Genomic DNA, 57,671 nt, shown 5'->3' with positions numbered 1-57,671 from the left:
GCCGAAGTTGAAATCTGGCGCGTCCACGCCGATGAACATCGACGGCGGCTCCGCAAGCAACTGGCGCTTGATCTCGTTGCGGATACCGAGAATCTCGGGGATATGCTTCAGCGCTTCGACATAGCCGCGTACCGTCAGCTTGTCCATCGGCCAATGCGCTTCGAAGCCCTCGGCTGTCATGCGGGGGCCGCCGATGCCGCTGTAACGCGTGCCTTCCGGCAGGGTTTGCGCGAGGCCCTTGAGCAGCGAGGCCGCGAGCAGGTCGCCGGACGGCTCGCCCGCGACCATCGCGATGCGTGGCGGGTTGGTGATCAGGGTCATCGGGCAGCGTGCTAGCGGATGATGCCGCGCTGCGACGCCGCGATGAAATCGGAAAATGCCGTGACCGGCTCGTCGCCCTCGCCGCCGGCCGTGCTCAGTTCCTTCAACTGCGCCTTCGCCTCTTCGAGCGACAGACCGCTTTTGTAGACGATGCGATACGCCGAGCGCAGCGCGGAGATCGCCTCGGGCGTGAAGCCCCGGCGGCGCAGGCCTTCGACGTTGATGCCATGCGGCTCCGCCTTGTTGCCGGCCGCGATGACGAAGGGCGGCACGTCCTGCACGAGCGCGGAGGCGCCGCCGAGCATCGAATGCGCGCCGATGCGCACAAATTGATGCACGCCCGACATGCCGCCGATGATCGCGTGATCGCCGACGAACACGTGCCCGGCCAGTTGCGCATTGCTCGACATGATGACGTTGTTGCCGAGCCGGCAGTCGTGGCCGACGTGCACGTACGCCATGATCCAGCAATCGCTGCCGATGGACGTCAGCCCCTGATCCTGCACCGTGCCCGTGTGCAGCGTCGTGAATTCGCGGATGGTGTTGCGGTCGCCGATTTCGAGGCGCGTCGGCTCGCCCTTGTACTTCATGTCCTGCGGACGGCCGCCGATCGACGCGTAGTGGCCGATGCTGTTGTCGCGGCCGATCGTCGTATGGCCTTCGATTACGCTGTGCGAGCCGACGGTCGTGCCCGCGCCGATCACGACGTGCGAACCGACGATCGCGTACGGTCCGATTTCGACGGACTCGTCGAGCTGGGCGCCCGGCTCGATGATCGCGGTTGGGTGAATCTTGCTCATGCGCATTTCGCCTATGCTGTTCGTGCTGCTTGTTACGATGAACGCGGGATGAACGCAAATGCGCTCAGGCGTCCGTGGTCTTGACGGTACACATGAGCTCGGCCTCGGCGGCGGTCGCGCCATCGACCTCGGCGCGCGCCTTGAACTTCCAGATGCCTCGCATGTACCGCTCGAAGTGGACGTTGAGGATCAACTGGTCGCCCGGCTCCACCACGCGCTTGAAGCGCGCACCGTCGATGCCGACGAAGTAATAGAGCGTATTGGTCGGATCGTGCGGCTCTTCCGCGAACGTCAGGAGCGCCGCGGTCTGCGCGAGCGCTTCGAGGATCAGCACGCCCGGCATCACCGGGCGCGTCGGGAAGTGGCCCTGGAAGTACGGTTCGTTGATCGTCACGTTCTTCAACGCTTTGATGCTCTTGTGCGGCTCGAGTTCGAGCACGCGGTCCACGAGCAGAATCGGGTAGCGGTGCGGCAGCAGCGTGAGGATCTTGTGGATGTCGAGATTGATTTTTTCTGTGCTCATGGTCGTTCTGCTCACGCGCGCGTCGGGCGCGGAAATTTGGGTGGCGGGGCGTATCGGACGCCCGCCCGGAATTGCCTTCTTGCTTCGGCGGCGTGAAAGAGCCGCTCTGCTCGAGGTTCTTGCTTATGCGCCGCCGCTCGTATCGTCACGCTTGCCCGCATCGGCGAGCGCTGACTCCAGCGCCTTGATGCGCTCACGCATCTTGTCCAGATTGCGCATGATCGCCGCGTTCTTGTTCCAGTCGCCGTGCGGCACTGCCGGAAACGCGCTGGTGTACATGCCGGGCTTCAGAAGCGACTTCGAGACGCCCGATTGCGCCGTGACGATCACGTAGTCCGCGAGCGTCACATGGCCCGCAATACCGACCGCGCCGCCGATCATGCAATGCTTGCCGATGTTCGTGCTGCCCGCGATGCCCGCGCACCCGGCGATCACGGTATACGCGCCGATGCGGCAGTTGTGACCGATCTGCACGAGGTTGTCGATCTTCACGCATTCCTCGATGACGGTATCTGCCATCGCGCCGCGATCGATCGTCGTGTTCGCACCGATTTCGACGTCGTCGGCGATATCCACCGCGCCGACCTGCGGAATCTTGACCCAACTGCCGGTGCGCGCATCGCCCTCGCAGACGAAATCCGGCGCGAAGCCGAAGCCGTCCGCGCCGATCACGGCGCCCGCGTGCACGATCACGCGCGCGCCGAGCTTGCAGCCGTGATAGACGGTCACGTTGGGATACAGATGCACGTCGTCGCCGAGCTTCACGCCGCGGCCGACGACCACACCCGCATCCAGCTTCGCGCGCTCGCCGACGACCGCGCCCGCCTCCACCGTCACGTGCGGCCCGATCACGGCGCTCGCCGCGACCTTCGCGTCCGGATCGACGTAAGCGCTGGGATGCACGCCTGGCCTCGCCTTGGGCGTCGCCAGGTCGATGAACGCCTGGGCGACGCGCGCGAAATAAGCGTAGGGGTTCGGCGTGACGATGAAATTACTGCCCGCGCGATTCGTCACCTTCTCGAGATCGCCCGGAGAAATCAACACTGCGCCGGCGCGCGTCGTTTCGACTTGCGCCAGATACTTCTGATTCGCGAGAAACGCGAGTTGCGCGGAGCCAGCCTTGTCGAGGGGCGCGAGACTCCCGACAGCGTGCGCGCCGTCGCCGACCACCTCGCCGCCGAAGCGCTTCACCAGTTCGTCGAGCGTGATCGCCATGCCTGATGCCATCTCGTCTCAGTCCTCGTCAGTTCGGGCTCGTGAGCGAGCCCGTGCCGGTCGCACCCGCGGCCAGCGCCTTCAGCACCTGATCGGTGATGTCGATGCGCGGGCTCACGTACACCGCCTCCTGCACGATCAGGTCGTAATGCTGCTGCTCGGCAATCTGCTTGATCACCTTGTTGGCCCGGTCCAGCACTGCCGAGAGCTCCTCGTTGCGGCGCTGGTTCAGGTCCTCGCGGAACTCGCGCTGCTTGCGCTGGAAGTCCGCGTCGAGTTGCGCGAGGTCACGCTGGCGCGCCGCGCGGTCGGTCGGCGACATCGATGAACCGTTCTTATCGATGTTGTCCGACATCGCCTTCAGGCGCTGCGCCATGTCCTGCAGCGCCTTGTCGCGCTTGGAGAATTCCTGCTCGAGCTTCGACTGAGCGGCTTTCGCCGCAGTAGATTCGCGCAGGATGCGGTCCGAATTGACCGCAGCGATGCGCGCTTCCTGAGCACTGGCGGACATCGCCGTACCCAGGCCGAGAACCATCGACAACGCAAGCGCCAGCGCCCTATGTTTCGAATGCTTACCGGTTCCCAAAGTGTTCCTCACGTTACGTCTGAATGGATGAAGTTCGTGTCCGTCCGGGCGCCTTTAGAAGGCCGTACCGATCTGGAACTGGAACTTCTGATACTGGTCGCCATCGTGCTTCTGCAGCGGGAAGCCGAGGCTCAGCTTGAGCGGGCCGATCGGCGAGATCCACGCCAAACCCACGCCGTAGCCGTAGCGCAAGCCGTTCGCGCCGCCGCTCGTGCCGCCCTGGTTCGGATCGCCCCAGACGTTACCGGCATCGAGGAAGGTGAAGACGCGCAGGGTGCGGTCGTAGCCCGTGCCCGGAAGCGGGAAAGTCAGCTCGATGTTGCCGACCGCCATGCGCGAGCCGCCGATCGGATCGTTCGTCTTCGCGTCGCGCGGACCCAGCGAGCTCGGCGAGTAGCCGCGCACCGAGCCGATACCACCCGCATAGTAGTTCTTGAAGATCGGGTACGTCTGACCTTGCAGGCCCTTGCCGTAACCGCCCTGCAGGTTGAAGCCGAGCACGAAGCCGCGCGCGAACGAGTAGTAATACTGGAACTGCGCGTCGAATTTCGCGTAGGTCGTATTGCCGAGCGGCGTGCCGTATTCCGCGTTCGACTGGATGTAGTAGCCGCGGCTCGGAACGAGCGCGCTGTCGCGATTATCGCGCGACCAGCCCACTGTCAGCGGATAGTTGTTCACCACGCGGCCGAACTCGTTCACGTAGTTGATGTACGACTGCGGCGTGTTCGAGTCCACGTCCATCGTGTTCTGCTCGGCGCCCACGCCGAAGAACACGGTGTCCTGCTCGGAGAACGGGATGCCGAACTTGGTGTCCGCGCCCATCGTCACGATCTTGAAGCTCGAATCGGTCGAGTAGTACAGCGGCTGATACGTGCGGTAGTACGCGTCGGTGATCCGCTTGATGCCGTCGATCGTGAAGTACGGATCGACCTGCGTCACCGTCAGCGTGCGGTACGTCTTCGCGGTGTTCACGTTGACCGCGAGACTCGTGCCCGAGCCGAACACGTTGTCCTGCGACACGCCCGCCGACAGCACCACCTTGTCCGTCGACGAGAAGCCCGCGCCCAGCGTGATCGCGCCGGTCGGCTTTTCCGCGACCTTCACGTCGACGTCGACCTGGTCGTTCGTGCCTTCCACGGGCGTGGTGGTGACGTCCACGTCGGTGAAGTAGCCGAGACGGTTGACCCGGTCCTTCGACAACGCGAGGCGGCTCGAATCGAACCACGAGCTTTCGAGCTGGCGCATTTCACGGCGCACGACTTCGTCGCGCGTGCGCGTATTGCCGACGATGTTCACGCGCCGCACATAGACGCGGCGGCTCGGGTCCACTTGCAGCGTGAGCGCCACGGTGTGGTTGGACTGATCGATCTGCGGCTGTGCGTTGACCTGCGCGAACGCGTAGCCGTATTCGCCAAGCTTGTCGACGATCGCCTTGGTCGTCGCCTGCAGCTTCTCGGCGGAGAAGCGCTCGCCCGGCTTGATCTTGATGAGCTTGTTGAGCTCGGCTTCGCGGTCGAGCAGATTGCCCGAGAGCTTGATGCTGCTGATCTTGTACGGCTCGCCTTCATGCACGGCGATCGTCAGATACATGTCCTTCTTGTCCGGCGAGATCGACACCTGCGTGGAGTCGATGCTGAACTCGAGGTAGCCGCGGTTCAGGTAGTACGAGCGCACGTTCTCGAGGTCGCCCGTGAGTTTTTCCTTCGCGTAGAGATCGCTCTTCGTGTACCACGAAAACCAGTTCGGCGTGGAGAGCTGCATTTCTCCGAGCAGCGTGCTCGAACTCACCGCCTTGTTGCCGACGAAGTTGATCTGGCGAATCTTGGCGCTCGGGCCCTCCGCGACGGAAAACAGAATGGCGACCCGATTGCGGTCGACCGGCGTCACCGTCGTTGTGACTTCCGCCGCGTAGTAACCGCGCGTCAGATACTGACGCTTGAGCTCCTGCTCCGCCTTGTCGACGAGCGCCTTGTCGTACGAGCGGCCTTGCGACAGACCGACCGAACGCAGCGCCTTCGTGAGGTTGTCCTTGTCGAACTCGTGCAGCCCTGCGAAATCGATGGCCGAGATGGCCGGGCGCTCCTGCACCTGCACGATCACCACATTGCCTTCGGTGGCGATCTGAACGTCGTTGAAGAAACCCGTCGCATAGAGTGCGCGAATCGCTTCGGAGGCCTTGTCGTCGGTGAACGTGTCGCCTTGCTTAATCGGCAGATAAGCGAATACGGAGCCCGGCTCGATGCGTTGGAGACCGTCGATCCGAATATCCTGCACGACGAACGGCGTGGTGGCGTGTGCCGCCATACCCGTTGCGGCGAGTGCCGCGGCCACAGCCGTCTTAGGAACAAAGCGATGAGGTTTGAACAACGTGCTTCCCCAGTATTTAAAGCTGCATTCGTTCCGGCGGTCGCTCGAAAGGCGCCGCCAGAAATTGTCAAAGTGGATCAAAAACGAATCAGACGAGCGAGGTCGTTGAACAGTGCGATCATCGACAGCGCGACGATGCAGACCAGGCCCGCCCTTTGCAGAACCAGCTGCCAGCGATCGGATACGGCCTTGCCGGTAACAGCTTCAACCAAATAATATAACAGATGCCCACCGTCCAATACCGGAATCGGTAACAAGTTCAACACTCCGAGGCTGATGCTGACGAGGGCGAGAAACGAGACGAAGGCCGCCACGCCGAGCCTTGCGCTCTTGCCCGCGTAGTCGGCAATGGTGACCGGCCCCGAGAGATTTTTGAGCGAAGCCTCGCCGATGACCATCCGCCCGAACATGCGCAGCGAATAGATGCTGATGTCCCACGTGCGGTTCACGCCGAGGCGCAGACTCTCTATTGGCCCATAGCGCACGTCCACGGTCGGAAGCTGATTCGCGAGCGCGGCGCCGATGCGGCCGATTTCCTTGCCCGTCGACCCGTCGCGCTTCAGGTCCGGCACGATCTGCACGGATTCGCGCTTGCCGTTGCGCTCGATGACGAGCGTGACGGGCTTTGCGCCGTGCGCTTTCACGTAATCGATGAAGCTCGTCGCGTTGTCGACGCTGCGGCCATCGATCGCACGCAGCATGTCGCCCGCCTTCAGCCCGCTCTTCTGCGCCGCGCTGCCCGCCTCAACGCCCGCGACGGTCAGCGTGCCGCCGCCCGGGGCGAAGCCGAGCTTGTCCATGAAATCCTGATCGGCTTCTTCGTCGGTAATGCCGGCGACGCTCACCGGGAAGTCGAACGTGCCCTCGTGGGTCTTTGCCGTCAGCACGATCCGCCGATGATCGAACGATGCGTCGAGCACCTTCCAGCGCAAATCGGACCAGGAGCGGATCGGATGCGTCTCGCCGCCTTGCGCGTCGCGCATCGAGAGGACCGTTTCACCGCCTTCGAAACCCGCGCGCGCCGCTGCCGTGCCGGGCGCGGGCTGCGACACGATCGCCGCGGGCTCGGTCACGCCGCCCGCGAACACTGCGGAAAAGAGCGCGATCGCGAGCAGGAAGTTGGCGACGGGCCCCGCCGCGACGATCGCGATCCGCTTGGCGACGCTCTGGCGGTTGAAGGCGCGCGGCAAGTCCTCGGCGGGAATCGTCGTGCCGCTAGCGGGATCGATCTCGCGCTCGTCGAGCATTTTCACGTAGCCGCCGAGCGGCAGCGCGGCGATCGTCCATTCGACGCCCGTCTTCTTGCTGACCCACCGCACGAGCGGCTTGCCGAAGCCGACCGAGAACCGCAGCACTTTCACGCCGCACAGTCGCGCGACACTGTAGTGACCGAATTCGTGGACGACGACGAGTACGCCTATCGCAACGACGAAGGCGACGATTTCGGTCAGAAAGTTCATGACGGCCTCAATGGGCGATGGGTTCGGCGCCCGGCGCGCTCGCGGTGAGCTCTGCGACGAAACGGTAGGCGAGACGGCGGGCGTCCGCATCCGCGGCGAGAACGTCCGCCAGCGTCGCGGCGCTCGTATTCGGCAGCGCGTTCAGCACGCGCTCGACCACGCCGCCGATCGCCATGAAGCCGATGCGGCGCTCCAGGAACGCTTCCACGGCGATTTCGTTCGCCGCATTCAGCGCTGCGCTCGCGATGCCGCCCGCTTCGAGCGCCTGGATGGCAAGCGCGAGGCACGGGAATCGTGCGAAATCGGGCTTCTCGAACGTGAGGGTCGCAATCTGCGCGAGATCCAGCGGCGCGACGCCCGAGTCCACACGGTCAGGATACGCCAGTGCGTGCGCGATCGGCGTGCGCATGTCGGGGTTGCCGAGTTGCGCGAGGACCGAGCCGTCGGCGTAGGAAACCATCGAATGAATCACGCTCTGCGGATGGATCAGCACCTCGATGCGCGAACCCGGCAGATTGAAGAGCCAGTGCGCCTCGATCACTTCGAGGCCCTTGTTCATCATCGTCGCGGAATCGACGGAGATCTTGCGACCCATCGCCCAGTTCGGATGCTTGACGGCTTCCTCGGGCGTGACGTTCGCGAGCGTTGCCGGCTCGCGCGTGCGGAACGGGCCGCCGGACGCCGTCAGGATAATCTTGGAGACGCCGCCATGCAGCTTCGCTTCCTTGTCCGCGCACGGCGGCAGGCACTGGAACACGGCGTTGTGCTCGCTGTCGACCGGCAGCAGGATCGCACCGTTGTCGCGCACCGCGTCCATGAAAATCTGGCCGGACATCACGAGCGCTTCCTTGTTCGCGAGCAGGATGCGTTTGCCGGCCCGCGCAGCGGCGAGCGTGGGCGCGAGACCCGCCGCACCCACGATGGCCGCGACGACCGTATCGCACTGCGCCGCGCGTGCCACCTCGGCGAGCGCTTGCGCCCCGTACGTGACTTCGGTCTTGCAGCCCTGCGCGCGCAACGCCGCCGCCACGCGCTCGGCCGTTTCGGCGTCGCCGACGACCGCCACTTCGGGCTGAAATTTCAGGCATTGCGCGACGAGTTTGTCGCCGTTGCGGTGAGCGGTGAGCGCATAGACCGAGAAGCGGTCCGGGTGCCGTGCCACGACGTCGAGCGTGCTGTCGCCGATCGAGCCCGTGGAGCCGAGCAATGTGAGACGTTTTTGCATAAATTCTTCTCTAGCCGATTAGCCAAGCATGAGCAATGCGATCGGCAATACGGGCAACAATGCGTCGATGCGGTCGAGGACGCCGCCGTGACCGGGCAAGAGGCCGCTCGAGTCCTTGACGCCGGCCTGGCGCTTGAGCAGCGACTCGAACAGGTCGCCGACCACGCTGAACGCGACCAGCACGGAAAGCGCGACGAACGAGCGATCCCAGCCGAGATGCTCGACGAAGGCGGTAAACACGGTAGGCGCATAAAAGCCGGTGGACGCGGCGAGCGCGCCGATGGCGATGACGGCGAGCCACCCGCCGACGGCGCCCTCCCAAGTCTTGCCCGGGCTGATCGACGGGGCGAGTTTGTGGCGGCCGAGCGCTTTTCCGGCGAAGTATGCGCCTATGTCAGCCAGCCAGACTACTAGAAGAAGCGATAGCACGAATGCCACGCCTCGCGTGCGCGCATCGACGACGGCATGCCAGCACGCCAGAAACACGACGATCCCTGCGAAAAGCAGGAATGCGCGCCACGCGTGGGCGGCCAGCGCCGGCTTGCGCAGCAATGCATAGGGACCGGCGAGCACCCAGAAAATCGCGGCCATCTGGTACAACGGCGCGGACCTGATGCCGAGAAACGTGCTGAAAAGAAGCGCGAGTCCGGCAACGAGCGCGTAGGCGACGGGCCCTGCCCCATTCAGCTTGAGCAGACGCCCCCATTCCCAGGCCGCGAACACCACGACCAAACCGATGAGCGCCCCGAACGCGCCGACCGGCGCGAACAGCGTGATCGGCACAAGTACCGCGAGCAGGACGATTGCCGTGATGACACGGGTTCTTAGCATGAAAGGGTGTCGGCCTTCTGCGATTGCGAAGCGAGTTGCGCGCTCGTACGCCCGAAGCGGCGCTCGCGGTCGCCGTACGAAGCGATCGCGCGATCGAGCGCGTCGGCGTCGAAGTCGGGCCAGTAGATGTCGGTGAAATAAAACTCGGTGTACGCGAGTTGCCACAGCAGGAAATTGCTGATGCGCTGCTCGCCGCCCGTGCGGATGAAGAGATCAGGCTCTGGCGCATAGGCCATCGCGAGATGCTCGCCGAACGACTCGTCGTCCACGCGCGCGGGCGCGCCTGCTTCCAGGGACTCGGCGATGAGCTTCTTTGTCGCCTGCATGATGTCCCAGCGCCCGCCGTAGTTAGCGGCGATGGTCAGCGTGAGACGCGTGTTGCGCGCCGTCTTGGTCTCGGCGCGTTGAATCAGCGCGCGGATGCGATCGTCGAACATGCTGATGTCGCCTACGACGCGCAGGCGGATACCGTTCGCGTGCAGCTTGCCGATCTCGCGCTCGAGCGCGGTCACGAACAGGCGCATCAGGAAGGACACCTCGTCGGTCGGACGGCGCCAGTTCTCGGAGCTGAACGCGAAGAGCGTGACGAACTCGACGCCGCGCCGCGCGCAGCTCTCGACGGTCGCGCGAACCGCATCGACGCCGCGCGTATGACCGGCGACGCGCGGCAGGCGGCGCTCGGTCGCCCATCGGCCATTGCCGTCCATGATGATCGCGACGTGGCGCGGGACAGCCGCGACATCGGGCACGGTTACGGTGGAGCTGGTATAGGTCATGGCCGCTGAATCTGGGAATCTGAAAGAGTGAAAGCCAGCCCGAATGTATAACCCCCGGGGCCGGCAGGACCGTTCCTACGGTCTCACACCGTCATGATTTCGGATTCTTTGGTTTGCACGAGCTTGTCGATCTCGGCGACGAACTTGTCGGTGAGCTTCTGCACTTCTTCGCTTGCACGGCGCTCGTCGTCTTCCGAAATCTCCTTGTCCTTCACGGATTTCTTCAGTTGATCGTTCGCGTCGCGACGCAGGTTGCGCACAGCGACCTTCGCGGTCTCGCCTTCGCTCTTCACGACCTTCGTCAGTTCCCGACGGCGCTCTTCGGTGAGCGCGGGCATCGGCACGCGGATCAGGTCGCCTTGCGTGGCCGGGTTCAGACCGAGATCCGATTCGCGGATCGCTTTCTCGACGACCGGGACCATCTTCTTTTCCCACGGCTGCACGCCGATCGTGCGCGCATCGACGAGCGTCATGTTTGCGACCTGGGAGATGGGCACATTCGAGCCGTAGTAATCGACCTGGATGTGGTCGAGCAGCCCCGTGTGGGCGCGGCCCGTGCGAATCTTGGCGAGATCGGCCTTGAACGCTTCGATCGACCGCTGCATCTTCTGGTCGACGCTCTTCTTGATGTCAGCCACACTCATTTTGAACCTCCAAACCTGGGTTTTTACCGGCGATAGCGGCGCATCCCGCGCGAGGCGTTCCGCCAGCCGCGCGGCGCCTGATATCGCGAGAGTTTACACGTGGACGAGGGTTCCTTCGTCGTCGCCCTGCACGATGCGCTTCAAGGCGCCCGGCTTCGTGATCGAGAACACGCGAATCGGCAGTTTCTGGTCGCGGCACAGGGCGAACGCAGTCGCGTCCATCACCTGAAGATTCTTGCCGATTGCCTCGTCGAAGCTGATCGTGCTGTAGCGCGTCGCGTGCGGATCCTTCTTCGGGTCGGCGGAGTATACGCCATCGACCTTCGTCGCCTTCAACACCACTTCGGCGCCGATTTCCGAGCCGCGCAGCGCGGCCGCCGTGTCCGTCGTGAAGAACGGGTTGCCCGTGCCGGCCGCGAAGATCACGACCTTGCCCTCTTCGAGCTGGCGAATGGCGCGCGGACGGATGTACGGCTCAACCACCTGGTCCATGCGCAGCGCCGACTGCACGCGCGCCTCGATGCCCGCGTGACGCATGGCATCCTGCAGCGCGAGCGCGTTCATCATGGTGGCGAGCATGCCCATGTAGTCGGCCGTTGCGCGATCCATGCCGGCCGCGCCGCCCGCCACACCGCGGAAAATATTGCCGCCACCGATGACGACGGCGAGCTGCGTCCCGATCCGCACCACCTCCGCGACATCCGCCACCATCCTTTCGATCGTTGCGCGATTGATGCCGAAAGCATCGTCGCCCATGAGGGCTTCGCCGGAGAGTTTGAGGAGTACGCGTTTGTAGGCTGTGGGCATATGAGTTTCCGATCGCGCCGAGGAGGGTTGCAACAACGTAGAACTGTAGGGGTGAAACATTACTTACCGCAAGCGGGCCGGATCGGGCGGCGGGCGCGGTAGATCAGGGGTTACCCCTAGCCTACCGCGCCCGCTGCTTGTGCGATCCGGATCGCTGAATGCGTGCGGCGGAACATTCCGCCGCAGGTACTGCGAACTCGGCGCGCCGCCGCGCTATGACAGCACGCGCGCCTTAAGCGAACCTTAGCGAGTCTTAGGACTGCTTGGCCGCCGCAACCTGCGCCGCGACTTCGGCCGCGAAGTCGTCCTGACGCTTTTCGATGCCCTCGCCCACCACGAACAGCGCGAACTTCTGCACCGATGCGTTGCCGGCCTTGAGCATCTGCTCGATCGTCTGCTTGTCGTTCTTCACGAACGGCTGATTCAGCAGCGACACTTCCTTCAGATACTTCTGGATCGAGCCGTCAACCATCTTCGCGACGATCTCGGCCGGCTTGCCCGACTCGGCAGCCTTCTGCTCGGCGATGCTGCGCTCCTTGGCGATGAGATCGGCCGGCACTTCGTCCGACGACAGCGAGACCGGCTTCATCGCGGCGACGTGCATCGCGACATCCTTGCCGACCTGCTCGTCCGCGCCGGTGAACTCGACCAGCACACCGATGCGGGTGCCATGCAGATACGACGCGATCTTGTTCGCGGTTTCGAAGCGCACGAAACGGCGGATCGACAGGTTTTCGCCGATCTTGCCGACAAGCGCGAGACGCACGGCGTCGACCGTCGAGCTTTCCAGCGGCAGCGCCGACAGGGCGGCAACGTCAGCCGGATTCTGCTTGGCCACGAGCTCGGCAATCGTCTTGCCGAATGCCATGAAGTCGTCGTTTTTCGCGACGAAGTCGGTTTCGCAGTTCAGCTCGACGAGCGCGCCCACGCCGCCTTCGACGTGTGCCGTCACGATGCCTTCTGCCGTCACGCGCGATGCCGCCTTGCTCGCCTTGTTGCCGAGCTTCACGCGCAGCAGCTCCTCCGCCCGCGCCATGTCGCCGTCGGCTTCCGTCAGCGCCTTCTTGCATTCCATCATCGGCGCATCGGTTTTCGCGCGCAGTTCTGCCACCATGCTTGCGGTAATTGCCGCCATCATTCGCTCCTTGAGTCTGTTTGATACGTGCCGCCGGCTTCGAGCACCCGCGGCAGAAATTGGTTTCAACTATCGCGAATCATCGCGCCGACTAAAAAAAAGGGGCCTTTCGCAAAGCCCCCTTTTTTGTCGGCCGCAGGCTCGATTACGCCTCTGCGTTGACCTCGACGAACTCGTCGCCTTCGCCGTTACGGACGGCCTGGACAACGTCGTTCACCGCGTTTGCGCGGCCTTCGAGGATCGCGTCAGCAACGCCCTGAGCGTACAGCGACACAGCCTTGGACGCGTCGTCGTTGCCCGGGATCACGTAGTCGATGCCTTCCGGCGAGTGGTTCGTGTCGACCACGGCGATGACCGGAATGCCGAGCTTCTTCGCTTCGGTCACGGCAATCTTGTGGTAGCCGACGTCGATCACGAAGATCGCGTCCGGAATGCCGCCCATGTCCTTCACGCCGCCGATCGACTTTTGCAGCTTGGCGATCTCGCGTTCGAACAGAAGCGCTTCCTTCTTGCTCATGCGCTCGGTTTCACCCGACTCGACAGCCGCTTCCATGTCCTTCAGGCGCTTGATCGAGACCTTCAGCGTCTTGAAGTTGGTCAGCATGCCGCCGAGCCAGCGTGCGTTCACGAACGGCATACCGGCGCGCGCTGCTTCCTGCGCGATGGTGTCACGCGACTGGCGCTTCGTGCCGACGAAAAGAATCGTGCCGCGGTTCGCTGCCAACTGGCGCACGTACTTCAGCGCGTCGTTGTAGAGCGGCAGGGTCTTTTCGAGGTTGATGATGTGAATCTTGTTGCGATGACCGAAGATGTACGGGGCCATCTTGGGGTTCCAGAAGCGCGTTTGGTGACCGAAGTGGACACCGGCTTCCAGCATTTGACGCATCGTGACTGCCATGAAATTCTCCGCGAGGGTTAGGTCTTAAGCCGGCTGCCGCATCCTGCGCCCGGTTTTTTCGCTTTCCGGACGCCGGACACCCTGGGTGCGCCGGCTTGCGTATCGACTTGAAACGATTTTCCAAGCCGCGATCCGTCAATCACTGCCGTCTTGTTCCATAGGAACCATGATGGCAATCTGGATCACGACTTAGCCTTCGAGTATAGCATGTGAGGATTGGTCGGCTCAAGCCATGCGCGGATCGGAAACTGCGCGCCTTCGCGGCCAGCGGCCTTGCCGGCGCACCTTCCGCCCCGAACTATCCGGGTGCAGCGCAATTCTTAAGGTGCGATAATGCCGCTTTCGCGGCTCACTCCGCACCCACGCATTTCGGCCCAAGTCATGTCCATTACGCTGAAAAACGAACACGATATCGCGCAGATGCGCGTCGCCTGCCGGCTCGCCAGCGAAGTGCTCGATTTCATCACGCCGCATATCGTTCCCGGCGTGACGACCGAGGAACTCGATCGCCTCTGTCACGAATACATGGTGAAGGAACAGGGCACCGTTCCCGCACCGCTCAATTACCAGCCGCCCGGTTATCCGCCGTACCCGAAAGCCACCTGCATCTCGGTGAACGACGTGATCTGCCACGGCATCCCTGGCGAAAAGGTGCTGAAAAACGGTGATGCGCTGAATATCGACATTACCGTCATCAAGAACGGCTATTTCGGTGATACGAGTCGGATGTTCATCGTCGGCGAGGGCTCGATTCTGGCAAAACGCCTCGTCCAGACCACGTTCGACTGCATGTGGCTAGGCATCGACCAGGTGCGCCCCGGCGCGCATCTCGGCGACATCGGCGCGGCGATCCAGAAACACGCCGAGGCGCAGGGCTACAGCGTCGTGCGTGAATACTGCGGCCACGGCATCGGGCAGGTGTTCCACGAGGAGCCGCAGGTGCTGCACTACGGCCGTCCGGGCACGGGCATCGAACTGCAGGCCGGCATGATTTTCACCGTCGAGCCCATGATCAACGCGGGCCGCCGCGAAATCCGCACGATGCCCGACCAGTGGACCGTCAAGACGCGCGACCGCAGCCTCTCGGCGCAGTGGGAGCACACGGTGCTCGTCACGCCGACAGGGTACGACGTGCTGACCGTCTCGGCGGGCACGCAGTCGCCGTCGCAACTGATTGCCGCAACCGCCTGAATCGCGTCTCCTGGCGCTCGCCGTGCATGCACTCGGGCGCATCCTTCCGTCGTCCTCGCCAATTTCCTTTCATGAGCGTAACCGCCGCCGTCGCCACGCCCTGTGAAACGCTGCGCGCCGCCTACAAGGCAGCGAAGGCGGCGCTCATCGAACGCTTCGGTGCGGCGTCGAACGTCGAGCCGCTGATGCACGCGCTCGCCCGCGCCACCGACGACGCGCTCAAAGGCGCGTGGGCTGCCTGCGCAATGCCCGGCGGCGCTACGCTCGTCGCGGTCGGCGGATATGGACGCGGCGAGCTCGCGCCCTATTCCGACGTAGACATTCTCGTGCTTCTTCCCGAGTCGTCGCCGCAAACCAGCGATGCGGAGCTGAACGGCTGCGTCGAGCGTTTCATCGGCATGGCGTGGGATCTGGGACTCGATATCGGCAGCAGCGTGCGCTCGGTCGAGCAATGCATCGCCGAGGCCAGCAATGACATCACCGTGCAGACCTCGCTGCTCGAAGCGCGGCGCATTTGCGGCGACATGCCGCTTTTCCAGCGCTTCTCCGCGCGCTATCGCGAGACACTGGATCCGCGCGCGTTCTTCCAGGCGAAAGTGCTGGAAATGCGCCAGCGTCACGCGAAGTTTCAGGACACGCCCTACAGCCTCGAGCCGAACATCAAGGAAAGTCCCGGTGGCCTGCGCGATCTGCAACTGATTTTATGGATCGCTCGCGCGGCGGGCTTCGGCAGCAGCTGGCGCGAACTCGACGCGCGCGGGCTCATCACCGAGCGCGAAGCACGCGAGCTGCGCCGCAACGAAGGTTTTCTGAAGGCGCTGCGCGCGCGTCTGCACGTGATCGCGAAGCGTCGCCAGGACATTCTCGTGTTCGATCTGCAGACGCCCCTCGCGGAAAGCTTCGGCTTCGAGGCGACCACCGCCAAGCGCGCGAGCGAGCAACTGATGCGTCGCTATTACTGGGCGGCGAAGGCGGTCACGCAGCTCGCGACCATTCTGATCCAGAACGTCGAGGCACAGCTTTTCCCGTCGACGAGCGGCATCACGCGCGTCATTTCCGGACGCTTCGTCGAGAAGCAAGGCATGCTGGAAATCGCCCGCGACGACGTGTTCGAGCGCGAGCCGCACGCGATTCTCGAAGCGTTTCTGCTGTACGAACAGACGCGCGGCATCAAGGGATTCTCCGCGCGCACGCTGCGCGCGATCTACAACGCGCGTGATCTGATGGACCGCGACTGGCGGCGCGATCCCGAAAATCGCCGGCTTTTCATGGAGATCCTCAAGCAGCCCGAAGGCATCACGCACGCATTTCGCCTGATGAACCAGACGAGCGTGCTCGGGCGCTATCTGCTGAACTTCCGGCGTATCGTCGGGCAGATGCAGCACGATCTCTATCACGTCTATACCGTCGATCAGCACATTCTGATGGTGCTGCGTAACCTGCGCCGCTTTGCGATCGCCGAGCATGCGCACGAGTACCCGTTCTGCAGTCAGTTGATGGGCAACTTCGAGCGTCCGTGGGTACTTTATGTCGCGGCGCTCTTTCACGATATCGCGAAGGGCCGCGGCGGCGATCACTCGACGCTCGGCATGGCGGACGCCCGGCGCTTCTGCCGCGAGCACGACATCGGGGCCGAAGATACCGAGCTCGTCGTCTGGCTCGTGCAACAGCATCTGACGATGAGCCAGGTCGCGCAGAAGCAGGACACGAGCGACCCGGAAGTCATCAAGCAATTCGCGTCGGTGGTGAAAACAGAGAGGCGGCTCACCGCGCTTTACCTGTTGACCGTCGCCGATATCCGCGGCACGAGCCCGAAGGTCTGGAACAACTGGAAAGGCAAGCTTCTCGAAGACCTTTTCCGTGCGACGCAGGCAGTGCTCGGCGGCGCGCAGCCGGATACGCATTCGGAGCTCAAGTCGCGGCAGGAAGCGGCGCTGGCGCTGCTGCGCCTGGAAACCGTGCCGGAGCACGCGCAAAAGCGCCTGTGGGATCAGCTCGACGTCGGCTATTTCCTGCGCCACGATCCGGCCGACATCGCGTGGCAGACGCGTGTGCTCTACCGGCACGTGGAAAGCGACGAGCCGATCGTGCGCGCGCGGCCCTCACCCATCGGCGCGGCCTTGCAGGTGCTGGTCTACGTGAAGGATCGGCCCGATCTCTTCGCCGGCATCTGCGCGTATTTCGACAAGAACGGTCTCTCCGTGCTCGATGCCCGCGTCACGACGACGCGCCACGGCTACGCACTCGATAACTTCCTCGTCGCCCATCCGGATCACGATGGGAGTTATCGCGACATCGCCAATCTGGTCGAGCAGCAACTGGCGGCGCTGCTCGCGGACGAGCGCATTCTGCCGGAACCGTCGAAGGGCCGCGTGTCGCGGCTCGTGCGCACGTTTCCGATCACGCCGCGCGTGGACCTGCGTCCCGACGACCGCGGCCAGTACTACATCCTGTCCGTGTCGGCCAACGACCGGCAGGGCCTTCTTTATTCCATCGCGCGCGTTCTGGCGCAACACCGGATCGGCGTGCAGGCGGCACGGATCAACACGCTCGGCGAACGCGTCGAGGACGTGTTCCTGATCGACGGCAAAAGCCTGTCGAACAACCGTACCCAGATCCAGGTGGAAACCGAACTGCTGCGCGCGATCGCAGCCTGAGACTTTATGCGCGTCAAACTGACAGCCAAACATCCGCGTCCCACCTCGGCGACGCGCTCACCGGTTCGAACCGGCACGACCACCGGGCGCAAGCCTGCTCGCGCGCCGGCGCCGGAAGAGGCGCATCCGAGGCGCGCGTCCCAGCCGACGACCGACAAGCGGGGCGATGCGCCCCGCGAAGCGCGTGCGTTCAAGCCGCGTGGCGACGATTCGCGCCCTGCGTCTGGCGAGCGAGGCCCGCGCAAGTCGTTCGAAGGTCGGCCGCCGGCGCGTGGCGAGCGTCCAGCGGGCAGCGACGAACGTCGTCCGTTCAAGCCGCGCGGCGACGATTCACGTCCTGCGTTCGGCGAGCGCGGTCCGCGCAAGTCGTTCGAAGGTCGGCCGCCGGCGCGTGGCGAACGGCCAGCGGGCAGCGACGAACGTCGCCCGTTCAAGCCGCGCGGCGACGATTCACGTCCTGCGTTCGGCGAGCGCGGTCCGCGCAAGTCGTTCGAAGGTCGGCCGCCGGCGCGTGGCGAACGGCCAGCGGGCAGCGACGAACGTCGCCCGTTCAAGCCGCGCGGCGACGATTCACGTCCTGCGTTCGGCGAGCGCGGTCCGCGCAAGTCGTTCGAAGGTCGGCCGCCGGCGCGTGGCGAACGGCCAGCGGGCAGCGACGAGCGTCGCCCGTTCAAGCCGCGCGGCGGCGACGATTCGCGTCCTGCGTTTGGCGAGCGAGGCCCGCGCAAGTCGTTCGAAGGCCGGCCGCCGGCGCGTGGCGAGCGTCCCACGGGCAGCGACGAACGTCGCCCGTTCAAGCCGCGTGGCGACGATTCGCGTCCGGCGTTTGGCGAGCGAGGCCCGCGCAAGTCGTTCGAAGGTCGGCCGCCTGTACGCGGCGAACGGCCAGCTGGCAGCGACGAACGTCGTCCGTTCAAGCCGCGCGGCGACGATTCACGTCCCGCGTTTGGCGAGCGCGGTCCACGCAAGTCGTTCGAGGGCCGGCCGCCTGTACGCGGCGAACGGCCAGCGGGCAGCGACGAACGTCGCCCTTTCAAGCCGCGCGGCGACGATTCACGTCCCGCGTTTGGCGAGCGCGGTCCGCGCAAGTCGTTCGAGGGCCGGCCGCCGGCACGCGGCGAACGCCCAGCGGGCAGCGACGAACGTCGCCCTTTCAAGCCGCGCGGCGACGATTCGCGTCCCGCGTTTGGCGAGCGCGGTCCGCGGAGATCGACTGACGATCGCCCATTCAGATCGCGCGAGGATCGGGCGCCGGGCGCGCGTCCGCCACGTCGTGACGACGATCGGCCATTCGCGAAACGCGACGATCGAGGCGAAACGCGCACGCCGGCAATGAAGCCCGCGACCGGCGCTTCGGCACCCGGCGCCGAATCCGCGCCGAAGCACCGCGATCACAACGACGGCCTCGTGCGTCTGTCGAAAGTGATGTCGGAACTCGGCCTCTGCTCGCGCCGCGAGGCCGACGAATGGATCGAGAAAGGCTGGGTGCTTGTCGACGGAGAAGTCATCGACACGCTCGGCACGCGCATCCGTCCGACGCAGAACGTCGAAATCCTGCCCGCGGCGCGTTCGGCGCAGTCGCAACTCGTCACGATCCTGCTGCACAAGCCGGTCGGCTACGTGTCGGGTCAGGCGGAAGACGGCTACGAGCCCGCGGTCACGCTCATCAACCCGGCCAATCACTGGGAAGAGGATCGCTCGGGCATCCGTTTCGCGCCGGGGCATCTGCGCACGCTCGCGCCAGCGGGCCGTCTCGACATCGATTCCACCGGACTTCTCGTGCTGACACAGGACGGCCGCATCGCGAAGCAACTGATCGGCGGCCACTCGGAAGTCGATAAGGAGTACCTCGTGCGCGTGCGCTTCGGCGAGCACACGGTCGATGTCGAGCAGCACTTGCCCGCAGAGAAGCTCGCGCTCCTGCGTCACGGTCTCGAACTCGACGGCGTGCCGCTCAAGACGGCGCAAGTGAGCTGGCAGAACGGCGAACAGCTTCGCTTCGTGCTGCGCGAAGGCAAGAAGCGGCAGATTCGCCGGATGTGCGAACTGGTCGGGCTGGATGTCGTCGGTCTGAAGCGCATCCGCATGGGCCACGTCACGCTCGGCGCGCTGCCGCCCGGCCAGTGGCGCTACCTCGGCCCGAACGAAACTTTCTGAGCAAGAAGCCGCACACAGTCCGCCCGCACGTCCGTAACGTGCGGGCGAGCGCGTGTTGCGTCGCAAAAATACGACGTTCCAGCGAAAAAATCGGCACGATGCAGCCCCGGTCGTGCCTTTTCATTTTCAGCCGCTTTTTGACTAAAGAAAATGAATCGTCGATCCGATACACCTGTCAGGCGGATGCGCGCCACGCGCGGCCTCGTCGCTCAGGCAGACGGAAGCAGAATCAGCAGCATTGAACGGCATTGATGGATGGAGAAATGGCCATGTCAGTTGAGATCATCGTTCGTGAGACCGGAACCGGTCTGGAGATCGTGAGCGGCCGGCGACGGCTCGAAGCCCTGCTCGCCCTGCGCGACGAAGTCGTCGTGATGAGCCCCGGCGTCGGCGAAATGGTCATCGCCCGCCTTCCCGATGGGCGCCTCCAGGCATCCGCGAATCCGGAGCACGTCGCCCTGTTCCGTCAGCCGGAAATCAGCGGCAGCTCGAAAACGTTGGCGTAAAAAAGCCGCTTCTGCCGAAGCGGCCTTCCGGTGATTTCCTCGCGGTTCGAACTGCGTAGCGTCAGTCGTCGCGCGCCGGGTCAAGCCCGGGAAAGAGCACCTCCGTGAAGCCGAACTTCGAGAAATCAGTGATGCGCATCGGATAGAGCTTGCCGATCAGATGGTCGCACTCGTGCTGCACGACGCGCGCGTGAAAACCCTCGGCGAGCCGCTCGATGGCATTGCCGTACTGGTCGAAGCCCTGGTAGCGGATCATCGAAAAGCGCTGCACCGCACCGCGCAGGCCCGGCACGGACAAGCACCCTTCCCAGCCCTCCTCCATGTCGTGCCCGTTCGGCGTGATGATCGGATTGATGAGCACGGTTTCGGGCACCGACGGCGCGTCCGGATAACGCTCGTTCTGCCCGAAGCCGAAGATCACCACCTGCAGATCGACGCCGATCTGCGGTGCGGCGAGGCCCGCGCCGTTGGCGTCGCGCATTGTGTCGAACATGTCCTGCACGAGCGCGTGCAGTTCGGGCGTGTCGAAATGCTCGACCGGCTGCGCGATACGCAAAAGCCGCGGATCGCCCATCTTCAGGATTTCGCGAATCATGGAGTGACTCCTTCCAAAAGCTTACGCATGCCGTCTTCGTCGAGAACAGGAACACCGAGTTCCTCAGCTTTCGCGAGCTTGCTGCCCGCTTCCGCACCCGCCACGACGTAGTCGGTCTTCTTTGACACAGAGCCGGCCACTTTCGCCCCGGCCGCCTCGAGCATTTCTTTCGCTTCTTCGCGCGCGAGCGTGGGCAGCGTACCCGTCAGCACGACGGTCTTGCCGGCCAGCACGCCTTGCGGCGCCTTGGGCGCAGGCGGTCCTTCCGGCCACGACACGTTCATGCGCAATTGCTCGATCACGTGCTGGTTGTGTTCTTCGCTGAAGAAGTTGTGAATCGCTTCCGCAACGATCGGGCCGACATCGTTGACTTCGAGCAGTTCTTCCACGGATGCCGCCATGATCGGATCCAGCGAGCCGAAATGCTTGGCCAGATCTTTCGCCGTCGATTCGCCCACGTGCCGGATGCCGAGCGCGTAGATGAAGCGCGCGAGCGTCGTCTTGCTCGCTTTCGCCAGCGAATCGATCAGATTCTGCGCGGATTTGTCCGCGAAGCGGTCGAGCGCGGCGAGTGTCGAGAAGCCGAGATTGAAAAGGTCGGCGGGCGTGCGCACGAGGTTCTGGTCGACCAGTTGGTCGATGATCTTCTCGCCCAGCCCGTCGATATCGAGCGCGCGGCGCTGTGCGAAGTGCCAGAGTGCCTGCTTGCGCTGTGCCGGGCAGAAGAGCCCGCCCGTGCAGCGCGCGATTGCCTCATCCGGCAGACGCTCGATTTTCGAGCCGCAGACGGGGCATTCCGTCGGCATGACGAATTCGCGCGCATCGGCGGGACGGCGGTCGAGAATCGCGCCGACGACCTCGGGAATCACGTCGCCCGCCCGGCGCACCGTGACCGTATCGCCGATGCGGATGTCCTTGCGCCGGACTTCGTCCTCATTGTGCAGCGTCGCGTTGGTGACCGTCGCGCCGCCGACGAACACCGGCGCAAGACGCGCGACCGGCGTGATGGCTCCCGTGCGGCCGACCTGCACGTCGATGGCGAGCAATTGCGTCAGCGCTTCCTGCGCCGGAAACTTGTGCGCAAGCGCGAAGCGAGGCGCACGCGACACGAAGCCGAGCTGGTCCTGCTCGTCACGGCGATCGACCTTGTAGACGACACCGTCGATGTCATACGGCAGCTTGTCGCGCTTCTCGCCGATCTTGCGGAAAAAACCGAGCAAGCCGTCCGCGCCCTCGACCACCGCGCGCTCCGCGTTCACGGGCAAGCCCATTTCCTTGTACCAGTCGAGCAGCGCCGCGTGTGTGGCAGGCATCTCGGCGCCTTCCAGCACGCCGATGCCGTAAGCGAAGAACGACAGCGAACGTTGCGCGGTCATCTTTGGGTCGAGCTGGCGCAAGCCGCCCGCCGCCGCGTTGCGCGGATTCGCGAATTCACGCTGCCCCGCGTCGCGCTGACGCGCATTCAGGCGCTCGAAGTCGCGCTTGAACATCAGCACTTCGCCGCGCACGTCGAGCCGCTTGGGCACGTTCTTGCCTTTCAGCGTAAGCGGAATCGAGCGGATAGTGCGCACGTTCGCGGTGACGTCCTCGCCAGTCGCACCGTCGCCGCGCGTGGCTGCCTGCACGAAATGGCCGTCGTCGTAACGCAGCGAAATGGCGAGGCCGTCGAACTTCAGCTCGCACGCGTAATCGATCGGCGTGTGACCCAGCGCGTCGGACACGCGCTTGTCGAACGCGACGATGTCCTCGTCCGCAAAACCGTTGTTGAGCGAAAGCATAGGCACGTCGTGGACGACCGGCATGAAGCCCTCGGCCACTTCACCGCCCACGCGCTGTGTGGGCGAATCCGGCGTGATGAGATCCGGGTGATCGGACTCGATGCCCTGAAGCTCCTTGAAGAGCGTGTCGTACTCTGCGTCGGGCAGATCCGGGTGATCCAGCACGTAATACGCGTAATTCGCGCGCTCAAGTTCCGAGCGCAGCCACGCCGCGCGCTCGGCCGGACGATCGGCGCTCGGCACGGCGGCTTCCGACCTGGCGGAAACGGCGGACTCGGCTTTTGTTTTTCGGGACATGCGGCTTCGGAAAAGTGGATAACTCAGTCAACCGACCGTTCGATTGTCTCAGAAGATCGGTAAATCGTGGCGTCGGCCGGATGGCCTAAGTGCGGGCCTCGGTGCGTCAGCACGCACGCAAAGAAAAGCGCCCCGGCCGGGGCGCGATTTCTTGCAGCGAGCGCGCATTGCGAGCCGCGCGCGTCGAACGCCTACTGGCTGAAAAGACGCCGCGTCGCGGGCGAGCCGGCCGGCATCCCCGCCTGCTCAAGCTTCGCATAAAGCGTCATCAACTGCTTTTCGATGGCGAGCAGCGCGGATTCGGGCAGCGGCCGCCGCTGATCGTCGACGACACGCGCGCCGATACGCTCCGAAAGCGACTTCGCGTAGTCGCACATCAGGCGAAAGGGCAGGATGTCCTCGTCGGCGACAGGCACATCGAGCACCAGCGTGATCATCTGGCCGCCCTTGTACGTGAGGTCGTCACGCAGGAAGTTGGTGTCGCCGAACTGGAGCATGAAGACGGGATTCTGCTTCGCGTCGAGCTTCACGAAACGCGTGCCGTCGCGTGAAAGCAGGAGTCCGTCCTGCGACGCCACCGCCTGCACGTAGTTCGCGGACCACGGCGCGCCGTCGGAGAGGATGTTGATCGAAAGCTGCGCGTCGCATTGCGCGGCGAACGCGTCGAGCTCGCGCGCCATGCCGACGGTCTCCATCATGTCGGGGAACTCGGGCGCGCCGTCGATGGCATCGGCGAGGCGCTGCACGCCCGTCACGAACTCGGAGAATTCGAGCTCGTTGAGCGGGCCGCTGCGGTTCGCGAGTTGCGCGGCCGCGCGCAGTTCATCATAGCGCACGCCGTTGCGCGGCAGTTCCCAGGCGGCCTCGCCCTCGGCCTTGCCTTCGATCGTGACGGGTTTCGTGCCCGCCCGACGCAGACGCTGCGCGAGCGGAATCACTCGATCGCCCGCGACCGGCGCGGCGAGCCGGATCGGCACGACGCAGTCGATGCGCCGATCCACCACCGCCGGCGGCGCCGACGAAATCGTCGTCGCGGCGGGCATCACGGGCTCGGTGCGTTCATCGTCACCGTCGATTTCGGTTTCCTGCGCGGCGCCATTGGCGGACGTCGCCTCGGCCTGCAGATCGACGGCCGTGTCGGCAGGCGCGACCGGCGGCGCCGGATTCACGCCGCCGAAGCTCGGTTCCACGCGCGCATCGCGCGGTTTGTCGTCGGCGCCCTCGACCTCGCCCGAGACCGGCTCCCGCCGCGACTGGCGCACGGGCTCGATGAACGGCTGTTCGTCGTCGGTTTCGTGGCGCGCAAGCGCATCGGCCGCTTCATCGGGCATCGGACGCGGCATCTTGCGACGCACCTTCGCGCTCTGCCACGCGTTGTACACGACCACGCCGCCCACCACCACGGCTCCGGCTCCAATCAAACCGAGTGTCAACTCGTCCATGCAGGCTCCATCATTCTTTAGATTACGAAGCGCCGCGCGATCTGTCGCACGCATCGCGCCGCGTTCCGGCTTGTCGCCGCCGCCTGGCCGATGCGCGCCACTCCGCGCCTTGACGCACGCTGCCGGATCACTGTCCGGCCCTTCATTCAATCGAAACTTTTGCGAACCGCGATGCTTCAGCCGTTCTGCGCAAAACCCGCCGCGGCTTCCATGTCCACCGCGACGATGCGCGACACGCCCTGCTCCTGCATCGTCACGCCGATCAGTTGCTGCGCCATTTCCATCGCGATCTTGTTGTGCGAAATGAACAGGAACTGCGTCTTGGCCGCCATCGCGCGCACGAGGTTCGCGAAGCGTTCCGTGTTCGCATCGTCGAGCGGCGCGTCCACTTCGTCGAGCAGACAGAACGGCGCGGGATTCAACTGGAACATCGCGAACACGAGCGCGGTCGCGGTGAGCGCCTTCTCGCCGCCCGAAAGCAGGTGGATCGTCGAATTCTTCTTGCCGGGCGGCTGCGCCATCACCTGCACGCCGGCGTCGAGGATCTCGTCGCCGGTCATGATGAGCTTCGCCTGCCCGCCGCCAAAGAGACGCGGGAACAGCTCGCCGAAGTGACGGTTCACCTCGTCGAACGTGCCTTGCAGCAGTGCGCGCGTTTCCTGGTCGATCTTCTGAATCGCGTCTTCCAGCGTGCCGATGGCGTCGTTCAGATCCGCCGACTGCGCATCGAGGAAGTGCTTGCGCTCGGTCGCCGCCGCGAGCTCTTCGAGCGCGGCCATGTTGACGGGGCCAAGCGCGGTGATCGCGTTGTTCAGGCGCGTGACCTCGCCTTGCAGATAAGACGGCTTCATGTCCGGCGTGAGCTTCGCGGCGAGCTCGGCTTCATCGACGCCCGCTGCCTGCAATTGTTCGACGAACTGCTCGCCGCTGATACGCGCGGCCTGCTCCTTCAACTGCAATTCGTTGATCTTGTCGCGCAGCGGCTGCAGCGAGCGTTCGGCCATGAGACGCTGCTCGTCGGCCTGACGCAGACGCGCGGTGAGATCGTCCAGTTCGACGCGCGCCGCATGCAAAGATTCCTCGCGCGCCGCGCGCACTTCGAGCGCGTCCTGCAGACCGGTCTGCGCCGTCTGCTCGTTGATGGTTTCGAGTTCGGCGCGGGCGTCTTCCAGCGTGCCGGCGATGCGCTCGCTCTGATCGTGCGCCGTGTCGATGTTGCGCCGGTACTCGTCGATCTTCGCGGACAGGCCGCGCACGGCGAAGCTTGCATCGCTCGCGGCGCGCTCGAGTTCGCGCAGTTCGTGACGCGCATTCGTCAGTTCTTCGTCGAGCGATTCGAACGCGAGCTGGTTGTCTTCGAAACGCGCCTGCAATTGCGCGATCTCGCCATCATGACGCTCGAACGCGGCTTCCGATTCGGCGCGCAGCGCGCGCTGCTCTTCGATCTGCGCGGCGATCTCTTCCAGTTCCTCGCCGATTTGCGTACTACGCTGCGTGTAGCGTTCGTGCGCCTGCGCGAGCTTCAGCACGTCGAGCTGCAATGCGTGGACGCGCTGCGTCGCGCGCTCCGCCGCCGCGCGCGCCTCGGCGAGCGTCTGCGAGCCTTGCGTGTGCGCGGCATCGGCGCGCACGGCGTTGGCTTTCGCTTCGTCGGACAGCAAGCCTTGAGCGCGCACCTGCTTCGTGAGGTTCTCGATTTCCTGAGCCCGCGCGAGCATGCCCGACTGCTCGGAATCCGACGCGTAGAGCTGCACACCCACGCGCGTCACGATGTGCCCCGCTTTCACGACGAACGCGGCGCCCTCCGGCAACTGATTGCGCGAGGCCAGCGCCTGCGCGATATCGTCGACGATGAACGTCGTCGCGAGCCATTCGTTGAGCACGGCGCGCAGACCCGGATCGTCGATGCGCACGAGCGACAGCAGCGGGCGCAAGCCCTCCGGCGTCTGAACCGGCTTGCCCGCGACGGGCGGCGAATAGAACGCGAGCTTGGCGGGCGGCGCATCGGTGGCGAACGCCTTGACCCAATCCAGATTCGATACTTCGAGCGCGGCAAGACGCTCGCGCAACACGGATTCGAGCGCCGCTTCCCAGCCGGGCTCGACGTGCAGCTTTTTCCACAGACGCGGCAGCGCGCCGAGCTCGTGCTTGTCGAGCCACGGCTGAATCTTGCCTTCGGTCTGCACGCTTTCCTGAAGCTGCTTCAACGCGGCGAGGCGCGCTTCGAGCTGGTGAATCTGCGCGCTTTCCTTCTGAACGCGCTCCTGCGCTTCGCGGCGCTCAGCGTCCAGGCGCGGCACCGTTTCCTGCGCATCGGCGAGGCGCGCTTGCGCTTCGGCAAGAATCTCTTCGTTTTCGGCGAGCTGTATGCGCAACTCTTCGAGATGCGCCTCGTCGGGCGCGTCCAGCCCGCTCGCTTCGCTCTTGAGCCGCTCCTGGCGCTGCTGCAATTGTTGAAGCTGCTGATCCGCGTTGCGCTGATGCGCCGCTTCGAGCTTGAGCGCCTGCTCCGCGCGCGCGATGCCCGCGCGCTCTTCGTTCAGTTGCGTCTGGTGATCCCGCCAGCGGGCTTCGAGCGCGGGCAGCGCGTCGTGCTTCGCGGCGGCGGTATCGGCTGCGATCGCGGCTTTTTCCTCGCCTTCGGCAAGCGCTTCGGTCGCGGTGTCGATCTCGTCGCGCGCCTTCTGCGCCTGCGCCTGCCATTGCTCGCGCTGCGCGGTGAGCGCGGCGATCTGCGCCTGCACGCGATTGCGCGACTCGACGATGAAGCGGATCTCCGCCTCGAGCCGGCTCACTTCGGCATTGGCTTCGTAAAGAGAGCCTTGCGCGCCCTGCATCGCGTCGCTTGCGCTGTAGTGCGCGACACGCAGCGTTTCCAGTTGCGCTTCGACTTCACGCAGACGCGCGGTCTGCGCCTCGAGCTCGACCTGCGCCTCGCGGATCGCGCGCTGCTGGCGTTCGGCTTCGTTGCCCGCTTCCTTCTTGCGCAAGAGCCACAGCAGACGCTGTTTCTCTTCGCCCTCGGTCTGCAGTTCCTTGTACTTCGTCGCGACGACCGCCTGCGCTTCGAGCTTCTCGAGATTGGTCGACAGCTCCCGGACGATGTCCTCGACGCGCGTCAGGTTCTCGCGCGTGTCATGCAGACGGTTCTCGGTCTCGCGACGGCGCTCCTTGTACTTCGACACCCCGGCAGCTTCTTCGAGGAACACGCGCAGCTCTTCCGGCTTCGCCTCGATGATGCGCGCGATCATGCCCTGCCCGATGATCGCGTAGGCACGCGGGCCGAGGCCCGTGCCGAGGAAGATGTCCTGAATGTCGCGGCGGCGCGCGGGCAGATTGTTGATGTAGTAGCTGGAGGTGCCGTCGCGCGTCAGCACGCGTTTCACGGCGATTTCGCCGTAGCTGCTCCACTGGCCGGCGGCGCGGCCGTCGGCGTTATCGAATATGAGTTCGACGCTCGCCCGGCTGCCGGGTTTGCGCGCCGTCGAGCCATTGAAGATCACGTCCTGCATCGATTCGCCGCGCAACTCGGAGGCGCGCGATTCGCCGAGCACCCAGCGCACGGCATCGATGATGTTGGACTTGCCACAGCCATTCGGTCCGACCACGCCGACGAGCTGGCCGGGGACCTGGAAATGCGTGGGATCGACGAAGGACTTGAAGCCAGCGAGTTTTATCGAGGTCAGACGCACGGCGATATCGCTGTTTGGAATTGATGACGGAGGATAGATGGCAGACGAGCCGCATTGCGGCGCGTCGATCGCATTCGGTCACGCAACGCGACGACGCATGCGTGTCCCGGCGAAGCGGACACCATCATACCATCGCGCGAGTCGATTTCTTTTTGCTTTCCGGCGCCTCTTCTACGATGTCGAGCGCTTCGGGCGCGGGAGGCGAGCGCGCTGCGCCCTGTCGATGCACCCACGCCGACAGCACGCACGCCACGACGATGCACGCGCCGCCCGCCCATTCGCGCGGGCCGGGCACTTCGCCTGCGAACAGCCACGCCGAGAGCGCGGTGACGACGAGCTCGAAGAGCATGATGATCGACGCGCGATTGGCGGGCACCCGCGCGAGCCCGACCTGCACGATCATGTTGTTGCCCGCGAGCACGACGCCCAGCCCGATCACGATAAACGTCACCGTGGGCAGGAGCGCGGCGGCGGGCGGCGCGGGCATCGGCTCGAACAGCGTGACGACAGACGCGATCAGCGCCGCGCCGCCGAAGATCACGGCCGTGCGCATCTCGGGCTTCATCGCGGGCAGGATGCGCGTGACCTTCACGACAAGCACGTTGCTCATCGCGAAGCCCATGCCGCCGACGAGACCCGCCCATTCCGCGAGATCGGCGGGCAACGGCACGCCGAGCTCGGGCGACCAGAGCATCGTCACGGCGCCCGCGAGCGAGAGCAGCGAGAGCGCCGCATCGGCGCGAGTCAGGCGTTCTTTCAGGATGAAGTGCGCGAAGATCGCGGTCCACGCGGGCGTCAGATAGAAGAGCAGCAGCACGCGCATCACCTGGCCGTGGATCGCGCCCCACACGAAACCGATATTGGTCACGCCCGCCGCCACGCCTAGCCCGACGAGCAGCCAGTGCCAGGAGAGCGTACTGATCGAGCGGCGTTTGGCGAGCAGCACGAAGACGCACGCGGCGGCGCTCGTCGTCGCGCTGGCGGCCGTGCCGGAGAGGCCCATCGCGGCGAGCATGCGCATCGGGTACCAGACGAGGCCCCACACCGAGGCGCCCAGCATGATCGCGAGCGTCGGCCATGCATTGCGCAGTCCGCGGGTCATGCCGGCGCCCCGCCCATCATGCCCTTTTCGAGCTTGTTCATTCGTGTCTTGTCCTTCGTGCCGCGCGCCGCTGCCCGCTTTCGAGCCAGGGGCGCGCGCTATAATCGTCCGCTTGCTTCGCGTCCGTTCGATGTCTTTCGATGCCTTCCTCGCAGGCGCTTTACTGCCTCGCGCGCATCGCTCACTGCTTACCGGTCACGCCGTGAATCCACTTCTCAAGAAACTTCAGCCTTATCCCTTCGAAAAGCTTCGTGCGCTCTTCAAAGGCATCGAGCCTCGCGCCGGATTCACGCCGATCAGCTTCGGCATCGGCGAGCCGAAGCATCCGACGCCGCCGCTGATCCGCGACGCGGTGATCCATGCGCTCGACGGTCTCGCCTCTTATCCGGCGACGCTCGGCAGCGAGCCGCTGCGCGCGGCGATCGCGGCATGGGTGATGCAGCGCTACGGCCTCGAATCGATCGATGCGGCGACGCAGGTCCTGCCCGTTTCCGGCTCGCGAGAAGCGCTCTTCGCGCTCGCGCAGACCGTGATCGACAGTCGTACGACGAACGCCGCCGAACCGCCCATCGTACTCTGCCCGAACCCGTTCTATCAAATCTACGAAGGCGCAGCCCTGCTCGCGGGCGCCGAGCCGTACTTCGTCAACAGCGATCCCGCGCGCAATTTCGCGTGCGACTATTCGGCGGTGCCCGAGCACATCTGGGCACGCACGCAACTGCTCTACGTGTGCTCGCCGGGCAATCCGACCGGCGCGGTGCTCACGCTCGAGAACTGGCGCGAGCTCTTCGCGCTGTCAGACAAGCACGGCTTCGTGATCGCGTCGGACGAATGCTATTCGGAAATCTATTTCGACGAGACCAATCCGCCGCTCGGCGGCCTCGAAGCGGCGCGGCTGCTCAATCGCGGCTTCGAGCGTCTCGTGATGCTCTCGAGCCTGTCGAAGCGATCGAACGTGCCCGGCATGCGCTCGGGCTTCGTCGCGGGCGATGCGTCGATCCTGAAGGACTTCCTGCTCTACCGCACCTATCACGGCGCGGCGCTGTCGACGGTGTTTCAGCGCGCGAGCGTCGTCGCGTGGCAGGATGAAACGCACGTGCGCGACAACCGCGCGAAGTATCTGAAAAAATTCCAGACAGTCACGCCGATGCTCGCCGACGTGCTCGACGTGCGCCTGCCCGACGCCGCGTTCTACCTCTGGGCGAACGTTTCGGGCACCGGGCTCACGGATACCGAGTTCGCGGCGCGCCTGTACGCCGACTATAATGTGACGGTTCTGCCGGGCTCTTTTCTCGCTCGCCTCGCGCACGGCACGAATCCCGGTGAAGGGTTCGTGCGTATCGCGCTCGTGGCCGAGACCGGGGAATGTGTCGAAGGAGCCCGCCGCATCGTCGAATTCTGCCGCTCGCTCAAGTCCTGACGCACATCGAGCGTCGCCGGTCCAATCCTCCATCCTTGATATCACTATGTCGCAACAACTTCAGAGCATCATCGATACCGCCTGGGAAAACCGCGCCGAGCTTTCGCCCAAGGCCGCGCCCGCCGAAGTCCGCGAAGCCGTCGCGCACGCAATCGAGCAACTCGACCGTGGCCAGATGCGCGTCGCCGAAAAACGTGACGGCGACTGGGTCGTGAATCAGTGGCTGAAGAAGGCCGTGCTGCTGTCGTTCCGCCTGGAAGACAACGCGCCGATGCCCGCGGGCGGCTACTCGCAGTTCTACGACAAGGTGCCTTCGAAGTTCGCGAACTACACGGCCGAAGATTTCGCGGCGGGCGGTTTCCGCGTCGTGCCGCCGGCCATCGCGCGCCGCGGCTCGTTCATCGCGAAGAACGTCGTGCTGATGCCGTCGTACACCAACATCGGCGCGTATGTCGACGAAGGCACGATGGTGGACACATGGGCCACCGTCGGCTCGTGCGCGCAGATCGGCAAGAACGTGCATCTGTCGGGCGGCGTGGGCATCGGCGGCGTGCTGGAGCCGCTGCAGGCGAACCCGGTCATCATCGAGGACAACTGCTTCATCGGCGCGCGTTCGGAAGTGGTGGAAGGCGTGATCGTCGAAGAGAATTCCGTCATTTCGATGGGCGTGTATCTCGGCCAGTCGACCAAGATCTATGACCGCGAAACCGGCGAAGTCAGCTATGGCCGCATTCCGGCGGGCTCGGTCGTCGTCGCGGGCAATCTGCCGTCGAAGGACGGCTCGCACAGCCTGTACTGCGCCGTGATCGTCAAGAAGGTCGACGCCAAGACGCGCGCGAAAGTCGGCCTCAACGAACTGCTGCGAGGCGACTGATCGTGGCGCGCGGTTCCACTCCGACCACCGTCGTCTACGGCATTCCGAATTGCGACACCGTGAAAAAAGCGCGCGTGTGGCTGGAAGAGCACGGCGTGCCGTTCGAGTTTCACGACTTCAAGAAGGCCGGCGTGTCGAATGCGCTGATTCAGGACTGGCTGAAGGACGTGCCGCTCGACCAGCTCATCAACAAGCGCGGCACGACGTGGCGCGGCTTGTCCGACGTGCACAAGGCCGAAGCCGATACGACCGGCGGCGCGATCGCGCTGATGATTCACAAGCCGTCGATCATCAAGCGGCCGGTCGTCGTCGTGAACGGGCGCGTGAAGACGCTCGGGTTTTCGGCCGAGCAGTACGAAACGCTCTTCGCCTGAGCGAACGCGATGACTGTGAACTCGACGGTCATCGCAGGATTGCTACGAGTGCCGGCCTGCGCGCCGGCATTTTTTATCGCACCGACCTAATACGACCATGTCCGCGACCCTTTCCCTCACCGAAGCGCTGATCGAACGCGCATCCGTCACGCCCGACGACCAGGCTTGTCAGGCGCTCATGATCGAGCGGCTTGCGGCGATCGGCTTCGAATGCGAAACAATCGAATCGGGCGGCGTCACCAACCTGTGGGCCGTGAGGCGCGGCACGGACGCATCGGCCAGACTGCTCGCGTTCGCCGGCCACACCGATGTCGTGCCGACGGGTCCGCTCGAACAATGGACCTCGCCACCCTTCACACCGACGCATCGCGACGGCAAGCTCTTCGGCCGCGGCGCGGCGGACATGAAGGCGTCGCTCGCGGCGTTCGTCGTGTCGAGCGAAGAGTTCGTCGCAAAACATCCGGAGCATCGCGGAACGCTCGCGTTTCTCATCACGAGCGATGAAGAAGGCCCCGCGACCGACGGCACGATCAAGGTCGTCGAAGCGTTGAAGGCGCGTGGCGTGCGGCTCGATTACTGCATCGTCGGCGAGCCGACCTCGAACGCCACGCTCGGCGACATGGTCAAGAACGGCCGGCGCGGCTCGATGACAGGCAAGCTCGTCGTCAAGGGCGTGCAGGGGCATATTGCGTATCCGCATCTCGCGAAGAATCCGGTGCATCTGCTCGCGCCGGCGCTTGCCGAACTCGTCGCCGAGCGTTGGGACGACGGCAACGAATACTTCCCGCCGACGACCTGGCAAGTGTCGAACCTGCACTCCGGCACGGGCGCGACCAACATCATTCCCGGCCACGCCGATCTGATGTTCAACTTCCGCTTCTCGACGGCGAGCACGGTCGAGAGCCTGCAAAGCCGTGTGCGCGCGATTCTCGACAGGCACGGCCTCGACTACGATCTGACATGGATCGTGAGCGGCCTGCCCTTTCTCACGCCGCGCGGCGCGCTTTCGGATGCGCTCGAAAAAGCCATCGTCGATGAAACCGGCGTGCGCACCGAACTGTCTACCTCGGGCGGAACGTCCGATGGACGCTTCATCGCGCAAATCTGCGATCAGGTCGTGGAGTTCGGCCCGCCCAACGGCACGATCCACAAGATCGACGAGCATGTCGACGTGCGCTTCATCGAGCCGCTCAAGAACGTGTACCGGCGCGTGCTCGAAGCACTGATCGCCTGAATTCAATCTCACAATAACAAGGAGCCTTCAATGGCGCTGCCCTTCACCACCGTGCGCGACCTGCTGCGCTTCGGCGTCTCGCGTTTCACCGAAGCAGGCCTGTCGTTCGGCCACGGCTCGGCCAATGCCTACGACGAAGCCGCGTATCTGATCCTGCATACGCTGCATCTGCCGCTCGACACGCTCGACCCGTTCCTCGACGCGCGCCTGCTCGACAACGAAATCGACGCCGTCATGAAAGTGATCGAGCGCCGCGCGAAGGAGCGCATTCCCGCCGCGTACATCACGCAGGAAGCGTGGATGCACGGCCGCCGCTTCTACGTCGACGAGCGCGTGATCGTGCCGCGTTCGTTCATCGGCGAGTTGCTGCAGGACGGCTTGCAGCCGTATGTCGCCGATCCGGATCAGGTCACGCGCGTGCTCGAGCTGTGCACCGGCTCCGGCTGTCTCGCGATCCTCGCCGCGCAAGCCTTCGAAAACGCCGATGTCGATGCCGTCGACATCTCGGCCGATGCGCTCGCGGTCGCGCGCCGCAACGTCGACGAATACGGGCTCGACGCGCGCGTGAGCCTCTACGAAGGTGACCTGTACGCGCCGCTGCCGCCGGCGCGTTACGAGGTGATCATCACCAATCCGCCCTACGTCAACGCACAGGCGATGCAGGCGCTGCCGGAAGAGTACCGGCACGAGCCCGAGCTCGCGCTCGCGGGCGGCGCGGATGGCATGGACGTCGTGCGGCGCATCGTGCGCGACGCGCGCAAGTGGCTGACCGAAGACGGCGTGCTCGTCGTCGAAATCGGCAACGAGCGGCCGAACGTGGAAGCCGCGCTCGGCGGTCTCGATCTCGTCTGGCTCTCGACGAGCGCCGGCGACGACAACGTGTTCCTGATCCAGGCCGCCGATCTTCCGGCGTGAGCCTTCCGCTCAGGCGAACGTTGCGGCGCACGCGCGGCAACGTTCGCTAACACTTCGCGGGAAAGGGTTGGGTAATATGGCAACTCGCCAATAGCGAGGCCCTTCGCTCCTCCCCGCGTCTATGCAAGCATCCGACTGGCTACACCTCGGCACGCTCGTGATGGCCGCGCATGTGCTCGGCGTGATCGCCGCCATCCATGCCGTCATCAACACTCGCACGTCACAAGGCGCGGTGGCGTGGGCGGTGTCGCTCGTCGCGATGCCCTACTTCACGCTGATTCCCTATCTCTTCCTCGGCCGCAGCAAGTTTGCGGGCTATATCGACGAGCGTCGGCTGGAGATCGAGATCCTGCGCAGCCGCTCGAAGCCCGCCGAATGGGACTCCGGCGCACGCAGCGATGCGCCCGAAGCCGCTGCGCTCGTCGATGCCACCGGCGTGCGCGGCGAAATCGCGCCGGGACCGGCGTCCTATCTCGGCAATCCGACGATCCGCACCTTGCAGCGACTTTCCGGCATGCCGTTTTTGCGCGGCAACTCGGCGCGCGTGCTCATCAATGGCGACGCCACGTTCACGGCTATCCTCGAAGCCATAGCCGCAGCGGAACACTATGTGGTCGTGCAGTTTTTCATCGTGCGCGCCGACGCGCTCGGCGAATTGCTCAAGGACGCGCTCATCAAGAAAGCCCAGGCCGGCGTGCGCGTGTATTTCCTGTACGACAGCATCGGCAGCTTCGACCTGCCGCATCGCTACGTGAGCGCGCTGCGCGCGGGCGGCGTCGAGGCGCATCCGTTCGCGGCCACCCGCAAGTTCGTGCACCGTTTCCAGATCAACTTCCGCAATCATCGGAAGATCGTCGTGGTGGACGGCAAGCGCGCGTTCGTCGGCGGGCACAACGTCGGCGTCGAATATCTCGGCGGCAATCCGCGGCTCTCGCCGTGGCGCGACACGCACGTGGAAGTGCGCGGGCCGGCGGTCGCGAGCATCCAGTTCGTGTTCACCGAAGACTGGTACTGGGCGACGCAGCGTCTGCCCGAACTCGGCCCCGCGCCGCATTCGGACGAGAACATGCACTGCATGGTGCTGTCGAGCGGTCCCGCCGACAAACAGGAGACCTGCTCGCTCTTTTTCGTCGAGGCGATCAACGCGGCGCGCGAGCGCATCTGGATCACATCGCCCTATCTGATTCCCGACGAAGCCGTATTTTCGGCGCTCAGGCTTGCGGTGATGCGCGGCGTGGACGTGCGCATCCTGATTCCGAGCCGTCGCGACCATCGCGTGGTCTTCGCGGCATCCCGGCTGTATGCGTACGACCTCGTTCAGGCGGGCGTGCGCATCTTCCGCTACAGGCCGGGCTTTCTGCATCAGAAGGTCGTGCTCGTCGACGACATCGCCGCGTCGATCGGCAGCGCGAATCTCGACAACCGGTCGTTTCGCCTTAACTTCGAAATCACGGTGCTGACGGTCGATCGCGCGTTCGCGAGCCAGGTCGAATCGATGCTGCTCGCCGACTTCGCGGATTCCTTCGAGATCGACAGCAACGACTACCGCGGCAAGACGTTCTGGCTCCGCATGGCGATGCACGTCGCGCGCCTTTTCTCGCCGATCCTCTGAACGCGCGCGCCGCTCAGAGCAGTTTCTCGATGTCGTCCGTGATCGATTCGGGCTTCGTCTGCGGCGCAAAACGCTTGACGACGCTCCCTTTCCGGTCGACCAGGAACTTCGTGAAGTTCCATTTGATGGCCTCGATGCCGAGCAGGCCGGGTTCCTTGTCCTTCAGATACTTGTAGAGCGGATGCGCGTTCGCGCCGTTCACCTCGATCTTGGCGAACATCGGAAACGTCACGCCGTAGTTTTTCTCGCAGAACGCGCCGATCTGCCCCGCGTCGCCCGGTTCCTGCTTGCCGAACTGGTTGCACGGAAAACCCAGCACCTCGAAACCGCGCCCCGCAAATTGCTGATAGATCTCCTGCAAACCCTTGTACTGCGGTGTGAAACCGCATTCGCTCGCCGTATTCACGATGAGCAGCACCTTGTCGCGGTAGATGTCGAGACCGACGGTCGCGCCGTCGAGTGTTTCGGCCGAAAAGCCGTAGATGCCTTCGTTGGCTGCGCTCATGGCGTGCTCCGCGAAATGAAGTCGGTGAATGATAGGCGATGCTAACCCGGCGCGCGTTCGCCTGCCATCGGCCGAACGGCCGACCCCTGCCTCGCAACCGGTCCAGTCTAAAATAGCGCTTTCCCTCAAAGCCGCGCCCTTTTCGCCGCCAATCCGACGTGATCCGCTTCAATCAGTTCAGCCTGTCCCGCGGCACCAAGCCGCTCTTCGAAGACACGAGCTTCACGCTCAATCCGGGCGAGAAAGCCGGTCTCGTCGGCGCGAACGGCGCAGGCAAGTCCACGCTCTTTTCCGTGCTGCGCGGCGAGTTGCACGCGGACGGCGGCGATTTCTCGATGCCGCCGTCGTGGCGCATCGCGCATGTCGCGCAGGAAACGCCCGCAGTGGACCGCAGCGCGCTCGACTACACGCTCGATGGCGACACGCATCTGCGCGAGATCGAAGCGCGCATCGCGGCGGCCTCCGCCGCGCACGAAGGCGCAGCCGAAGCGGAAGCCCACGCCGCCTTCGCGGACGCCGACGGCTACACCGCGCCCGCGCGCGCCGAAACGCTGCTGCTCGGCCTCGGCTTCACGCTTGAGCAGACGCGCGAGCCGGTAACGAGCTTTTCGGGCGGCTGGCGCATGCGCCTGAATCTCGCTCAGGCGCTGATGTGCCCGTCCGACCTGCTGCTTCTCGATGAGCCGACCAACCACCTCGACCTCGACGCCATCGTCTGGCTGGAAGACTGGCTCGGCCGCTATCCGGGCACGCTCGTCGTCATTTCGCACGACCGCGAGTTTCTCGATTCGGTCTGCAATGTCACGCTGCATCTCGAGAATCGTCAGGTGAAGCGTTACGGCGGCAATTACAGCCAGTTCGAAGTGCTGCGCGCGCAGCAGATCGCGCTGCAGCAGAGCGCGTATGAAAAGCAGCAGAAGACCGTCGCGCATCTGCAGAGCTTCATCGACCGCTTCAAGGCCAAGGCGACCAAGGCGAAACAGGCGCAAAGCCGGGTGAAGGCGCTGGAGAAGATGGAGCTGATCGCGCCCGCGCATGCGAGTTCGCCCTTCACGTTCGAATTCCGCGAGCCCGATGCCGCGCCCAATCCGATGATGGTCATGGAGAGCGTGCGCTGCGGCTATCACAACGATGCAGGCGACGAGATTCCGATCGTCGAGGGCGTGACGATGTCGATCCAGAACGGACAGCGCATCGGGTTGCTCGGCGCGAACGGCCAGGGCAAGTCGACGCTCATCAAAACGCTCGCGCAGACGCTCGAACCGCTCTCTGGCGGCGTCCGGCAGGGCAAGGGCCTGAAAATCGGCTATTTCGCGCAGCATCAGCTCGAAACACTGCGCCCCGACGATTCGGCGCTTGCCCATCTCGCGCGCCTCGCGCCCGACACGCGCGAGCAGGAACTGCGCGATTTCCTCGGCAGCTTCAACTTCTCCGGCGACATGGCGACAGCGAAAATCGCGCCCTTCTCGGGCGGCGAGAAGGCGCGGCTCGCGCTGGCGCTCATCATCTGGCAGAAGCCGAATCTGCTGTTGCTCGACGAGCCGACCAACCACCTGGACCTCGAAACGCGCCACGCTTTGACGATGGCGCTCGCGCAATTCGAAGGCACGCTGATTCTCGTGTCGCACGACCGGCACCTGCTGCGCGCGACGACCGATACCTTCATGCTCGTCGCGAAACATCGCCTGAGCCCGTTCGACGGCGATCTCGATGACTACCGCGACTGGCTCCTGCAACACGCCGCCGAGACGCGCGCGGCGGCAAAGGAAGCCGGCGGCGCGGCATCGGGCGACGCGCAGGACGGCGGGCTCAATCGCAAGGAACAGCGTCGGCAGGAAGCTCAGGAGAGGCAGAAGCTCGCGCATCTGAAGAAGCCGCTGCAGTCGCGCATCGCGAAAATCGAGAAGGAGATGGAGAAGCTCAACGCGGAGAAGACGCAGCTCGATGCGTTCGTCGCCGACCCGGTGAGCTACGAAGCCGCCATGAAGGCGAAGCTCACCGAGACGATCCGCCGTCAGGGCGAAGTCAATGCGCGCCTCGAAACGCTCGAAATGGAGTGGCTGGAAGCGCACGAGGAACTGGCGCAAATCGGCTCATAACCGGAGATCGACGACTTGACGCCTTCTCTCACCGGCCTGCGCGTGCTGGATCTGACGCGGCTGCTTCCCGGTCCCGTCGCCACCTTGCGTCTCGCCGAACTCGGCGCGGACGTGCTCAAAATCGAGCCGCCTGGTGAAGGCGACTACGCGCGCACGATGCTGCAAACCGAAGCCGACCGGCAAAGCGGTACGCCGAGCGCGTTCTATCGCATCGTCAATCGTGGCAAGCGGCAGCTCACGCTCGATCTCAAGACCGACGAAGGCCGCGCGAAGCTCATCGAACTCGCGCGGGACGCGGATGTGCTGGTCGAGAGCTTCCGCCCTTCGGTGATGGCGCGCCTCGGCGTCGGCTATGACGTATTGCGCGAGGCGAATCCGAAGATCGTCTATTGCGCGATCACGGGTTTCGGCAGCGACGGTCCGTTCGCGCACAAGGCCGGTCACGATTTGAACTACATCGCCTATGCGGGCGTGCTCGATCAGCTCGCGACGCGCGACGGCACGCCCGTCGCACCGGGTTTTCAGCTGGCGGATCTGCTCGGCGGGGCACTCTCGGCCGTCATGGAAATACTCGCGGCGGCGTGGCATGTCGCCCGCGGCGGCGAAGGGCGCTGTCTGAACGTGTCGATGACGCACGCGACGCACGCCCACAACGTGATGGCGCACATCGCGCTCGCCAGCGCCAATGAATCGGGGACGCGCGCCGGCGCGGGCCTTCTGAACGGCGGCGTGCCCTGTTACGACGTATATCGCACGCGCGATGACCGCTTCGTCGCGGTCGGCGCACTGGAACTGAAGTTCTGGCAGACGTTGTGCGAGGCGCTCGGCCGCCCCGACTGGGCGACGCGGCACTGGAGCCTCGGCCAGGCGATCGGCGGCGCGGATGCGGCGGAATTGTCGGCGGAGCTTGCCGCGCGCTTTCGCGAACGCACGCGCGACGAATGGATGACTCTGCTGGAGCCGCTCGATTGCTGCGTCGCGCCTGTGCTCACACCCGCCGAAGCGGCGGCGCATCCGCTCTTTCGCCGCGACGCAACCTGAAAAGCGGAAAGCCTACCGCCGAGGCAAGACCTGGCGCGGCTGGTGTTCGTCGTCGATGAGCACGTGCTTGCGGCCCGTCACATGCTGGCGAATGGTCGCGACGACTTCGTCCTCGGTGATGTCGGCCGCGACGACGCGGCGCGAGATCTGCCCTTGCTCGTCGATCCATTCGACAATTCGGCAACCGCTTCCCCAAGGCTGCTGAAGCGGCGCGGAAACGCGGCATCCGCGCAGATGGAACGCGGGCTTCGGCCGGGTTGATTTGGCGTGTTTCAATGCGTGGTCCTCTCGATCCTTCCGGTCACTTCGCTTCTTGCGCCGCCTTTTAGCGAAGTTGGCCGCGAACTTACCCTAATGAGGTAGCCCTGCAAGGATAGAAAAACCGCGCATCGCTTGGGTTACATTGCGCAACCGGATTCTTACGCCGCGTTACGAAGGGTCCGATCAACCGGTCATTCAAGGTCGCGAACCCGGTCGATCGCTTCCTCGATACGGTCCACCGCGACCACCTTCAGACCGTCGATCGCCTGTTTCGGCGCGTTCGCCTTCGGAATCAGCGCCATTGAGAAACCGAGCTTCGCGGCTTCCTTCAGGCGGTCCTGACCGCGCGGCGAGGGCCGGATCTCGCCCGCCAGGCCTACTTCTCCGAATGTGATGAGGCCCTTGGGCAGCGGCTTGTTGCGCATCGACGAGTGAATGGCGAGCAGCACGGCCAGATCGGCGGCGGGCTCGGTGATCTTCACGCCGCCGACCGCATTCAGGAACACGTCCTGATCGAAGCACGCGATGCCCGCGTGCCTGTGCAACACCGCCAGCAAGAGCGCCAGCCGGTTCTGCTCGAGACCGACCGCGAGCCGGCGCGGATTGGGCACGTGCGCCGTATCGACGAGCGCCTGCACCTCGACCAGCAGCGGCCGCGAGCCTTCCTGCGTCACGAGCACGCACGAACCCGGGACACTCTGCTCGTGCTGCGACAGGAACAGCGCCGACGGATTCGCGACGCCGCGCAAGCCTTTTTCCGTCATCGCGAAGACGCCGAGCTCGTTGACCGCGCCGAATCGATTCTTGAACGCGCGCACGAGCCTGAACGACGAATGCGTATCGCCCTCGAAATACAGCACCGTATCGACGATGTGCTCGAGCACGCGCGGCCCCGCGAGACTGCCCTCCTTCGTCACGTGACCGACCATGATGATCGACGTGCCCGTCTGCTTGGCAATGCGCGTCAGTTGCGCCGCGCACTCGCGCACCTGTGCGACCGAGCCGGGTGCGGACGTCAGCGCCTCCGAGTAGATGGTCTGGATGGAATCGATCACAGCGACTTCCGGGCGGTGCTCGTCGATCGTCGCCTGAATTTTTTCGAGCTGGATTTCCGCCAGCAGCGCAAGATCGCCCGCCGCGCTCGCGTCGCCGATCAGCCCGAGGCGCTGCGCGCGCAACGCGATCTGCGCGCCGGACTCCTCGCCGCTCACATAGAGCGCGGGCCGCTCGCGCGCGATCTCGGCGAGCGATTGCAACAGAAGCGTCGATTTGCCGATGCCCGGATCGCCGCCGATCAGAACCACGCCGCCCGGCACCAGCCCGCCGCCGAGAACACGGTCGAATTCACCGACTCCAGTCGTGAAGCGCGGCACGTCCGACGCCTCGATTTCGGCGAGCTTTCGCACCGGCGAACTCTTCGCGAGCGCCTGAAAGCGATGCGCGGATGCCGCCTGTTCCACCGATTCCACCAGCGTGTTCCACGCCCCGCACGCGGCGCACTGGCCGGTCCATTTCGGCGCCTGTCCGCCGCATTCGCTACACGTATAGAGCGTTTTTGCTTTTGCTGCTTTCGCCACACAGAGCCTTGCTTCGAATTGCGTTAATGATGCTGAAAGAGTTACTCCGCGCGCACCGGCACGCGCTGCGCGATCGCGCACATGAGTTCATAGCCGACGGTGCCCGCCGCACTGGCAACGTCGTCGATCGGCAGATTCGCGCCCCACAGCTCGACGCGCGAGCCGATGCCCGCGCTGGGGCACGGGGTGAGGTCGACCGTCAGCATGTCCATCGACACGCGGCCGACGAGCTTCGTCCTCACGCCATCGACGATCACGGGCGTGCCTTCCGGCGCCACGCGCGGATACCCGTCCGCGTAGCCGCACGCGACCACGCCGACGCGCATCGGCGCGTTCGCCGTATAGGTGGAGCCATAACCGATGCTGCTTCCCGCGTCGACGGTCTGCACGGCAATCAGCTCGGACTGGAACGTCATCGCGGGTTTGAGCCCGGTGCCGGCGATGTCGGCGGTGACGCCCGAAGGCGACGCGCCGTAGAGCATGATGCCCGGCCGCACCCAGTCCACATGCGCGTCCGGGTGCCACAGCACGGCCGCCGAATTGGCGAGGCTGCGTGCGCCCGCAATGCCTTCCGCGCCGCGCTCGAATGCCTCCAGTTGATGCGCAATGCCGCGCGGGCCGTCGGCATCGGAAAAATGGGTCATGAGCGTGATCTGGCCGACGCCCTGCACGGCGCGCGCCCGCTCCCACGCGGCGCGAAATTTCTCCGGCGTGTAACCGAGGCGGTTCATGCCGCTGTTCATCTTCAGCTGGATGTTGATGGGCTTCGAGAGGCGCGCCATTTCCAGCATGCGCAACTGCTCGTCGCAGTGAACGGCCGTGGTCAGGCTGTAGCGGTCGATTACGTCGATGTCCGTGGGCCGGAAAAAGCCCTCGAGCAAAAGAATCGGCCCCGCCCAGCCCAGTTCACGCAACTTCGCGGCTTCTTCGAGGTCGAGAAGGCCAAAGCCGTCCGTCGCGCGCAACCCGGGGAACGCCCGGGCGAGTCCGTGGCCATACGCATTGGCCTTGACGACGGCCCAGATCTTGGATTTCGGCGCGTACTTGCGTGCAATGGCGAGGTTGTTGGCGAGTGCGGCGGTGTGAATCGTTGCAGAAAGGGGGCGAGGCATGAGCGTTTGGTGGAATTGCAGTGAGTGCGGTCAAAAAGGTGAGCATACGACAGCGGGACGCGCCGCGCTGCTCCGACCGGGACGCCTTGCGAATCAGTATGTTATGAGGAATCTCAGGCACGAACGTGTCATTTCTCGCCCGATCGAGATTACTGCTAGTCAGAATGCGCCTATTTTCGTGTTATAAAGCCGTGCGCACAACCCATTTCGAAAGGCATAAGCCCGAGTGCATGACAGGCGCTCGGGGCGGATCACCCGCAGTGAGGAAAGCTTCGGATCAGATGAAAAAAGGTTTTTACACCATCATGGCCGCGCAGTTTTTCTCTTCGCTGGCCGATAACGCACTACTGATCGCTGCCATCGCACTGCTGAAAGACCTTCACGCCCCGAACTGGATGACGCCGCTGCTCAAGCTGTTCTTCGTCCTGTCGTACGTGATTCTCGCGGCTTTCGTCGGCGCTTTCGCGGATTCCAGGCCCAAGGGCCGCGTGATGTTCGTGACCAATTCGATCAAGGTCGTCGGCTGTCTGACGATGCTCCTCGGCGCGCATCCGTTGCTCGCGTACGGCATCGTCGGATTCGGCGCCGCCGCGTATTCACCGGCAAAATACGGCATTCTCACCGAACTGCTCCCAGCCGACCGCCTCGTCGCCGCGAACGGCTGGATCGAAGGCACGACCGTCGGCTCGATCATTCTCGGCACCGTGATGGGCGGCGCGCTCATCAGCCCGCATATCGCAAGTCATCTGCTGTCACTGAATATTCCGCGCATCCACACGCCCGCCGAAGCCGCAATGCTCGTCATTGTGCTGATGTACGCGGTCGCCGCGATGTTCAACCTGCGCATCCCCGACACCGGCGCGCGCTATCCGAAGCAGGAGACGCGGCCGCTCAAGCTCATCACCGATTTCGCCGACTGTTTTCTGGTGCTGTGGCGCGACAAGCTCGGCCAGATCTCGCTCGCCGTCACCACGCTCTTCTGGGGCGCGGGCGCGACGCTGCAGTTCATCGTGCTGAAATGGGCCGAAGTGTCGCTCGGCATGACGCTGTCCCAGGCAGCGATCCTGCAGGCCGTGATCGCCGTCGGCGTCGCGGCGGGCGCGGTGCTCGCGGCCGCGCGTGTGCCGCTCAAGCGCTCGCTCAGCGTGCTGCCGGTCGGCATCGTCATGGGCCTCGCCGTGATGCTGATGGCGTTCTACACACGCCACCTCTTTCCCGCGCACTGGGGCATCTACTTCGGCAAGATGCACTTCCCCGGCTATCTGCTAGTCGCGTATGTGTTCCTGATGATCGTGGGCGGCCTGTCGGGCTTCTTCGTCGTACCGATGAACGCGCTGCTCCAGCATCGCGGCCACGTGCTGCTTTCCGCCGGGCATTCCATCGCCGTGCAGAACTTCAACGAGAATCTATCGGTGCTCGTCATGCTGTGCCTTTACGCGGTGCTCGTGTGGCTCGACATGCCGATCCAGTTCGTCATCGTGCTGTTCGGCTCGTTCGTCTGCCTGATGATGTACTTCGTGATGCGGCGGCATCAGGCCAATCAGCGCGCGTTCGATTCGGTCGCGCTGATCGGTGAAGCGCGGCACTGACGCGTCGCGCGCCTTCGTCTTCGTCTTCGTCCTCGTCTTCGACAGACTCTCATCATGCTCGCCGCCGATCTCTTCTCGTTCGTCAACCGCGTGCGCGAACGCGCGCCGCTCGTGCACTGCCTGACGAATCTCGTCGTCACCAATTTCACCGCGAACGTGCTGCTCGCGATCGGCGCCGCGCCGGCGATGGTTGTCGCGCGCGAGGAAGTCGGCGAGTTCGCGCCGCTCGCCAACGCGCTGTCGGTCAATCTCGGCACGCTCGACGTGCCGCAGAGCCGCGCGATCCGCGCCGCCGTCGATGCCGCCAACGGCGCGGGCAAGCCGTGGGTGCTCGACCCGGTCGCGGTCGGCCCGCTTTCGTTTCGCACCGAGTTCGCGCTCGATCTGCTCGATTCGAAGCCCGCGGTGATTCGCGGCAATGCGTCGGAGATCATCAGCCTGTCGGGGGGCGCGGCGAGCGGTCGCGGTGTCGACAGCACCGCCGCCACCGATGCCGCGCTCGATGCCGCGCAAGTCCTGGCACTGAAGACGCAGGCCGTCGTTGCGGTGACGGGCGAGACCGATTACGTGACCGATGGCCGTCGCGTGATCGCGCTGTCGAACGGCTCCCCGTTGATGACGCGCGTGACGGGCGTCGGCTGCGCCCTCTCCGCGACGGTTGCGGCGTTCGTCGGCACGGCGTCGGATCGCGACGAGTTCTGGGCCGCGACGCTCGCCGCGATCGCGTATTCGACTATCGCGGGCGAACTCGCCGCGCGCGACGCCGCCCTGCCCGGCAGCTTTGCCGTCGCGTATCTGGACCGGCTCGGCTCGCTCGACGCCGCAGCGTTCGACAAGACGCTCGTGCAGCGCGACATCGTGTCGGGCTGATCATGCGCGCTTCGTTCGACCTCTCGCTCTATCTCGTGCTCGATCCCGTGCAGTGCGGCGGCCACGATGCCGCGATCGCCGTTGCGCGCGCCGCGCTCGAGGGCGGCGCGACCATCGTGCAACTTCGCGCGCCCGAATGGCACAAGCGCGCATGGCTCGAGCTCGCGCGCGCGTTGCTGCCGCTCACGCGCGCGCACGGCGTGCCGTTCGTCATCAACGATCATGTCGATGTCGCGCTGGCCGTCGGCGCCGATGGGGTGCATCTCGGGCAACGCGATCTTCCCGCCGATGCCGCGCGGCGGTTGCTCGGGCCAGATGCGCTGATCGGATTGTCGGTGTCGAATCTCGATGAAACCGCGGACGCGGAAAAGCTCGCGGGCGTCATCGACTATCTCGGCGCGGGCCCGGTGTACGCAACGCCGACGAAAACCGACGCCTCCATGCCCTGCGGCATCGACGGCCTCGCTGATATCTGCGCGGCCGCGCGCCTGCCGACCGTGGCGATCGGCGGCATCCAGGCGCATAACGCCGCCGACGTGATGCGCGCAAAACCCGCCGGTCTCGCCGTGGTCTCCGCAATCTGCAAGGCCGCCGACCCGCGCAAAGCAGCCGCGGCATTGCGCGCGACCATCGTGCGCGCCCGAACCTGATCCCGATATGTCCGCAACGAACCCTATTCCCAACGTGCTCACGATCGCCGGCTCCGACTCGGGCGGCGGCGCGGGCATCCAGGCCGATCTGAAGGCCTTCTCCGCGCTCGGTGCGTACGGCGCGAGCGTCGTCACGGCGCTCACCGCGCAGAACACGCGCGGCGTCACGGCGGTTCATGCGCCGGAACCGGCCTTCATCACCGCGCAGCTCGACGCCGTGTTCGACGACATCCGCATCGATGCCGTGAAGATCGGCATGCTGGCGAACGCGGGCATCGTGCGCGCGGTCGCCGATGCGCTGAAGCGTCATCGGCCGACGCATGTGGTGCTCGACACCGTCATGATCTCGAAGAGCAATCACGCGCTGCTCGCGCCGGACGCGGTCGCGGCGCTGCGCGACGAACTGCTGCCGCTCGCGACGCTCGTCACGCCGAATCTGCCCGAAGCGGCGGCGCTGCTCGGCACCGAAAGCGCCGTCGATGAAGACGCAATGGTCCGTCAGGGCGAAGCTTTGCGCACGCTCGGCGCGCAGGCCGTGCTGATGAAAGGCGGCCATCTCGCATCATCCGATAGCCCCGACTGGCTCATCGAGGCGAGCGGGTCGCTGCGGCTCGGCGGCGCGCGCGTGCCGCTCAAGAATACGCACGGCACGGGCTGCACGCTGTCGTCGGCGATCGCGGCGCTGATCCCGCAAACCGATGATCTCGCGAGCGCGACGGCCGAAGCGAAGCGCTATCTGACCGGCGCGATCGAGGCGAGCGTGCGGCTCGACGTCGGTCATGGCGTCGGGCCGGTGCATCACTTCTATCGCTGGTGGTGATCGGCGCGGTTGGTCACGGCGCCGACCCGGCGAATGCGCGCGCACGCTCAGGCCAGTCGTCCGGCACGATGAAACCGCGCGATTCCTCGACCCATTTCCCGGCGGCGTCACGCGCATAAGCGGCGATCATCGTCGGCGCGACGGTCGTTTCCAGACGCGTGCGGATCGCATCCGATTCCGCGATCAGTGTCGCGGCGGCAGCCGCGTCGAGCCGCGACGCGAGCCACGCCATGCGCGGCTGCACGACCCACGCGCGTTCATCGTCGGATACGTTCGCCCGCGCCTCGCGCCATTCCGACGCCGTCAGCCACCATCCGCGCAAATGACTTGCGCCGATCTCGGGCGCGGGCTTGATGTGCTCGTCTTCGCGGCCGTGATAGAAGAGCCGCCCCTTGATGAATAACTGCGCGCGCCACGGCCCTCCGAAGCCGAGCGCGGCGAACTCCGCGCGCGAGGTCAGGGCGAGCTGATGCGTGACGAGCCGCGCGTACTTCAGGTCGAAGCGATCCTGGAGATTCGGTCCGACGTAGTCGGCCAGGCGCACCGGGCACGCTGCATCGGCATCGCCGATATGCAGGTAGAACTTCACCGCCAGTTCCCAGTGCAGCCGCGCGCCGTGCGTCGATTCGAGCAGAAAATCGCATTCGCCGATGGTGCGCCGCTGTCGCCGCAACGGCACGTTCGCCGCGACGAGGCGCGCAGCGGGCCCGTGCGAGAGGAAGAAGCGGATGAGGCTCTCGGCATAGATGCCGAGGCGCGTGAACTTGGGATCGTGCGCGTGATCGTGGAGCGATTGTGGCGCGGCATCGAGCGTCCCGAGCCAGGCGAGCGTCGCGTCACGCTCTTGCGCCGAGGCGAACGGATGCGCCAGCGTAGCTTCACCCTCGCGCAGCAGATCAGGAGCGAAAAGCAGCCAGGCGAGATCGCGGACCGTGACGTCGTCGAAACAATCGACGAGTCGCGTGAGCTCACTCGCCTGCGTGGTCATCAGATGCCGCCCTTCTCCGCTCCCTGCTCCACGCCGAGCGCGGCGAGCGCCTCGCGATACGTGTTGCGCGCGAGACAGAGATCGGCCCACGCCTTTGCCTTGTCCTGGAGGCTGCGCAACAGATACGCCGGGTGATACGTGACGATGACCGGCACGCCGCGATATTCGTGCACGCGACCGCGCATCGACGCGATGCTCGCCTCGTTCTTCAGGAGACTTTGCGCGGCAAAGCGCCCCATCGCGACGATGACCTTCGGCTTCACGAGCTCGACTTGCCGTTGCAGATAAGGCTCGCAGCGCGCGACTTCATCGAGCTCGGGATTGCGGTTGCCCGGCGGGCGGCACTTGATCACGTTGGCGATATAGACGTTCGACTGACGCGACAACGTGAGCGCGCGCAGCATGTTATCCAGCAGCTTGCCTGCCTGGCCGACGAACGGCTCGCCCTGCTTGTCCTCGTTCTCGCCCGGCGCCTCGCCGATCAGCATCCAGTCCGCTTCGCGATCGCCGACACCGAAAACCGTGTTCGTGCGGCGCTCGCACAAGCGGCAGCGCTCGCAGTTCGCGACACGCTCGGCGAGCGCATCCCAGTCGAGCGTATGGACGTCGCTCGGCGCTTCGACGACGGCGGCTTCGGCGTGGGCGGGCGCGTCGTCGGTCCAGGGAAGATCGTCGTAGGCATCGACGGGCGGCACGTCGGATTCCGGCTGCAGGGCGGAAGGCGGCGCGGCAGGCTGCGGCGCTTGCCGCATCCCGACGGGCGCGGGCGCTTCCGAAACCAGCGCGGCGGACTCGGCGGGCGGACGTTCGTCCTCGACCGGCGCCACGGACGCGACACCTCGCCGGACCCAGACCGGTCCGATTCCCAGTTCTTCAATCAGCGAATCATCGAGCGCCATGCGCACTCTCCTTCGTGAACGACAGACGCATGACGATTGCGTCCTCGCGCGAGCGATGCCGCGCGGGGTAATAGTTCTTGCGACGACCGATGGCCGTGAAGCCGAAGCGCTCGTAAAGCTGGATCGCGCGCGGATTGGACGGCCGCACTTCGAGCAGCACGCCTTCGAGCTTCTCCGTGCGGGTGATGCGCACCGCTTCGCGAAGCAGCGTGAGGCCCGCGCCCGCGCGCTGCGCCGACGGCGCGACGCACAGGTTGAGCAGATGCATCTCGTCGACGACGGGCATCAGCACGCAATAGCCGATCAACGTGCCGGTCACATGACGCAGGCACACGCCGTAATAGCCGTTGCGCAGCGAATCCTGGAAATTGCCGCGGCTCCAGGGAAACTCGTAGGCGAGCTTTTCGACCGCGGCGACTTCGTCGAGGTCGGCTTCGGTCATCGGCGTGAGATACCGATCCGCGAGCAACACCCCGCTCACCGAAGCGCCTCCTCGCGAGCGCGAATGCGCTCCGCCGTGGTCTGGGCGACCTTGTCCCGCACGTATTCCGGCGCGGCGTGCTCGGGCGCGACCGTACGACCCGCCCGAAATTCGCGCAAGCCGATGAGCGCGACCGGCAACGCGTGCGGCAACGCTTCACCATCGACACGGGCGGCGGCGGCCACCGCCGGCAGGCGCTCGCCGAACGCGGCCGCTGCATTGCCGGCGAGTGCGAACGGCACGCCGGGCAGCGGCAGCGCGCCGGGCGCATCGAGCGCGGCGGCGTGCAGCGTGCGCCATTCGCCGGCGACTGCATCGAATTCGAAGTCGGCCCAGTACACCTCGTCCATACGGGCATCGAGCGCCGCGATCACGCGCGGTGGGATCGACGGATCGTTCAGCCGCGCGGCTTCCGCGCATGCGAGCAGCGTGCTCACCGGGACGACCGGCACGTTCAGGCCGAACGCCAGCCCTTGCGCGACGCCCGTCGCGGTGCGCAGACCGGTGAACGAGCCGGGCCCTGCGCCGAATGCGATCGCGGCGCAATCGGCGAGCGCGAGACCGGCATCGTCGAAAAGCTCGCGCACGGCCGGCAACAGGCGCGTGCTCGAGACGGCGCCTGTCGCCTCGTGGCGCAGCCAGACGCGCGTGTCGCCGTTGACGTACTGAGGCGCGGCGGCGGATTGAACGGAGGCAGAAGCGGTATCGGCGAGCAGGAGCGCGACGGAGCAAAACTCTGTCGACGTGTCGAGGGCGAGCAAAACGGTGCGTGTCATAGCCGGTATTGTAATGCGGGACATGCGCAGCATCGGCGGGATCGCCAGAGGCGCCGCGATCCGAATCGCGTCTGGAAGACGTCCTCGGTTGGAGGAAAGCCTCGACCTGTCTCGCGCGCCCCGCTTGCTAAGATCGCTGGACCTATCCCGATAAGAACGGAGAACGCATGACCGACATCGACCAACAATTCAGTCAGGCCCAGGCCGACGTGGCCCAACTGCCCGAACGACCCGGAAATCTGACGCTGTTGCGTCTTTACGCGTTGTTCAAGCAGGCGAGCATCGGCGATGTGCAAGGTAAGAAGCCGGGTTTCACGGACATCGCCGGGAAATACAAATATGAGGCGTGGGCCGCGCTCGAAGGCACGCCCGCCGACGAAGCGAAAACGCGCTATGTGGAACTCGTCGCGTCGCTCAAGCGCGGCGAAGCGGCCTGACGCGACTGCGAATCCCACCTGCGCCGTCGATGCCCGACGATGGCGCGGTCATGCGCCAATATGTGGCGCAGTGCAGCAAAGTCGGATATACTAGCGGTTAGCGCTCGACTGCGGGTTGCCTGCTTTTCGGCAAAGCCTCGCGCAGCAAGGCGCTTCGTAGCGTTTCGCCCCAATCCAGTTTAGAAACTGTCCCCTCCCTGCTAGGCCGTTGCGCGGTCGTATTGCGCGCAGTATGTTTCGCGGCCCGTCATGCATCAGGCTGACGTCAGCGCCCGTCGTTCTCAGTTGAACGATCGAGCCTGCCGTATCCGATACAGCTTCTAACAAAACATGCTCGCCGCACGTTCGCGCGAGTAGCCCCCGTTTTTCGATTTGCTCGCTGTTTCTTCGCTCGCTGAATCCAACGACTTGGGTATGCCGATTGGCGCCGACGCCTTATTCCTCGTTTCAAGGATCGACATGACTTCGAGCTTCACCGCTAGCCCGTTGGACAATCTCGCAGCAAACATTGGCATCACCCCCACGGCCGATACTCCGGTCATCGACGCACCCGTCGAAAAACCCGCCGGCCCCACTTTCGAATCGCTCGGCCTGTGCGCCGACATCGTGTCCGCACTGACCGCCGCAGGCTATCAGAACCCGACGCCCGTGCAGCAGCGCGCGATTCCCGCCGCGCTCGCCGGTCGCGACCTGCTCGTCTCGAGCCCGACCGGTTCGGGCAAGACGGCGGCGTTCATGCTGCCGGCCATCGAAAAATTCTCGCAACTGCAAAAGCAGGAAGCGCAGCAACCGCGCGAGCCGCGGGACCCGAACGCCCGCAGCCGCCGTCCGCAGCCGGTCGCGCGCCCGCGCCTGCTCGTGCTCACGCCGACACGCGAACTCGCGATGCAGGTTTCCACCGCCGCGACCACGTACGGCAAGCACCTGCGCCGTCTGCGCACCGTCAGCATTCTCGGCGGTGTTGCCTATGGCCAGCAGTTGATGCTGCTTGCAAAGAATCCCGAGATTCTCGTCGCGACGCCGGGACGCCTGATCGATCACCTGGAACGCGGCCGCATCGATCTGTCGAGCCTCAACATGCTCGTGCTCGACGAAGCCGACCGCATGCTCGACATGGGCTTCATCGAAGATATCGAGCGCATCGTCGATGCTACGCCGGCCTCGCGCCAGACGCTGCTCTTCTCCGCGACCATCGACAACAAGATCACGTCGCTGACCGGGCGTCTGCTGAAGGATCCCGAGCGCATCGAGATCGTGCAGAAGCTCGAAGCGAACGGCAATATCGCGCAAGCCGTGCATTACGTCGATGACCGCGATCACAAGGATCGTCTGCTCGATCATCTGTTGCGCGACTCCGGGCTCGATCAGGCGATCGTGTTCACGGCGACGAAGAGCGACGCCGATCTCATCGCCACTCGTCTCGCCGATGCGGGCTTCGAGTCCGCCGCGCTGCACGGCGACCTGCCGCAAGGCGCGCGCAATCGCACGATTCGCGCACTGCGCGAGCGCCGTGTGCGCGTGCTGGTCGCAACCGACGTCGCCGCGCGCGGCATCGACATTCCGGGCATCACGCACGTCTTCAACTACGACCTGCCGAAGTTCGCGGAAGACTATGTGCACCGAATCGGCCGTACCGGTCGTGCCGGCCGTAGCGGCACGGCGGTGAGCCTCGTGCATTACGCCGAGATGGGTGCGCTCAAGCGCATCGAGCGTTTCGTGCGCACGCCGCTGCCGGTGAATGTCGTTGCGGGCTTCGAGCCGCGCAAGGCGCCGCCGAAAGGCGGTTTCGGTGGCGGTCGTGGCCGACCGGCCGGCAACGGCGGCGGTCGTCGTTTCGGCGGTAGCGGCGGTGGCAGCAGCAGCGGCCGCGGCTACGGCGCGAGCAACGCCAGCGGCTACGGCAACAAGTCGAACGCAGGTTCGCGCGACGGCGGCGGCTATCGCAGCGGCAACAGCGATGGCGGCTATCGCGGCGGCAATCGTGGCGAAGGCGGCTTCGGCTCGCGCGACGGCTACAGCGCACGCCGCAACGACGGCCCGCGCGCACCGCGCCGCGGCAGCTAAGCGGCTTTAAGGAGGCGGATCAGAACGCCGCTTTCCGAGTCGAAAAAAGAACCGATGCCCAGCGCATCGGTTTTTTTTCGCCCCTTGGCCATATTCCACGATGTGCAATGGTCTTTTGCGTCGCAAAAGATGTGCTGCGCGGCACAAATCTGCTCGTTGCAAGATAGAAAAAGACATTCCGCGATACGATATGCAAGCCGTATCTCATTGAATATTAAGCTTAAAAATTATCTGAAAATCTCCTCCCGGGGGTGTTTCGCAGAGTGTCATTTGCCTAGACTCTTATATAAGAGTTGAGCAAACGCAGGCTGCCAGATCAGGCGCATCGGAGCTCAAGTCGTTCAGGAACACCGGTTCAAGATTCGTCGTTCAGTCCAATCTCAAGGAGAAACGCTATGACCTCACGCCAACAACAAGCTCAGCAACTCCAGCAGCAATGGGAAAGCGATCCGCGCTGGAAAGGCATCAAGCGCGGCTACTCGGCGGATGACGTCGTGCGTCTGCGCGGCTCGGTGCAGCCGGAGCACACGCTCGCACGCCGTGGCGCCGAGCGGCTGTGGGCGTCGATTCACGAGGAGCCGTTCGTCAACGCGCTCGGCGCATTGACCGGCAACCAGGCGATGCAGCAGGTCAAGGCCGGCCTCAAGGCGATCTATCTGTCGGGCTGGCAGGTGGCCGGCGACGCCAACGTCGCGGGCGAAATGTATCCGGACCAGTCGCTGTATCCGGCGAATTCGGTGCCGCTCGTCGTGAAGCGGATCAACAACACGCTCACGCGCGCCGATCAGATCCAATGGTCGGAAGGCAAGAATCCGGGCGATGAAGGCTATATCGACTACTTCGCGCCCATCGTGGCCGATGCTGAAGCGGGCTTCGGCGGCGTGCTCAACGCGTTCGAACTGATGAAGGCGATGATCGAGGCCGGCGCCGCGGGCGTACACTTCGAGGATCAACTGGCGTCGGTCAAGAAGTGCGGCCATATGGGCGGGAAGGTCCTTGTTCCGACGCGCGAGAACGTCGCGAAGCTGTCGGCCGCGCGGCTGGCTGCGGACGTGTGCGGCGTGCCCACGCTGCTCATCGCGCGCACCGATGCCGAAGCCGCCGATCTCGTCACGTCCGACATCGACGAGAACGACAAGCCGTTCCTGACCGGCGAGCGCACCGTGGAAGGCTTCTTCCGCACGAAGCCGGGCCTCGACCAGGCAGTCTCGCGCGGCCTCGCCTACGCGCCTTACGCGGATCTCGTGTGGTGCGAAACCGGCAAGCCGGATCTCGAATACGCGAAGAAGTTCGCCGAGGCAATCCACAAGCAGTTCCCGGACAAGATGCTGTCGTACAACTGCTCGCCGTCGTTCAACTGGAAGAAAAATCTGGACGACGCGACCATTGCCAAGTTCCAGCGCGAGCTCGGCGCGATGGGCTACAAGTTCCAGTTCATCACGCTCGCGGGCTTCCATGCGCTGAACTACTCGATGTTCAACCTCGCGCACGGTTACGCCCGTTCGCAGATGAGCGCGTTCGTCGAGTTGCAGCAGGCCGAATTCGCCGCCGCCGACAAGGGCTTCACGGCGGTGAAGCATCAGCGCGAAGTGGGCACGGGCTACTTCGACGCCGTGACGCAGACGGTCGAGAAGGAGTCGTCGACGACCGCGCTGCACGGCTCGACCGAAGACGAGCAGTTCTTCGACAAGAAGGTTGCGTGATACCGCGTCAGGCAGGGTGAATCAGGGAGAGCGTTGAAAAGAAGCAGCGGCCGTGGCGCACGCAGTATCGCGCGACGGCCGCCGCTCAAACGAAAGCGCACCGGGTGCGCTTCCGTTTGAGGCATCAGCGGTACACGATGACCGGAATCTTCGTATGCGTCAGCACGCGCTGCGTTTCGCTGCCGATAAGCAAGCTTCCCAGTCCACGGCGTCCGTGCGATGCCATCAGAATCACGTCGCAGCCATTTTGCTCCGCCGCCTCGATGATGCCGATATACGGCGCGGCATCGATGCTCGTCACGCTCGTGCAGGGCACGCCGGCGCTCTCGGCGGCACGCTCGACGGCGCGCAGATGCTCGCGCGCTTCGTTCTCGGCGCGGGCATGGAAGTCGTCAGGCGGCTCGACGGCGACATCGGCGAAAGGCGAATACGGATATTGAGGCAGGCACGCGTAAGCGGTGATGCGCGCGCCAACGGATTGCGCGAGATCGATCGCGCCGTCGATGGCCTTCTGCGATAGCTCGGAGCCGTCGGTCGGCACGAGGATGTGTTTGAACATGGCGTCCTCCGCGTCACGTGTAAGTGCGTGGTTCTATTGTAGTAACCGGGACGGACGCGGAGAAAGTTTCGATGCATGTGCGCGGCGACGTGCCGCTTTGAGCGGTCAGTCACACCGCCCGCATAGGAATCCGAAGTTTCTCGCAATCCGCAGATTCACCGCCAATACCCCGTCGCGTTATACGTATGCTTGAGCAAATCGAGAAACAACCGCACGCGCAACGGCAAATGCCTTCTCTGCGGAAACACCGCATGAATGCCGATCGGCGGCGCGGCGAACGCATCGAGCACGCTCACGAGACGCCCCGCGCCGATGTCCTCCCCTACTTCCCACCACGAGCGCCACGCGAGTCCGCGGCCTTCGAGACACCATTCATGCAGCACCGCGCCGTCCGAGCACTCCATCGTGCCGGACACCTTGATCGTCACGACCTTGCCATCCTGCTCGAACACCCAGCCACGTTGCTGATTCGCCGATGCACCGAGCGCAAGGCAATTGTGATGGGCAAGCGCGGCAAGATCGGCGGGCTCGCCGCGCTTCGCGAGATAGTCCGGCGACGCGACACACACGCGCCGGTTCTCCCCGAGTTTCAGAGACACGAGCGACGAATCCGGCAGTTCGCCCAGGCGCACCGCGCAATCGAAGCCTTCGTTCACGAGATCGACCATGCGGTCGGTCAGATCGAGGCTGACGGACACATCCGGATGCAGCGTCGTGAACTTCGGCACGAGCGACGCCACGTGACGCCGTCCGAAGCCCGCCGGCGCGGACACGCGCAAATGCCCGCTCGCCTTCACGCCGCCCGCCGACACGCTCGCCTCCGCGTTCTGCATGTCATTGATGATGCGCTGGCAGTCCTCGAGAAAAGCGGAGCCTTCGAAGGTGAGCGTGATTTTTCGCGTCGTACGCACGAGCAGTTTCACGCCGAGCCGCTCCTCGAGCGCGTCGAGCCTGCGTCCGATGACAGCCGGCGCGATGCCCTCCGCCTGCGCCGCCGCCGACAGGCTGCCCTTCGCCGCGACCGAGGCAAAGGTTTCTATCTGCTTGAATCGATCCATGCGTGTTCGTCGTCAATGTGTGGACGCACGGTCAGATTAGATAAGTAAAAGTAAAAGATCAAGTGATCCTGCGGTGCTTTTTCCATCACTTCGATCACGAATAGAATGACTTCGACCTCTAAACCGGAGCGCATGGCTATGTCGGCCATAACGACACCCGCATCGTCCTTCGAATCCTCCCGGCTTCCCCGAGCAGTCATCTTCGACGCCTACGGCACGCTCTTCGACGTCCATTCCGTCGTCGCGGCCGCCGAGCAGCTTTTTCCCGGCCACGGCGAGGCGCTTTCGAAGCTCTGGCGTCGCAAGCAGATCGAATACACGCAACTGCGCACGCTCGCCGATCCGTCCGGAGCGCACTACGAGCCGTTCTGGACGATCACGGTCGATGCGCTGCGCCACGCGGCCGCGCGCCTGAAGCTCGCCGACGCGCTGACGAGCGCCGCCGAGAAGCGGCTGATGGACGAATACGCGTGCCTCTCCGCGTTTCCCGACACCGTGCCCGCGCTCAGATCGTTGCGCGACGGCCTCGCCATGCCCCTCGCGATTCTCTCGAACGGCAATCCGCCGATGCTCGACGTCGCCGTGAAAAGCGCCGGCATGAGCGGGCTTTTCGATCACGTGCTGTCCGCCGATTCCGCGCGCGCCTACAAGCCCGCCGCCGCTGCGTACGCGCTCGGGACGCGCGCGTTCGGCGCCGCCGCGCGCGACATCGTGTTCGTGTCGAGCAACGGCTGGAATGTCGCCGGCGCGACATGGTTCGGCTACACGACGTTCTGGATCAACCGCGCCGCGCTGCCGTTCGAGGAACTCGGTGTCGCGCCGCACGGCAGCGGCCGCGGCATGGCCGAACTCATCGCTTTCATCGAAGGCGGCGCGGCGCGCGCGGCAAGCGCGTCGCGCGGCCGCAAGACAGGCAGCGCGCGCAGGCCGCCCGGCATCGATCCGCCGGCTGCCCTCTGATCGCTTCAAGCACAACCACTCGCAAAACCGTCTGACCGACCAAGGAGAAAACCATGACGCATCCATCGAACCCGCTTTCGCTTCCGAAAGGCATGGCAATCTCAGCCGACATCAAGCCCGGCTACGAGACCATCCTGACGCCCGAGGCGCTCGCGTTCGTCGCCGCGCTGCATCGTCAGTTCGAGCCGCGCCGTCAGCAATTGCTCGCAGCGCGCGTCGAGCGCACCAGGCGTCTCGATGCGGGCGAGCGCCCCGGCTTCCTCGAAGCAACGAAATCGATCCGCGAAGGGGACTGGAAAGTCGCGCCGCTGCCGAAGGACCTGCAACGCCGGCGCGTCGAAATCACCGGCCCGGTGGAGCGCAAGATGATCATCAACGCGCTCAACTCCGGCGCGGATTCGTACATGACGGACTTCGAGGATTCGAACGCGCCGAGCTGGGACAACCAGATCGTCGGCCAGATCAACCTGAAGGAAGCGGTGCGCCGCACGATCTCGCTGGAGCAGAACGGCAAGTCGTACAAGCTCAATGACACGATCGCGACCCTGATCGTGCGCCCGCGCGGCTGGCATCTGGATGAAAAGCACGTGACCGTCGATGGTGAGCGCGTCTCGGGCGGCATCTTCGATTTCGCGCTCTTTCTCTTTCACAACGCGAAGGAACTGATCGCGCGCGGCAGCGGCCCCTACTTCTATCTGCCGAAGATGGAAAGCCATCTCGAAGCGCGCCTGTGGAACGACATCTTCATCGCGGCGCAGGAAGGCGTCGGCATTGCGCGCGGCACGATCCGCGCGACGGTACTCGTCGAAACCATTCTCGCCGCCTTCGAGATGGACGAGATCCTGTACGAACTGCGCGAGCATAGCGCCGGACTGAATGCGGGCCGCTGGGATTACATCTTCTCGGCGATCAAGAAGTTCAAAAACGACACGGACTTCTGCCTTGCCGACCGCGCGAAGATCACGATGACCTCGCCTTTCATGCGCGCTTACGCGCTCGAGCTGCTGAAGACCTGCCACAAGCGCAATGCGCCGGCGATCGGCGGCATGTCCGCGCTGATTCCGATCAAGAACGATCCGGCCGCGAATGACAAGGCGATGGGCGGCGTGCGCTCCGACAAGGCGCGCGACGCGACCGACGGCTACGACGGCGGGTGGGTCGCGCATCCGGGACTAGTGCCGGTGGCGATGGAAGAGTTCGTGAAGGTGCTCGGCGACAAGCCGAATCAGATCGAGAAGCAGCGCACCGACGTGCAGGTCACGGCGCGCGATCTGCTCGACTTCCGTCCGGAAGAGCCGATCACCGAAGCGGGCCTGCGCAACAACGTGAACGTCGGCATCCACTATCTCGGTTCGTGGCTCGCGGGAAATGGCTGCGTGCCGATCCACAACCTGATGGAAGACGCCGCGACCGCGGAAATTTCGCGCTCGCAAGTGTGGCAATGGATCCGCTCGCCGAAGGGCAAGCTCGACGACGGCCGCAAGGTCACGGCTGCGATGGTGCGCGAGATCACCATCGACGAACTGGAGAAGGTGAAGCAGGCCGTCGGCGCGTCGGGCGCCGACACGAAGCCGTACGAGCGCGCCGCGAAGATCTTCGAGGACATGTCGACGTCGGCGCAGTTCACCGAGTTTCTGACGCTGCCGCTGTACGAGGAAATCTGAGCGTCACGAGCGTTCCGGCACATGGCGAAAAAACGGCCTCAGGGCCGTAATGCCGTTCAGTTAAGGTCTTTTCTTAGATAACGAACGGTGTACCGTTTAGGGCGGGATTTGACGACCCGGTCGC

General features: G+C 64.8%; 50 protein-coding genes (1 of these 50 running past the window's edge). 21 read left to right on the top strand and 29 right to left on the bottom strand.

The window, feature by feature from the left end; genetic code table 11:
- The 14 genes from lpxB to rpsB form a co-directional block, all read right to left on the bottom strand.
- A protein-coding gene (gene lpxB, locus NCT32_RS06075; protein ID WP_061117559.1) for a lipid-A-disaccharide synthase crosses the window boundary here: on the bottom strand, positions 1-321 show its beginning. Its footprint begins 846 nt before the window's first position; only the first 321 of its 1,167 coding nucleotides appear in the window; its start codon is at positions 319-321; the stop codon falls past the left edge of the window.
- A gap of 11 nt (positions 322-332) precedes the next feature.
- The gene (gene lpxA / locus NCT32_RS06070) at positions 333-1,121 is read right to left on the bottom strand and encodes an acyl-ACP--UDP-N-acetylglucosamine O-acyltransferase (protein ID WP_061117633.1); all 789 of its coding nucleotides are present in this window, start codon (positions 1,119-1,121) and stop codon (positions 333-335) included.
- Positions 1,122-1,185: 64 nt separating this feature from the next.
- Positions 1,186-1,644: a 3-hydroxyacyl-ACP dehydratase FabZ gene (fabZ, locus tag NCT32_RS06065; RefSeq protein ID WP_061117560.1), complete on the bottom strand. Its 459-nt coding sequence runs from the start codon at positions 1,642-1,644 to the stop codon at positions 1,186-1,188.
- Between the two features lie 123 nt (positions 1,645-1,767).
- Positions 1,768-2,859 (bottom strand): UDP-3-O-(3-hydroxymyristoyl)glucosamine N-acyltransferase, encoded by a 1,092-nt coding sequence (gene lpxD, locus NCT32_RS06060; RefSeq protein WP_061117561.1) that lies wholly within the window; start codon positions 2,857-2,859, stop codon positions 1,768-1,770.
- A 28-nt stretch (positions 2,860-2,887) separates the two neighbouring features.
- The gene (locus NCT32_RS06055) at positions 2,888-3,394 is read right to left on the bottom strand and encodes an OmpH family outer membrane protein (RefSeq protein ID WP_250490007.1); all 507 of its coding nucleotides are present in this window, start codon (positions 3,392-3,394) and stop codon (positions 2,888-2,890) included.
- Positions 3,395-3,499: 105 nt separating this feature from the next.
- Complete coding sequence (gene bamA / locus NCT32_RS06050; RefSeq protein WP_061117634.1) at positions 3,500-5,812, bottom strand: outer membrane protein assembly factor BamA; 2,313 nt, start codon at positions 5,810-5,812, stop codon at positions 3,500-3,502.
- Positions 5,813-5,889: 77 nt separating this feature from the next.
- On the bottom strand, positions 5,890-7,272 hold the full coding sequence (rseP, locus tag NCT32_RS06045) for an RIP metalloprotease RseP (protein ID WP_061117563.1): 1,383 nt from the start codon (positions 7,270-7,272) through the stop codon (positions 5,890-5,892).
- A gap of 7 nt (positions 7,273-7,279) precedes the next feature.
- Positions 7,280-8,497, bottom strand: a complete 1,218-nt coding sequence (locus NCT32_RS06040; RefSeq protein ID WP_061117564.1) for a 1-deoxy-D-xylulose-5-phosphate reductoisomerase — start codon at positions 8,495-8,497, stop codon at positions 7,280-7,282.
- Between the two features lie 18 nt (positions 8,498-8,515).
- Positions 8,516-9,328 (bottom strand): phosphatidate cytidylyltransferase, encoded by an 813-nt coding sequence (locus NCT32_RS06035; protein ID WP_061117565.1) that lies wholly within the window; start codon positions 9,326-9,328, stop codon positions 8,516-8,518.
- Positions 9,322-10,104 carry a polyprenyl diphosphate synthase gene (gene uppS, locus NCT32_RS06030; RefSeq protein ID WP_061117566.1) on the bottom strand — a complete coding sequence of 261 codons (783 nt, stop codon included), beginning with the start codon at positions 10,102-10,104 and terminating at the stop codon, positions 9,322-9,324. The genes NCT32_RS06035 and uppS overlap by 7 nt, the downstream gene beginning before the upstream one ends.
- Positions 10,105-10,187: 83 nt before the next feature.
- Positions 10,188-10,748 carry a ribosome recycling factor gene (gene frr, locus NCT32_RS06025; RefSeq protein WP_061117567.1) on the bottom strand — a complete coding sequence of 187 codons (561 nt, stop codon included), beginning with the start codon at positions 10,746-10,748 and terminating at the stop codon, positions 10,188-10,190.
- Positions 10,749-10,841: 93 nt separating this feature from the next.
- The gene (pyrH, locus tag NCT32_RS06020; RefSeq protein ID WP_008350086.1) at positions 10,842-11,555 is read right to left on the bottom strand and encodes a UMP kinase; all 714 of its coding nucleotides are present in this window, start codon (positions 11,553-11,555) and stop codon (positions 10,842-10,844) included.
- 253 nt (positions 11,556-11,808) lie between these two features.
- Positions 11,809-12,690: a translation elongation factor Ts gene (gene tsf / locus NCT32_RS06015; protein ID WP_061117568.1), complete on the bottom strand. Its 882-nt coding sequence runs from the start codon at positions 12,688-12,690 to the stop codon at positions 11,809-11,811.
- A 145-nt stretch (positions 12,691-12,835) separates the two neighbouring features.
- On the bottom strand, positions 12,836-13,588 hold the full coding sequence (rpsB, locus tag NCT32_RS06010; protein WP_061117569.1) for a 30S ribosomal protein S2: 753 nt from the start codon (positions 13,586-13,588) through the stop codon (positions 12,836-12,838).
- 381 nt (positions 13,589-13,969) lie between these two features.
- Between rpsB and map the strand changes: the two genes are divergently transcribed.
- From map to NCT32_RS05990, 4 genes are all read left to right on the top strand, one after another.
- Positions 13,970-14,779, top strand: coding sequence for a type I methionyl aminopeptidase (map, locus tag NCT32_RS06005; RefSeq protein ID WP_061117570.1), 810 nt, complete (start codon positions 13,970-13,972; stop codon positions 14,777-14,779).
- 71 nt (positions 14,780-14,850) lie between these two features.
- Positions 14,851-17,436: a [protein-PII] uridylyltransferase gene (locus NCT32_RS06000; protein ID WP_061117571.1), complete on the top strand. Its 2,586-nt coding sequence runs from the start codon at positions 14,851-14,853 to the stop codon at positions 17,434-17,436.
- Between the two features lie 6 nt (positions 17,437-17,442).
- Positions 17,443-19,593 carry a pseudouridine synthase gene (locus NCT32_RS05995; protein ID WP_250490002.1) on the top strand — a complete coding sequence of 717 codons (2,151 nt, stop codon included), beginning with the start codon at positions 17,443-17,445 and terminating at the stop codon, positions 19,591-19,593.
- 269 nt (positions 19,594-19,862) lie between these two features.
- A complete protein-coding gene (locus NCT32_RS05990) occupies positions 19,863-20,099 on the top strand; it encodes a hypothetical protein (protein ID WP_143756312.1) in 237 nt (78 codons plus the stop codon).
- Between the two features lie 61 nt (positions 20,100-20,160).
- Here the strand turns inward: NCT32_RS05990 and def are convergent, their stop codons facing one another.
- From def to NCT32_RS05965, 5 genes are all read right to left on the bottom strand, one after another.
- Positions 20,161-20,694 (bottom strand): peptide deformylase, encoded by a 534-nt coding sequence (gene def / locus NCT32_RS05985; protein ID WP_035503534.1) that lies wholly within the window; start codon positions 20,692-20,694, stop codon positions 20,161-20,163.
- Complete coding sequence (ligA, locus tag NCT32_RS05980; protein ID WP_061117573.1) at positions 20,691-22,769, bottom strand: NAD-dependent DNA ligase LigA; 2,079 nt, start codon at positions 22,767-22,769, stop codon at positions 20,691-20,693. Before ligA ends, def begins: the two co-directional genes overlap by 4 nt.
- A gap of 191 nt (positions 22,770-22,960) precedes the next feature.
- Entirely contained in the window at positions 22,961-24,211 is a 1,251-nt protein-coding gene (locus NCT32_RS05975) for a cell division protein ZipA C-terminal FtsZ-binding domain-containing protein (RefSeq protein ID WP_061117574.1), read from the bottom strand.
- Positions 24,212-24,387: 176 nt separating this feature from the next.
- A complete protein-coding gene (gene smc / locus NCT32_RS05970) occupies positions 24,388-27,903 on the bottom strand; it encodes a chromosome segregation protein SMC (RefSeq protein WP_061117575.1) in 3,516 nt (1,171 codons plus the stop codon).
- A gap of 124 nt (positions 27,904-28,027) precedes the next feature.
- The gene (locus NCT32_RS05965; protein ID WP_061117576.1) at positions 28,028-29,005 is read right to left on the bottom strand and encodes a DMT family transporter; all 978 of its coding nucleotides are present in this window, start codon (positions 29,003-29,005) and stop codon (positions 28,028-28,030) included.
- A gap of 202 nt (positions 29,006-29,207) precedes the next feature.
- Between NCT32_RS05965 and dapC the strand changes: the two genes are divergently transcribed.
- From dapC to cls, 6 genes are all read left to right on the top strand, one after another.
- Positions 29,208-30,425, top strand: coding sequence for a succinyldiaminopimelate transaminase (dapC, locus tag NCT32_RS05960; protein ID WP_061117636.1), 1,218 nt, complete (start codon positions 29,208-29,210; stop codon positions 30,423-30,425).
- Positions 30,426-30,471: 46 nt separating this feature from the next.
- Positions 30,472-31,299, top strand: coding sequence for a 2,3,4,5-tetrahydropyridine-2,6-dicarboxylate N-succinyltransferase (dapD, locus tag NCT32_RS05955; protein WP_061117577.1), 828 nt, complete (start codon positions 30,472-30,474; stop codon positions 31,297-31,299).
- Positions 31,300-31,301: 2 nt separating this feature from the next.
- Positions 31,302-31,673 (top strand): ArsC family reductase, encoded by a 372-nt coding sequence (locus tag NCT32_RS05950; protein WP_061117578.1) that lies wholly within the window; start codon positions 31,302-31,304, stop codon positions 31,671-31,673.
- A 97-nt stretch (positions 31,674-31,770) separates the two neighbouring features.
- On the top strand, positions 31,771-32,907 hold the full coding sequence (dapE, locus tag NCT32_RS05945; RefSeq protein ID WP_061117579.1) for a succinyl-diaminopimelate desuccinylase: 1,137 nt from the start codon (positions 31,771-31,773) through the stop codon (positions 32,905-32,907).
- A 30-nt stretch (positions 32,908-32,937) separates the two neighbouring features.
- Positions 32,938-33,822 carry a 50S ribosomal protein L3 N(5)-glutamine methyltransferase gene (gene prmB, locus NCT32_RS05940; protein ID WP_061117580.1) on the top strand — a complete coding sequence of 295 codons (885 nt, stop codon included), beginning with the start codon at positions 32,938-32,940 and terminating at the stop codon, positions 33,820-33,822.
- 121 nt (positions 33,823-33,943) lie between these two features.
- Positions 33,944-35,434, top strand: a complete 1,491-nt coding sequence (gene cls / locus NCT32_RS05935) for a cardiolipin synthase (protein WP_061117581.1) — start codon at positions 33,944-33,946, stop codon at positions 35,432-35,434.
- Positions 35,435-35,447: 13 nt separating this feature from the next.
- Here the strand turns inward: cls and NCT32_RS05930 are convergent, their stop codons facing one another.
- Complete coding sequence (locus NCT32_RS05930) at positions 35,448-35,939, bottom strand: glutathione peroxidase (RefSeq protein ID WP_061117582.1); 492 nt, start codon at positions 35,937-35,939, stop codon at positions 35,448-35,450.
- Between the two features lie 158 nt (positions 35,940-36,097).
- On the opposite strand from NCT32_RS05930, the gene NCT32_RS05925 reads away from it, so the two are divergent.
- The gene (locus tag NCT32_RS05925; protein ID WP_061117583.1) at positions 36,098-38,038 is read left to right on the top strand and encodes an ATP-binding cassette domain-containing protein; all 1,941 of its coding nucleotides are present in this window, start codon (positions 36,098-36,100) and stop codon (positions 38,036-38,038) included.
- A 15-nt stretch (positions 38,039-38,053) separates the two neighbouring features.
- On the top strand, positions 38,054-39,079 hold the full coding sequence (locus NCT32_RS05920) for a CaiB/BaiF CoA-transferase family protein (RefSeq protein WP_061117584.1): 1,026 nt from the start codon (positions 38,054-38,056) through the stop codon (positions 39,077-39,079).
- A 12-nt stretch (positions 39,080-39,091) separates the two neighbouring features.
- Here the strand turns inward: NCT32_RS05920 and NCT32_RS05915 are convergent, their stop codons facing one another.
- From NCT32_RS05915 to alr, 3 genes are all read right to left on the bottom strand, one after another.
- The gene (locus tag NCT32_RS05915; RefSeq protein ID WP_061117585.1) at positions 39,092-39,355 is read right to left on the bottom strand and encodes a DUF2866 domain-containing protein; all 264 of its coding nucleotides are present in this window, start codon (positions 39,353-39,355) and stop codon (positions 39,092-39,094) included.
- A 176-nt stretch (positions 39,356-39,531) separates the two neighbouring features.
- Positions 39,532-40,917 carry a DNA repair protein RadA gene (radA, locus tag NCT32_RS05910; RefSeq protein ID WP_061117586.1) on the bottom strand — a complete coding sequence of 462 codons (1,386 nt, stop codon included), beginning with the start codon at positions 40,915-40,917 and terminating at the stop codon, positions 39,532-39,534.
- A gap of 41 nt (positions 40,918-40,958) precedes the next feature.
- Complete coding sequence (gene alr / locus NCT32_RS05905) at positions 40,959-42,029, bottom strand: alanine racemase (RefSeq protein ID WP_061117587.1); 1,071 nt, start codon at positions 42,027-42,029, stop codon at positions 40,959-40,961.
- A 281-nt stretch (positions 42,030-42,310) separates the two neighbouring features.
- Here alr and lplT point away from each other — a divergent pair, with 281 nt between their 5' ends.
- The 4 genes from lplT to thiD are packed head-to-tail and all read left to right on the top strand — an operon-like array spanning position 42,311 to position 45,958.
- Complete coding sequence (lplT, locus tag NCT32_RS05900) at positions 42,311-43,618, top strand: lysophospholipid transporter LplT (RefSeq protein ID WP_250490001.1); 1,308 nt, start codon at positions 42,311-42,313, stop codon at positions 43,616-43,618.
- A 54-nt stretch (positions 43,619-43,672) separates the two neighbouring features.
- Entirely contained in the window at positions 43,673-44,488 is an 816-nt protein-coding gene (gene thiM / locus NCT32_RS05895) for a hydroxyethylthiazole kinase (RefSeq protein WP_061117589.1), read from the top strand.
- 2 nt (positions 44,489-44,490) lie between these two features.
- On the top strand, positions 44,491-45,138 hold the full coding sequence (gene thiE / locus NCT32_RS05890) for a thiamine phosphate synthase (protein ID WP_061117590.1): 648 nt from the start codon (positions 44,491-44,493) through the stop codon (positions 45,136-45,138).
- A 7-nt stretch (positions 45,139-45,145) separates the two neighbouring features.
- Complete coding sequence (gene thiD / locus NCT32_RS05885; RefSeq protein ID WP_061117591.1) at positions 45,146-45,958, top strand: bifunctional hydroxymethylpyrimidine kinase/phosphomethylpyrimidine kinase; 813 nt, start codon at positions 45,146-45,148, stop codon at positions 45,956-45,958.
- A 13-nt stretch (positions 45,959-45,971) separates the two neighbouring features.
- On the opposite strand, the gene NCT32_RS05880 is transcribed toward thiD, so the two are convergent.
- The 4 genes from NCT32_RS05880 to tsaB are packed head-to-tail and all read right to left on the bottom strand — an operon-like array spanning position 45,972 to position 49,102.
- Positions 45,972-46,946 carry a DUF1853 family protein gene (locus NCT32_RS05880; protein WP_061117592.1) on the bottom strand — a complete coding sequence of 325 codons (975 nt, stop codon included), beginning with the start codon at positions 46,944-46,946 and terminating at the stop codon, positions 45,972-45,974.
- Positions 46,946-47,845 (bottom strand): uracil-DNA glycosylase family protein, encoded by a 900-nt coding sequence (locus NCT32_RS05875; protein WP_061117593.1) that lies wholly within the window; start codon positions 47,843-47,845, stop codon positions 46,946-46,948. The genes NCT32_RS05880 and NCT32_RS05875 overlap by 1 nt, the downstream gene beginning before the upstream one ends.
- Positions 47,832-48,326 (bottom strand): ribosomal protein S18-alanine N-acetyltransferase, encoded by a 495-nt coding sequence (rimI, locus tag NCT32_RS05870; RefSeq protein ID WP_061117594.1) that lies wholly within the window; start codon positions 48,324-48,326, stop codon positions 47,832-47,834. The genes NCT32_RS05875 and rimI overlap by 14 nt, the downstream gene beginning before the upstream one ends.
- On the bottom strand, positions 48,323-49,102 hold the full coding sequence (gene tsaB / locus NCT32_RS05865; protein WP_061117595.1) for a tRNA (adenosine(37)-N6)-threonylcarbamoyltransferase complex dimerization subunit type 1 TsaB: 780 nt from the start codon (positions 49,100-49,102) through the stop codon (positions 48,323-48,325). The genes rimI and tsaB overlap by 4 nt, the downstream gene beginning before the upstream one ends.
- 167 nt (positions 49,103-49,269) lie before the next feature.
- Here tsaB and NCT32_RS05860 point away from each other — a divergent pair, with 167 nt between their 5' ends.
- From NCT32_RS05860 to aceA, 3 genes are all read left to right on the top strand, one after another.
- Positions 49,270-49,539 (top strand): acyl-CoA-binding protein, encoded by a 270-nt coding sequence (locus NCT32_RS05860; protein WP_061117596.1) that lies wholly within the window; start codon positions 49,270-49,272, stop codon positions 49,537-49,539.
- Between the two features lie 459 nt (positions 49,540-49,998).
- Entirely contained in the window at positions 49,999-51,603 is a 1,605-nt protein-coding gene (locus NCT32_RS05855) for a DEAD/DEAH box helicase (protein WP_061117637.1), read from the top strand.
- Positions 51,604-51,998: 395 nt separating this feature from the next.
- Entirely contained in the window at positions 51,999-53,306 is a 1,308-nt protein-coding gene (gene aceA, locus NCT32_RS05850; RefSeq protein WP_061117597.1) for an isocitrate lyase, read from the top strand.
- Between the two features lie 124 nt (positions 53,307-53,430).
- Here the strand turns inward: aceA and NCT32_RS05845 are convergent, their stop codons facing one another.
- Positions 53,431-53,865, bottom strand: coding sequence for a universal stress protein (locus NCT32_RS05845; protein ID WP_008350148.1), 435 nt, complete (start codon positions 53,863-53,865; stop codon positions 53,431-53,433).
- Positions 53,866-54,020: 155 nt separating this feature from the next.
- Entirely contained in the window at positions 54,021-54,923 is a 903-nt protein-coding gene (locus tag NCT32_RS05840) for a LysR family transcriptional regulator (protein WP_061117598.1), read from the bottom strand.
- 138 nt (positions 54,924-55,061) lie between these two features.
- Here NCT32_RS05840 and NCT32_RS05835 point away from each other — a divergent pair, with 138 nt between their 5' ends.
- Positions 55,062-55,883, top strand: coding sequence for a haloacid dehalogenase type II (locus tag NCT32_RS05835; RefSeq protein WP_061117599.1), 822 nt, complete (start codon positions 55,062-55,064; stop codon positions 55,881-55,883).
- A gap of 53 nt (positions 55,884-55,936) precedes the next feature.
- The gene (gene aceB / locus NCT32_RS05830; RefSeq protein WP_061117600.1) at positions 55,937-57,547 is read left to right on the top strand and encodes a malate synthase A; all 1,611 of its coding nucleotides are present in this window, start codon (positions 55,937-55,939) and stop codon (positions 57,545-57,547) included.
- The last annotated feature ends 124 nt before the right edge of the window (positions 57,548-57,671 follow it).

This window comes from Caballeronia sp. INML2 (genome assembly GCF_023631365.1).
GTDB lineage: Bacteria > Pseudomonadota > Gammaproteobacteria > Burkholderiales > Burkholderiaceae > Caballeronia > Caballeronia turbans.
Note: the sequence above shows the minus strand (reverse complement) of the source record. Positions and strands in the feature narration are given on the sequence as shown.

Excerpts from the sequence above, each read along its gene's own strand:
- lpxA (WP_061117633.1), bottom strand. The coding sequence starts at position 1,121 with ATGAGCAAGATTCACCCAACCGCGATCATCGAGCCGGGCGCCCAGCTC.
- fabZ (WP_061117560.1), bottom strand. The coding sequence starts at position 1,644 with ATGAGCACAGAAAAAATCAATCTCGACATCCACAAGATCCTCACGCTG.
- lpxD (WP_061117561.1), bottom strand. The coding sequence starts at position 2,859 with ATGGCGATCACGCTCGACGAACTGGTGAAGCGCTTCGGCGGCGAGGTG.
- NCT32_RS06055 (WP_250490007.1), bottom strand. The coding sequence starts at position 3,394 with ATGGTTCTCGGCCTGGGTACGGCGATGTCCGCCAGTGCTCAGGAAGCG.
- rseP (WP_061117563.1), bottom strand. The coding sequence starts at position 7,272 with ATGAACTTTCTGACCGAAATCGTCGCCTTCGTCGTTGCGATAGGCGTA.
- NCT32_RS06040 (WP_061117564.1), bottom strand. The coding sequence starts at position 8,497 with ATGCAAAAACGTCTCACATTGCTCGGCTCCACGGGCTCGATCGGCGAC.
- NCT32_RS06035 (WP_061117565.1), bottom strand. The coding sequence starts at position 9,328 with ATGCTAAGAACCCGTGTCATCACGGCAATCGTCCTGCTCGCGGTACTT.
- uppS (WP_061117566.1), bottom strand. The coding sequence starts at position 10,104 with ATGACCTATACCAGCTCCACCGTAACCGTGCCCGATGTCGCGGCTGTC.
- frr (WP_061117567.1), bottom strand. The coding sequence starts at position 10,748 with ATGAGTGTGGCTGACATCAAGAAGAGCGTCGACCAGAAGATGCAGCGG.
- pyrH (WP_008350086.1), bottom strand. The coding sequence starts at position 11,555 with ATGCCCACAGCCTACAAACGCGTACTCCTCAAACTCTCCGGCGAAGCC.
- tsf (WP_061117568.1), bottom strand. The coding sequence starts at position 12,690 with ATGGCGGCAATTACCGCAAGCATGGTGGCAGAACTGCGCGCGAAAACC.
- rpsB (WP_061117569.1), bottom strand. The coding sequence starts at position 13,588 with ATGGCAGTCACGATGCGTCAAATGCTGGAAGCCGGTGTCCACTTCGGT.
- map (WP_061117570.1), top strand. The coding sequence starts at position 13,970 with ATGTCCATTACGCTGAAAAACGAACACGATATCGCGCAGATGCGCGTC.
- NCT32_RS06000 (WP_061117571.1), top strand. The coding sequence starts at position 14,851 with ATGAGCGTAACCGCCGCCGTCGCCACGCCCTGTGAAACGCTGCGCGCC.
- NCT32_RS05995 (WP_250490002.1), top strand. The coding sequence starts at position 17,443 with ATGCGCGTCAAACTGACAGCCAAACATCCGCGTCCCACCTCGGCGACG.
- NCT32_RS05990 (WP_143756312.1), top strand. The coding sequence starts at position 19,863 with ATGTCAGTTGAGATCATCGTTCGTGAGACCGGAACCGGTCTGGAGATC.
- def (WP_035503534.1), bottom strand. The coding sequence starts at position 20,694 with ATGATTCGCGAAATCCTGAAGATGGGCGATCCGCGGCTTTTGCGTATC.
- ligA (WP_061117573.1), bottom strand. The coding sequence starts at position 22,769 with ATGTCCCGAAAAACAAAAGCCGAGTCCGCCGTTTCCGCCAGGTCGGAA.
- NCT32_RS05975 (WP_061117574.1), bottom strand. The coding sequence starts at position 24,211 with ATGGACGAGTTGACACTCGGTTTGATTGGAGCCGGAGCCGTGGTGGTG.
- NCT32_RS05965 (WP_061117576.1), bottom strand. The coding sequence starts at position 29,005 with ATGACCCGCGGACTGCGCAATGCATGGCCGACGCTCGCGATCATGCTG.
- dapD (WP_061117577.1), top strand. The coding sequence starts at position 30,472 with ATGTCGCAACAACTTCAGAGCATCATCGATACCGCCTGGGAAAACCGC.
- dapE (WP_061117579.1), top strand. The coding sequence starts at position 31,771 with ATGTCCGCGACCCTTTCCCTCACCGAAGCGCTGATCGAACGCGCATCC.
- prmB (WP_061117580.1), top strand. The coding sequence starts at position 32,938 with ATGGCGCTGCCCTTCACCACCGTGCGCGACCTGCTGCGCTTCGGCGTC.
- cls (WP_061117581.1), top strand. The coding sequence starts at position 33,944 with ATGCAAGCATCCGACTGGCTACACCTCGGCACGCTCGTGATGGCCGCG.
- NCT32_RS05930 (WP_061117582.1), bottom strand. The coding sequence starts at position 35,939 with ATGAGCGCAGCCAACGAAGGCATCTACGGCTTTTCGGCCGAAACACTC.
- alr (WP_061117587.1), bottom strand. The coding sequence starts at position 42,029 with ATGCCTCGCCCCCTTTCTGCAACGATTCACACCGCCGCACTCGCCAAC.
- lplT (WP_250490001.1), top strand. The coding sequence starts at position 42,311 with ATGAAAAAAGGTTTTTACACCATCATGGCCGCGCAGTTTTTCTCTTCG.
- thiM (WP_061117589.1), top strand. The coding sequence starts at position 43,673 with ATGCTCGCCGCCGATCTCTTCTCGTTCGTCAACCGCGTGCGCGAACGC.
- thiE (WP_061117590.1), top strand. The coding sequence starts at position 44,491 with ATGCGCGCTTCGTTCGACCTCTCGCTCTATCTCGTGCTCGATCCCGTG.
- thiD (WP_061117591.1), top strand. The coding sequence starts at position 45,146 with ATGTCCGCAACGAACCCTATTCCCAACGTGCTCACGATCGCCGGCTCC.
- NCT32_RS05880 (WP_061117592.1), bottom strand. The coding sequence starts at position 46,946 with ATGACCACGCAGGCGAGTGAGCTCACGCGACTCGTCGATTGTTTCGAC.
- NCT32_RS05875 (WP_061117593.1), bottom strand. The coding sequence starts at position 47,845 with ATGGCGCTCGATGATTCGCTGATTGAAGAACTGGGAATCGGACCGGTC.
- tsaB (WP_061117595.1), bottom strand. The coding sequence starts at position 49,102 with ATGACACGCACCGTTTTGCTCGCCCTCGACACGTCGACAGAGTTTTGC.
- NCT32_RS05860 (WP_061117596.1), top strand. The coding sequence starts at position 49,270 with ATGACCGACATCGACCAACAATTCAGTCAGGCCCAGGCCGACGTGGCC.
- NCT32_RS05855 (WP_061117637.1), top strand. The coding sequence starts at position 49,999 with ATGACTTCGAGCTTCACCGCTAGCCCGTTGGACAATCTCGCAGCAAAC.
- aceA (WP_061117597.1), top strand. The coding sequence starts at position 51,999 with ATGACCTCACGCCAACAACAAGCTCAGCAACTCCAGCAGCAATGGGAA.
- NCT32_RS05845 (WP_008350148.1), bottom strand. The coding sequence starts at position 53,865 with ATGTTCAAACACATCCTCGTGCCGACCGACGGCTCCGAGCTATCGCAG.
- NCT32_RS05840 (WP_061117598.1), bottom strand. The coding sequence starts at position 54,923 with ATGGATCGATTCAAGCAGATAGAAACCTTTGCCTCGGTCGCGGCGAAG.
- NCT32_RS05835 (WP_061117599.1), top strand. The coding sequence starts at position 55,062 with ATGTCGGCCATAACGACACCCGCATCGTCCTTCGAATCCTCCCGGCTT.
- aceB (WP_061117600.1), top strand. The coding sequence starts at position 55,937 with ATGACGCATCCATCGAACCCGCTTTCGCTTCCGAAAGGCATGGCAATC.